The sequence below is a fragment of the Luteitalea sp. genome, from assembly GCA_009377605.1.
GTDB lineage: Bacteria > Acidobacteriota > Vicinamibacteria > Vicinamibacterales > Vicinamibacteraceae > WHTT01.
On the sequence record WHTT01000007.1, the window covers coordinates 1 to 56714 of the forward strand.

Consider the following 56714-nt stretch of genomic DNA (forward strand, 5'->3'; position numbering starts at 1 on the left):
AGGTGGATCACTTTCCGAGCGGCGGACTGGTCTAGTTTCCGAGCGGCGCCTCCAGTTCGCTCGTGGGACGAGGCGTGCCGGCCGCGAACAGCAGTTTTGCAGCGTCTCGAAGGAGTGGGAATATGAAGCGCGCTTTACGGCTTGCGATTCTCGTCGTGCTCGTTCTCGCGACGGCCGTCCTGGTGCCCAGTCTCGAAGCACAGGTCCGATACGGTTCCATCGTCGTAGCGGTGACCGACCGGAGCGGCGGCACCGTTCCCGGTGCCGACGTCACCATCACGCAGACCGAGACGACCTTGGCGCGCAGCGGCGTCACGAACGACGGCGGTATCGCCACGTTCGCGTCCATCCCTCCCGGCATTTACTCGGTTCGCGTCAACATCTCGGGCTTCAAGGAATTCGTGACGACGGGCGTGGCCGTCTCCGAAGACAGCATCACCCGTGTCGGCAGCGTGCTCGAGGTCGGACAGGTGACCGATGCCGTCACTGTCAGCGCCGGCATCGCAGTGCTACAGACCGACCGTGCGGACGTGCGGACAGAAATTCCGGCAGCGCAGCTCCAGAATCTCCCGGTTCCGGTCGGGCGCAACTATCAGAACCTGTTCGTCACCGTCCCAGGCATTTCGCCGCCCGAAAACATGCACTCGGTTGCCGTCAATCCGGCTCGCGGCCTCGCGTTCAGCTCGAACGGCACCACGCGTAATGCGAATGCAATACGTATCGAGGGCGCGATCTCGAACAACCTGTGGCTGCCGCATGTCGCCGCGTACGTGCCGGCGCTCGAGGCGATTGAATCAGTCGGCGTGACGACCAGTACGTTCGACGCCGACGAGGGGCTTTCGGGAGGGATGTCGGCCAACGTGCTCATCAAGAGCGGGACCAACGAGTTTCACGGTTCGCTGTTCGAGTATTTGTTCAACGAAGCGCTGAAGTCGAAGCCGTACTTCCTGCCTTCCGGCGAGGACAAGCCGGACGCGCGCCAGAACCAGTTCGGCGGTACCCTCGGCGGACCGATTGTTCGCAACACGCTGTTCTTCTTCGGCAGCTATCAGGGCACGTTCGATCGCCAGATAGCCCAGCGGTTCGGCACGGTCCCGACCGCCGCAATGCGCAACGGAGATTTCTCGGCCTCGCCAACACCGATCTACGATCCATTCACCGGGGCCGCGAACGGCAGCGGCCGCACCGCGTTTCCCGGCAACATCATTCCGCGCGAGCGGTTCGATCCGATTGTGCAGACGCTGATCGCCGACCTGCCCCCGCCAAACCAACCGGGTCTCGCCAACAACTACTTCGCCACCGGCGAGTACACGTTCGACCGGCACAATGTCGACGCGAAGGTGAACTACAATCCGACGAACAGGCTCACGATTGCCGCCCGTCTCGGGTGGCTCGGCTACAACTTCAAGAACCCAGCGATGTTTGGCACGCTGGGTGGACTTCCCATCAATTCGTCCGCGGCGAAGGCAGGCACCGGTCTCGGCGACACCTACACGTTTACCGGAAGCGGGTCGTATGTGTTCTCACCCAACTTCTTGATCGATACGTATGCGGGCGTCACCACGATCGAGGTGCTCTCCGAGCCCGACCGCATGGACGAGAATCTCGGGCTGAGCGTTCTCGGTATCCCGGGGACGAACGGGCCGGATCGGCTCGCCGGGGGCTGGCCGCATTTCGACATCACCGACTACTCGAACATCGGATATGCGGGCAGCAGCAACTCGCCTTACATCGACGACAACTGGCAGCTCCAGTACACGGCGAACGCGACCTGGACGAGAGGCACGCACACGTTGAAGTTCGGCGGTGACATCGTGCGGCAGGCGATGAACCGGCACGAGCTCGGCAATGGATCGGGCAGCTTTACGTTCGCTGGAGGCCCGACGGCGCTCTCGGGCGGTCCGTCGCCGAATCAGTTCAACACGTTCGCCTCATTTCTTCTGGGGCTCCCGACGGGCATCTCGAAGAGCGTGATCCCCTTCGAAGACGGCTTCACGAGAAGCCGCAACTGGCAGTTCAGCTTCTTCGCGAAGGACCAGTGGCAGCCCACCCGCAATCTGACCGTGTCGCTCGGGGTGCGCTACGACTACTTCCCGATGGGCACGCGCACGACCCGCGGCATGGAGCGCTACGACATCGAGACCAACCAAATGCTCATCTGCGGTCTCGGCGCCGTCCCAACCGACTGCGGCTACGACATGGGAGCGGGAAATGTGTCCCCGCGCGTCGGGCTCGCGTACCGCGTGAATGATCGGGTCGTCGTGCGCGGCGGCTACGGCATCAACTACGATCCGTACCCCCCTCGCGTTCGTTCGCAACCTCGTCGGGAACTATCCCTCTTCGATCTCCCTCAGCGTCCCGCAAGCGAGCTCGTTCCAGCCGGCGGGCCGCCTGCGTGAAGGCATTCCCGCCATTCCGGTGCCTGATCTGAGCAGCGGCGTGATCCCCGTCCCGCTCGACGTCAGCGCGCGGGCGCTTCCGCAGGAGCCGAAGCGCGGGTACATCCAATCGTGGAACCTCACCGTGCAGTCGGAATTGCCGGGATGATTCACGGGGCAGGCCGGCTACGTCGCCACGCGGCAGCGCGACATCAACCAGATCCTGGACGCCAACGCCGGGCAGGTGATCGGCGCCGGCGACGCAGGGCGTCCGCTGTTCGAGCAGTTCGGACGGACCGGTGCGACCGGCATCCTCGGCAACCCGGGCTGGAGCAACTATGACTCGCTCCAGATCTCGGTGATGCGGCGGATGGCGCAGGGCTTCCAGGCGCGCGTCGCCTACACGTGGTCCAAGGCCTTCGGCATCTGCTGCGATACCCTCAGCGATAACCCGCCGCGGGTCCAGGCGCTCGAGTATTTTCATCTCAACGAGGCGCGTCTTCCTCAGGATCGGCCCCACAACTTCCAAGCAGCGTTCATCGCCGAGCTGCCCTTCGGCCGCGACAAGCCGTTCCTGAATGACGGCGGCCTCGCCTCGACGGTATTCGGCGGGTGGCAGGTCAACGGTCTGTTCAGCGCGTATTCCGGATCGCCGTTGACGGTCACCTCGGCAGGGACGTCTCTGGATTTGCCCGGCAGCAATCAGGTTGCCGATCAGGTGAAGGAAGAGGTCGACATCCTGGGCGGCATCGGAGCGGACAACCCGTGGTTCGAGATCTCGGCGTTCCGGCCGGTGACCGAGCGGCGGTTCGGCACGGCTGGGTTCAACAGCATGCGCGGTCCGGGATTCGCCAACGTCGATATGAGCGTGTTCCGCCAGTTCGCGCTTGGAGGCAGCAGAACGCTGCAGTTCAGAGTCGAGATCTTCAACGTCACGAACACCCCGCACTTCGCCAACCCGGAGGACAGCGTCAATGCCAGCAACTTTGGCATGATTGACAGCACGGCGAACAGCGGGCGCGAGGGGATCGACGAGCGGCTGTTCCGGCTAGGGCTCAGGTTGGGGTTCTGAGAAAGCAAAAGTGCCAAGTGAAAAGTAGAACGTGGACGGTGACTGCCTCGGTGCTGTTGAGCGCCGCAGCGGTGGCCGCGCAGGGGACATCACGCTGGGTGTGGCTCGACGCGAACGGGCGTCTCCAGTACGGCACCGACGCGCGCGCGAATCGGATCATGGATTTTTCGCACGCCGGCTACAGCGGTGGCGGCGTGCGTATTCCCGATGTGCGGGTCGCGCGCACGGTGAGACCGACCCCCGGCGACAACACAGCAAGCATTCAGGCCGCCGTTGACGAAGTGGCGGCGCGGCCGCCCGACGCGCACGGTTTCCGGGGCGCGGTCTTGCTCGAGCGCGGCATGTATGACATTGGTGGGCCGTTGCGGATCGCCGCGAGTGGCGTCGTGCTGCGCGGGAGCGGATCGGGAAAGAACGATACCGTGCTTCGCGTGAGCGGCGCGCCGCATCGCGTGCTCGACATCGGCGGATCGGGAACATGGCAGCCAGAGGGAGCGCCGGCGACCGTGACGGACGGGTACGTTCCCGCCGGTGCGGACACGGTCACGGTCGACTCGGCGGCCGCCTTTCGCGTCGGCGATCCGGTCGTCATTCGACGAGCGGTGACCAAGGCGTGGATCCATTTCATGGGAATGGACACGCTCGTGCGAGACGGCAAGCCTCAGACGTGGCTGAAGCCAGGCACGATTATCACTACGGACCGTGTGATCAAATCGATTGACGGTCCCTCGAGCCTTCGAGAATCTCAGGGGCGCCCTGAGCGTGGCCGGAGCGCGACAGACCCAGGGCCGTCTCGAGCCAGATCGAGGGACGGCAGTCGCATCACGTTCGATGTGCCGCTGTCGGATTCTTTGGATGCGGCGTACCTGAATCCTCCAGGGACGACCGTCGTGAAGTACACGTTCCCCGGACGCATCGAGCAGGTCGGCGTGGAGTCGCTACGGGTGACTGTTCCCGCTCAGGACAAGCCGATCAGCGAGGCGCAGTACACGCTGCTCCGCATGAACGCGGTGAGCGATGGCTGGGTGCGCGACGTCGTGTCGGTCGATACGCACAACAGCACGACATTCGGATCGACCGTGCGTAGAGTCACCATCGACGACGTGCACATTCAGCACACTGTGCCGTTCACGGCAGCGGCGGCACCGGCAGACTTTGCCATCTCCGGTACGCAGATTCTGCTCCATCGGTCGAGCGTCACAGGCCAGGGAGTATGGCCTGTCGTCACGCAGGTCGGTGTGACCGGCCCCAACATCGTGCTCGATTTCAAGAGCACGACCGCGGGCATCGCGCCGCATCAGCGGTGGGCGACCGGGCTGCTCGTGGACAGCAGCGAGTTCACGGGTGGTACCGATCGACGACCGAACATCGCGTTCGCGAACCGCGAGCATGCGGGCTCGGGTCATGGCTGGAGCGTCGGCTGGGCGGTCGCGTGGAACGTGAAGGCCGAGGTACTGCTCATTCAGCAGCCGCCCGGCTCGAAGAACTGGTGCATCGGCTGCACAGGGCGATTCACGCCGATGCTGTGGCACGGCAACCGGATCCCGATTCCGGAGAGCCCGTCGGAGACGCACGAGTCGCCAGGCATGCCGGTCGCGCCCGCGAGCCTGTACCTTGCGCAGTTGCGCGATCGCTTAGGGGAGACCGCGCTCACGAGTATCGGAAGGTAGGCCGCCATAGATGCCGGCGTTGCTCAGGGCTCGTTCTGACGATGACCGCGCTGCTGGCTGCGTCTATCCCGCGCGGCGCGCCTCGCGAACGAACCCGATTCAAGCGTCGGTTCGCGCGACGGTCGGTTGTGCGCGACCTCTTCAGCTCGTTTCGGTGGACCGGCGGAGCGCTCGCGAGACTCAGGCCTCGTTGCTACCCTTGCTCCACCACCGCGTCCGCTTCGATCTCCACCAGCATCTGCGGGTCGATCAGCTTGCTGACCTCCACCATTGTCGTTGCCGGCAGAATCTTGCCGAACACCTCGCCATGTGCGCGGCCGACCGCTTCCCACTGGCCGATGTCCGTGATGTAGACGTGCGGGCCGACGCGAACCGCGCGCGAGTAGCCGACTATCGGTTCCCATTTCGTGCCAGATGAATACTGTTGTCGCGTCATGCCCTAACAATAGCGCACTACCCGGGCGAATCCCGGACACCCACAGCCGCTACATTTGAGCGTAGGGCAGCGCAAACGCGTAGTAACCCTGTGCGTCCGGCTTGCCAGGTTGGAACATCGCCGGTGTTCGAGATCCTGCCGCCAAAGTTTGCCCCTCCAAATTGCCCGGGCAGCATGATTTGCTCGCGGTCCAAAAGCCGGCCCGTGCTGAGGGTGCAGCCGCAGACGCTACGGCAAGACCTCAGGCGCGGCTCCTCGAAACGGCTGCATGCACCCCCGATAGCGCGTAGGGCCGTGGAGGGCACCATGAATTTCTGTCATTGAGTGACGGAAATTCATGGTGTCCGCTGGCTGTTCTCGATCCATCTCAGCGTCGTTTCAGCTAATGAGTCAAGTGGGAGGACGGTCCGTCGGATTGGGGCTGGCGCGTCCGGTTGTGTCCTCTCGGTGAACGCGACAAGGAGGATCCGATGAGAAGCAAGTCCATGACCATTTCGCCCCCGGACGCCGAGAGCGGTCCACTCGACGACGCGGACCCGTGCTGGATCCAGCCACTGAGGAGGAGAGCCATGCGCGGCGCAAAGAGCTCGAAGCTCCTGAGCCTTGGTGCTGTCCTCCTCATCGTCGCCTTTGCCGACCCCAACTCGGTTTCGGGCCAGGACGACCGTCGAAGGATGGCCATCCGGCCCCAGGTCCTGGGGATGGCCAGCGTAGACCTTCGATGGGGCCTGCCGTTCAAGGGTGAGGATTTCCGGGAGGATGAGCGTGTCTACTGGGGCCGCAAGATCCACAGCGAGGGCGGCGTCCAGAAATACGGCTACGACCTCGGGGCGATGCGCTATGTTTCCGCGGAATGGAAGGAATTCACCGGCGACGGAAAAGACAACAACGTCTGGTACATCTACGGCAAACCAGTCTACGCGATGGCCGACGGCAAGGTCATCGCCTGTTGGCGCAACGCGCCGCAGAATCTGAAGCCGGGCTCGGGCGAGGGGAGCTGGCACCCGGAGCTGACGAAACACGAGGGCAACAAATCTCGCATATACGGTGGCGGTAACGGGTTCTGGGTCGAGCACGCGGATGGCACGCGGGTCGAATACGCGCATTTCCAGCCCGGTACAGTTCCCGCTTCCCTCTGTCCGCACAACGACCAGCTTCTGCCGACGATCATCAACTCGCCCGCCGTTGAAGAGGCCTGGCCCTACATCCGGGTGCCAGTCGATCAGCAGAAGACGGTGAAGAAAGGCCAGAAGCTGGGCCTGGTCGGCAACTCGGGCACCAGCTCGGCACCGCACCTTCACATCCACCGCGAGGAGGGCGGTCAAGCCGGCACCGCCAAGAGCGGCGGGACGCCGGTCGAGATGAGGTTCGCGAGCGGTCTTTCGGTCCCTCGCAGTAACAGCACGGGGCCCTGGGCGGAGTGGAAGAGCTTCGCCCGCAAGCCCATCCCTCCCGGGCCCTCCCTGATCTGGCCGTCGCGGACGCCCGGTGCCGAGTACGCCCGACACGGCTATCCGGCCGACCGCTTCGGCGCGTTGTTCCAGCACCTCGCCGATTCAGGCATGTGGGCGGAATGGCTGGACTTCTACACCGTCGGTGGTAAGGCCTTCGTCAACCAGGTATGGCGGCCGGCAAAGGGCGCCTGGCGGGCCTATTTCGGGCTCACTGCGCGCAGCTATCAGGATGTCTTCGACGACAACAACGCCGAGCAATTCCACCCCGTCTTCGTGGACAGCTATAACTCTGGTTCTCTGACGCGCTATGCGGTGATCTTCGTCAAGAACAAACCGGGCTTTCGCGCCCGTCACGGTCTTACGTACGACCAGCACATGGCGGAGATGGATGGAGCCGCCAAGGCCGGCATGTCGGCGGTGAACGTCTCCGTGGTGTCGACCGGCAACGACTGGCACTATACCGTACTCTATCGCAAGCAGCCGATCGGTGGTTGGGTCGTCAAGTCGCGTCTTCCGGAGGATCGGTATCAAGCCGAATACAACAGCCAGAGCCAGGCCGGACGACAACCGATCTACCTCAACGCCTACGTGCATCAGGGCAAGCCGTACATCACGGCGGTGTTCGCCCAGATTCAGACGAATGGGCGAAAAGACCGGCACGGAATGTCCGGCTCCCAGTATCAGTCAGAGTACGAGCGCGCCCTGAAGGGCGGCATGTTTACCCGCGCGGTGACCAGCTTCGATGGAGCGCGGTCCCGGCACCGGTTCGCGGCGACATGGTGGAAGTGAGGACCGCTGAGAAGATCCCCTCTATCAGGCACAACAATCGAAAGAACGTCTTCGAGGTCGCACGTCGACCGAGGAGTTCGTCTTGCCGTTCTCGAAGGCGGAGCCCTCACCGACGATTCAGGACCCGATCGAAGAGCTGTGACGCAACTGTGACGTGACCCGACCGACCGGGCGAGATCTCCAGAGCGTTACGGCGATCGACGCTGCCGGGCGCCGGCGTCCCCTCGGGCCGCCGCCGTATGGACGTGCGCTTCGGGGTGGACAACGACAGCGACCTGTACGTCGTAACGAAGAGCGACGGCATGATTCGGCAGGTGGGTAGGGGCGAGCAGCCCGCCCGCGCACTGTTCACGATCCAGGAGCCGCACGGATGAGAACCTCACTGAAGCTCGTCACGCTAGTCGTTGCTGTGTCGGTCACTTCTGCTTACGCTGCGGACTGGCCGTGGATCTACGGACCGAGGAGGGACAATATCTCCGATCAAAAGGGATTGCTGCGCACGTGGCCCGAAGCAGGCCCGAGAGTCTTGTGGACGGCGCGGGTGGGTGCTGGCTTCGGCGGCCCGGCCGTCAGCGACGGCAAAGTCTATCTGTTCGACAGGGATGAGCAGGTCGGCGACGAGCTCCGTGTGTTCGACCTCGTCACTGGCAAGGAGCTCTGGAGCTTCGCCTACGACGCGCCGGGCGGTTTCATGTTCGCCGGCTCGCGAACCACACCGACAGTTGACGGTGAGCACGTCTACACGGTTGGACCGCTGGGAGACCTCTACGCCATCAACACGACGACAGGCAAACCGGTTTGGCACAAGAACATTTGGAAGGACTTCGGTGGCGGCGAGCTGCCGAGATGGGCCATCGTGCAGAATCCGTTGATCCGCGGCGACCTCTTGATCGTGGCGCCGCAGACGTCAGAGACGGGCGTGGTCGCGTACGACAAGATGACCGGGGAGCTCAGATGGAAGTCGGCCCCGCTGTCTGGCGTCCCAGGCTATGTGAGTCCGTCCATCGTCCGGGTGGGCGGCGAAGACCACCTCGTCGTGATCACCGGTGCCGTGGGACGGGGACGGGCCGCCAGGGACGGCAGCGTCAACGGCCTCGATCCGCGCAGCGGGAAAGTGTTGTGGACCTACACGAACTGGCAGTGCAGGATCCCTGTCCCTCTGCCGGCTGACGCGGGTGAAGGCCGTGTGCTCATCACGGGGGGATACGAAGCGGGCACGGCGATGATCAAGGTCGAGAGGAAGGACGACGGCAGCTATGGCGTGACGGAGCTGTTCAAGAACCCCGACTTCGGCGCGCACACGCAACCGCCGGTCCTCTACAGCGACCACTTCTTCGCCCATTACACGATCAACAGCCGGAGCGATGGCCTCGTCGCGATGAGCATGGACGGCCAGATCAAATGGAAGACCGACCAGGAGCCACCGTTCGTGCGGGGCGGGATGATTCTGGCGGACGGTCTGCTGCTGATGACCGACGGCAACACGAAGCTGTATCTCGTCGAGCCCGATCCCTCCGGCTTCAAACCGCTCGCCAGTGCCGTGGTGCTCGAGGAGGGCGACAACTGGGCGCCCTTGGCACTCGTCGATGGCACGCTGCTCATACGGGGCCAGAACGAGTTGAAGGCCCTGCAGGTCGCGCAATGAGTCACGCGACTATGTCTCGGTCACGACCGGGAGCCCCGACACGGCGGAGTGGCCACGGCGATTGCCGCGACTGATGTCATGCGCTCATCGCAACAGCCGGGTGGTCCGTGTGCGCCTGACGTCCGCGGTGTGTGTGGCCCGTGCAGCAGCTCGCTCGCGCTCTATCTTCATGGCGCGATTGACCCAGAGAGGTGGTCAGCGACTGTGGGCTTATGCTTCGCTTTGACGTGGTGCTGTGCGATCAGCGCGGCTTGGTCGGTGTGATCTTGAGGGCGCGCAGACGCGATGCAAGAGTCGTGGGATTGATACCAAGCAGCTATTACAGCTTCAGGCAAGCCGCACGACTGTAGGTGCGCCGTTCGAACCCGAATCTACGGGCCAGCCGAGGAGCGTTGATGTGGTGCTGACTCCCGCGACCAACATGATCGCGATCTCTACTCTCCCACCCATACCTCGGTGAAGAGGTCGACGAAACCCGGAATCTGCAGATCCCATAGCTCCCACGAGTGGCCCGCTGGAGATATTTCTCGGTACTCGTATGGAATCTTCCGCTCAGCCAGCCGCTGAACGAAGTCGCGGTTGTCGCGGAGGAACATATCCTCTGCGCCGCAGGCCACATAGAGGTGCGGCACGGCGTTGACCGGGACGTCGGCTACTAGACTTCCCGGGTCCCGGTCGCGGCGCTGCTGGCTCCCTGGTGCTCCGAGCATTCGTTGAGTTCTCGACGTCATGTCGATGTCCGACGCGTGCCGTGAGATCCCGAAGGGCGCGCTGAACGCACCCACGGCACCGAAAAGCTCATGATGCTTCAAACCGAGCATCATGGCGCCCCAGCCTCCCATCGAGATGCCGGCTATCGCTCGCCCGCGACGCGACGCGATGGTTCGATAATGCGTATCGACGTATTGAATCAGGTCCCTGACGATGAAGTCTTCGTATCGCGCCTTGGGATCGGCAACGCTGTTGACGTACCAACTGTCGTCGCCGTTCGGCGTCACGATGATGATGTCGCGCGATGCCTGGTCGCTGAACCACGGTCGCTCGGTGAACGCGGCATGGTCCTGTCTGGCGCCGCCGTGAAGAAGATACAGAACGGGGTAGCGCTGCTGCGATGACCGGGCGTACTTGGACGGAAGGAGCAAGGTAAACGCGCGCTCACGGCCGAGTGACGCGCTTGTGAAGCGCAGAATCTCGGCCGGACCTGCTTCGAGCGTGGGCTGAGTGGACGGTTGCGCGCCGGCGAGCTGAGCGCAGAGCCATGCACACACCACGGGCAGGGCCGTTCTTCCCATCGCAGCCTCCGTTGTCCCAGGCTAGTCTGCCACAGACTCGAGTAAATGGACCCACCGTGGATAGGGCCATAGATAGGGCCTGCCAGGGTGGTAGAGCCCGAGAGTCGCTACTATAGGTGTGCTGGAGCAGTGCCAGGCCGGGTGGCCTGGCATAGCGGCCATAATCACGCACATTAGCAATGACCCGAGATCGTGCCCGAGCCACGCGCACTCTGCGTTGAACACGCGCAGCGCGGCGACTATCACGGTTGGTTCGACGCGCGGTACCGGGAGGCGAGCGATGATGACCGCCTCATTCAGTGGGCGGACATGGTCCCCAACCCACATCTCCTGACCTGGCATCAGCGCAGCGCGGTGAACTTCCGGGGCAAGCGTTGCTTGACGATCGGCTGTGGGTTGGGCGACGACGCGGAGTACCTCGGCGTAGCCGGTGGCGACGTAATGGCGTTCGACATCTCGGCGACGGCTATCAGCTGGTGCCGAAAGCGTTTCGCGGGATCGCCTGTCGCCTACGTCGAAGCGGATCTTCTGGGGCCTCCAGACCAGTGGCGTCGCCGTTTCACTTCGTGCTCGAGTCCTACACGCTACAGGTCTTGCCTGAGCATGTGCGTGCAGACGCCATGCAGCGCACCGCGGAATTGGTGGCGCCGTACGGCACGCTGTTGGTCATTTGCCGGGGACGAGACGCCACCGAGAGAGATGCCTTGGCCGCTCACGACGGACGAGCTTCGGTCGTTCTCGGTCGCAGGTGTTGGGCACACGCGCGGGCACACCAGTCGCAAAGCGAGCGCACCCCTCGAGGGATAATTCTGCGCCGCTGGACCACTCCCTCACCCGTCCAAACCGCGGCCCTGCCGGGGAGACGGCGCCGGGGCTTCCCACGCACGATGAAACGTGATGGCTCCGCCGTTCTCGCCAGATGGTGTGGGGAGAGCATGTACAGGAGCCCTCGGGGCAAAGTGAGTCACCATCATCGCCGGAGACGCCGTCGACTACCGTACGGCATCCCGCAGGCGCAAACGGTAAGCCAACGGCCCGAACGACCTCGGCCTCAGGTACGACTGTGGCGCAGACCCGATGTGCACCGAGTGGCATACCTAGCGGATATCATGACGTGACGCCGCCGCAGCACTTCTTGAACTTCCTCCCGCTCCCACAGGGGCACGGATCATTGCGCCCGACCTTCTTGACCGTGGCACGTTGCTCGGCAGTTCGGAGGGCGAAGTCCCGGACGCTCGAGAGCTCCTCGAGCGGCAGGCCTTCGCCTTCAAACGTAGTCGTGGTCTTCTGGCGCAACACCCGTTCACGTGCGTGAACATCGACGGTTTGCTGAATCCGCGCCATCGCTCGCTGGCACTCTTGACGGAGCTCCCTGGCCTCCTGCTTTCGTCCCTGTTCTTCACAGAGGTCGGCAAGCCGTTCCGCGAGATCCACGCGATCGCGGACACCTTCGATGGCCAGGCCTTCGCGAAGACGTACTTCGGAGCGCGTCAGGTCTTGCGATTCCGTGCGCGTGTGCCACGAGCAATCGGACTAGCCGATCCACCCCCACCCCCACTGCGGATCGGCCGTCAGCCATTCACGGTAGAGCGCGTCCGCTTGGCTGGTCTCGCCGAGCTCGTAATAGGACTCCGCGACCGCGCGGCGCCAGTTCTCGGTGACGAGATCGTCGTCGGAGCCAAACCTGTTCAGGAATTCTTCGCCGACGGCAATCCTAGCGCGGTGAAAATACCGATCCTGCAGTCCCGCGTTCCACAGCTCACTCTCGAGATCTTGATGCCAATTGAACAGGGACTGGGTCCCTCTGAAGCGATCGTCGAATTCGCCGATCGACGTTATGTGTGCTTTGTCGAGGATGTGGAGCACGTCGTCCGACGCTTCAAGCCAGGTGCGGCACGCGGCTGCCGTCTTGCCGGACGCCACGAGGGCATACCCGTCCTGCATCCTATCGTCGAGTCGTTCAAAGGAAGGGATCTCCGGAAACCACCGCTGCCATAGCGTCGCCACACAAATCCATACCCAGTCGCGATCCCATCCTTGCCGCGTACCAGTGAAGGTCCGCTCGTGCAACAGCGACGTGGTGATCTCTTCGGCGGAAAGCGTGCGTTCGCAGAGGCCTCTCAGCGTTGGCCTGTCCAGGTCTATACCGACGGCGTGCAGCCGAGCGAGCAGGTCCTTATCGGTCCAACGCCTCGCGTATGCCCGGAATGGGCGAGACTCACGTCCCTTGCGGGATTTCGCTTTCGACGCGACTTCCCTTTCCGCGATTCGCTCCATCGCCACGTATGAGATCATGCGTCCTCCGTGAGCAACGGGCATCGTCACGCCAGGTGGGCTGAACGGGACACACGCCGAGGGCGCCATCCATCACGCTGAGGATCTCTCCGGCCCCGCCCTGGTCGCCTTTCATGATGATCGCGCATGTCGCACGGCAATGGCCAGTGGGATGACACCCCGCTCCCGCGGGTGCGCGACCAGTGGGTGACGTCTCGTCGTTGGCGCTGGGGCCAAGAGTGAACGATGGTGCCACAGTTTGGCCATATGAGATGCGCCTGCAAGTCTTGTATACTGATCACAAGGTTCTCATCGGGTTGGCCGAACGACCGTATTATCAGTTGGGGGATGAGCATGGCGCAATTGATGGATCGGATCACGGTGAACCCACGGCAGTGCGGTGGACGTCCCTGTATTCGCGGCATGCGCATTCGAGTTGCTGACGTTCTCGAGCTCCTCGCGTCAGGAATGACACCGAAGCAAATCGTGAAGGAACACCCGGACCTTGAGCCCGAGGATGTTCAAGCATGCCTGCGGTTCGCCAGCAGCCGCCTCAACCATCCGGTCATCGCGGCGTGATCCTGTGGCTGGACGCGCATATCTCTCCCAAGCTGTGTCCCTGGCTTCACCGGGCATTCGGCGTTGACACGTTACACGTTCGGGAGCTTGGCCTGCGCGAAGCGGAAGATCCCAACATCTTTGATCGCGCTCGCGATGCGAAGGTTGTCGTGTTCACCAAGGATCAGGATTTTGTTGACTTGGTGCGCCGGATCGGAACGCCGCCCCAGGTGTTGTGGCTGACCTGCGGGAACATGTCTAACGCGCGCCTCAAGGCCCTTCTGGAGCAGACGTTTCCGGATGCCATTGGACTATTGGAACAAGGTGAGGCGATCGTGGAGATCAGTCGCGGTGCGGAACCTCGTCACAGCCACGGCACAACCAGAGTGTCGCGCCGACGCCGCGGCAAGGAAACTTAATGCGCGGCGCAAACGGGGCGACCAACTGAAGTCAGAAAACAGCCGGTTGGCAAGCTCGAAGGCCAAGCTGGAGGCACTGACGAGCGCTGCGAGTCACCAGCTCGGTATGCTGACACATACACCGGGCCTCGTGGCAGGTGCAGCGCCGTCGGCGCCTCGAGGGGAGGCAATTCCGTGCCTGCTCGGCGCTCTTGGGAGTCCTGGGACAGGAACGCGAGTAATCCTATGACGCGTAACGGGAGATAGTACGGTCTCGTGTGGCAACTATCTGACTTGGAAGACTTCACTTGAGTAGCCAATCCCACTCGGGCGTGAGCGCCTCAACGAAGTCGCTCGGAAATCTGCGTCGGTATCGCCGCCACATCTCCACCGCCTGGCGGGCCAGTTCGGACGGCCAGTCCTCAGCGTATTCGAACAACTCATTGCCCTCCTGCTCAGCCTGATACAAGCCAAGCACGATTCCCTTACAGACTTCGAGAGCCTCATCTTCATGTAGCTGAATCCAGCTTAATCCGGGCGCTTGAGGTCGGCGAGAAACGGTTCGACCGACCGGGTATGACCTCCCAGGCGGCCTCTGACGGTTCGACGGAGCCCGATGCGCGTGCTCCAGCATCCGGATCGTCCAAACCGAGCCGTCGAACGACGGCTGATACTTCCGTGGCTACATCCGTGAATCTCAATGTAGCCAAGGAGAGCTCTAGAGCCAACTCCTCGGCGTGAGGAACAAGATCCGCGCGCGTCGTGAGCATCTGCAGAAGAACCGTGTGAGCCTCCTCTCCGTTTAGCAGGCGGAGGATGTGGCGCTTCAGAGGCCTGGAACGGCGCGCCTTGGTCTTGGTCATTCTCGGTGGGTGTCGTTTCACGGACATCACTGGCTACGAGGACCCGGGCACCGTTCTCCGGCTGGAGTGACATGAGCACAGCGGCGGGTCCGAGTTCTTCGCAATCATGTTGCTTGTCAACCATGACCGCGAAAGCGACGGCACAGGGACGACGCAAGGGGCATGCGAACACTGGCGCGGAAGGCAGAACCTGGTAGTTGCTGGCCAGAGTTGGTCGGCCAGCAACGCGAACACATGAGCATGTCTGCAGGGGATCTGTGATTTCAGGGCTGGGCATCGTCAGCGTGGCTCACACCGTGGCGGTGCGCTCCCTTGCAGCCGTCATACGCGCGGCGAGGGCGGCCAGTTCGCCGCGTGGGTGACGCATCAGGCGCAAGAGGCTGCTCATCGAGGCGCGGTCGGCTTCATGTTGTTCGCATTGACGCTCGTAGGCGCGCCGCGTCTTGCGGCACACGAGGGTCTGGGGTGAGCCCTGACGTTCGGTTACGTGCGTCATGTCCAGCCCGTGGCGCTCGATCTGCTGGTGTAGATGCTGGCGTCGATCCTTGCGCACCCGGAACCGATGCACATCGGCTACCGGATCGCGGGCGAAGGCGTTGAGCGCACGACAGTCGTCGCACCGACAGGAGATCTTCACGCTTTGCCGCCAATCCCTCGGCGGCGTGGGTGGTCGCTCGCTGCGGCTCAACAGAAACTGAGCGGCATACGCCCACAACCGTGCGACCTCGGGGTCTAGAGCGAATCCGTTTCGCTGATGCGTGTGGATCCTCTCCAGCGCGGGTACCACCACCGTATCGGGACGAAAGCCGGCTGGATTTGCCGTGATCGCGGCGGCGGCGTCCGCGCGCAACCTGGGCGCTTGTAGCACACGCAGCCCTTGCATGAGCTCCACGACCATCGTGCCGTCGACAGGCTCCGTCTTTTGCGGGCGCCGCCAGCCGTGCCGCGCGCGAGAGGCTGCTGCCTGTCCCAGGTTCGGCAGCGCTTCGACGATGGTGACCGCCACGTCGTCGAGCGCCGCCGTCCACGCCGCGTTCAGCCGTCCCAGGTGACTGATGGTGCGGTTCAACACGTTGACACACGCACGGGGAGCCACGGGCATGTGTCCACGGACCAGATGCGCGAAGAGGGTGCGGACGTTCGTCGCACCCAGCTGCGGAGCCGTCGCGGCGAGCGCCTCATTTTCGCTGCCGTCGTACTCTCGTGTCATGACACCGCGGATGAACCGCTCCAGCAAGCGCACGTTGCCGAGCTCGCTGAGCAGGTGGAGCATCTCGTCGCGACGTGGCACCGTGCCGGCGCCGGGAGACACGCGATAATCTGGTGAGGCTTCCCAGGCGTCGACGATTCGCCGGGCAATCGCAATCACCGAGTCACGTGCGGAACGCGTGTTGGCCGTGGCAGAGGCGGCGATCTGCTCCTTCAAATACGGCAACGCAGCGCCTGGCCCAGCGGGCAGCAGCACATCGAGGAACCGCTCGCGCGGCCACATCACTAGCGCCGCTCGGTGATACGCTCGCTCGAAGCTCGCACCTTCGTTCCCAGTCGCCTCCGTCACCCGCTGGGCGTCAGGCGGCGCGTTGTCCAATGCGCCAGCAGGGAGCACTTCCCCGTCATCGAGTGGCAGCTTGCCAAAGTCCATCGTGCGATCGTTGGGATCTATCCAGTGATCCACGTAGCGCCAGCCGTCGGACACCTCGATTACCTCGAAGGCCTCGCCCTCGGCATCTTCATCGTTCTCCTCTGCTTCCTCATCGTAGAAGCGCCAGCGCGAGCGGCGGTACGCATCTGGATCGTAGGTGAGCTCCGCCAGGCCGTATTCCTCGATATGGACAATCCCCAGGTGCACGGCGCATCCTGCGCGCTCGGCGGCCAGACGGAGGACGTTCGCCCGCGCCCCATCCGCCCCTTTCAATCCGGCGAAGGAGAGGCCAGCAGGGCTGTACTGATGCTCGAGGAGCCAGGTGAGCTTTGCGGACGCGTCTGGTGCCGCGAACCCGTCTTGGAGCGCGGTCGCGAGCGCAGTGACCTCCGTCTCGTAGCACGGCGCGGTCAGTGTGCGTCTGTGCTTCCCGGTTCGTTGCTGCATCAAGTTGTACACGAGGCACACGCGATTCCCTGACGTGATGGGCCTCACCTCATGCTCACAATCCGCATAGAATGCTGCGAACGTCAGCTCCGACACCTCCGTGGCGCTCAGGTTCACCGAGATTTCCCGCCCCGCGTGTCGGAGGAGCAAGTCGCCGCCGCGGTGAGTCGAGGGCAACACGACCACCAGGGTCCCGAACATCCCAGCCGCCTTCTCCGTGTCGCGATGCGTCTTGAAGAATCCGCCCTTGTCGTAGACCAACAGCTTGTGCAGCTCGGCCGCCACTTTGGTGTCGGCGCAGCCCAGCCCGCGGGTGGCGGTGGACAGGATGTGTTGGAACGCGCGCTGCCACGAGCGCCCGCCAATACGCACGGCGTCAGGCGACACCTGCCACACCTTGCGCACCGATTCGTCGACGATCGTGTCTTCGCCGCGCCCGTAGGGCGCGCGGACCGCCTGTCGAATGAGCTTCCGCACCTGTCCGGGTGGGATGGGAAACGACAGCACACCCACGCCCTCGACCTCGACGCGTGGCATCGGTGTGTCGTACGCGCCGTGCGCGAAGACATCCCCAGGCCGGCGCACTCCGGAGAGCACGGCTTCCAGCGACTTCAGATGGAGATTGTAGGGAACGGCGATGCCATCATCCGCCATGCGCGACAGCCTACGTCAGCATACGATGAAGAACAAGCCAGCATCTCCAGCCGTGCCACATGGCGCACGTGTCCCGGCTCGTGCGAGAATCGTCAGGGGCCGAGTATCGGGGCCGACGGTGCGACAGGGTGAATCAGGTTCGACGATTTCTTCGACACGGAGCTCGTGCAAGACTACTCGCATGCCGTTGTTATCGAGCGCGACGCTCCCGCGCGCTTCGGAGGTACTGCGGTAATACGTGTCTCTCCCACTGTCAGACAGCGAACTGTTGTTCGTGCGCGTGTGCCACCAGATCGCCTGACAGGACAGCGGAGGTCGGCCGAACCTGGTGAGACTGGTCCCACATGCGTGATGTCTCTCCGGAGCTCTCTGCCGCGTGATCCACATGCCGTCAAGAGGACCAGCCGCGTACGAGCTTCTAGCGAAGATAGGAACCCTGCCCGTCCGTATCCTCTCCTCAGAAGCGACCGAGGAACCGACCTTTTCATCCCACCGGCGACGCTGCAAGATCCTGCGAGACGATGTCGAGGATGGCGCGCTGGCGCTCCTCTTCGCGCTCGCGGTCCTGTCGCTCCATGACGCCCGGCCGCGTGGGAGCTCGGAGATTGACTACGTCGACCACGACGAGTGGACGCTCGACGATCTGTGCCAGCACCTGCGCTGCTGGAAGGGGAGCGCTCATGCTGGACACGGACTACGTGCGTGGCCGGATGATGAAGACGCGCGTGATGGTCTGGCCGAACGGCCTCGTCGAGATCCGGACCACGAATCGCCATCAGATGGCGACGCGGTGGGTCGAGACGCTCAAAGGGAAGAAGCATCTCCGTCTCGTGTCCGGTGACATCAGGTCAGCATGAGGTTGGGCGACACGAGTCCGTGCGGGGCGCGCGCTCCTTGCGACGCCGGGACGCCGAGAGCTTCGACCTGCCGGAGTGCTCACCAGAAGCTCCACTCGATCACCCTGGGCACACTCCGTGGATCTGACGTAGATGGTGTTAGGGAGTATTCAGTGTAAGTCCTTTATTTGGTGCCGAAGGAGGGAGTCGAACCCTCACGCCCGTTGCCAGGCGGGGGATTTTGAGTCCGGTGCCTGGATCGAAAACAGGCCGAAACGTGCGAGTTTTTCGGCCTGTTTTCTCACTTCAACTTGGGTGGCGTTGGGCCAGATTGGGCACCGCGTGATGAGTGTTGGGCACACTCGCGGGCACACCGCAGGTCAAAGCTGCATGCGACCCTCAGGTGTGCAGGTTGGACAGGCGATCAAGCTGGTGCGTCCAGCCGGACGGGACCTGACGAGCTCCTGCGGCGTCAACGCGAGGACCGACGCGTGCGGGAGCTCAAGATGTGTCCGCAGGGAGCGGCCCACTCGCCACGCGGTTGAACTGTAACTCCTCTTTGCGATCCGGCGCCATGTTGCCGTACACTGTGACAGTGAACCTGCGTGATCGCATCACGGTCGACCCCGCTGTCAGGTTTGGGAAGCCTTGCGTGCGCGGCACCCGCATTTCTGTCGGTGACATCCTCGGATACCTCGCCGGTGGAATGTCTGAACAGCAGCTCCTCGCCCAGTTCCCGCAGTTGACGGCCCAGGACATCCGGGCGTGTCTCGCTTACGCGGCGGAGCGCGAGCGTCGAACCTTCGGCGTACCGGCAGCTTGAGTCGATGCGGCTGCTGTTCGACGAACAGTTGTCTGAGGACCTCTGTGAGACCCTCTCCGGCCTGTATCCGAGATCACTGCACGTTCGTCGGTTAGGGCTCGGTGGTGCTCCTGATTCGCGCGTCTGGCAAGCGGCCCGAGAGCATGAGGCTCTCCTGGTTACGAAAGACGAAGACTTTCACCGACTCGTATTACTGCAGGGCGCTCCGCCGAAGGTCATCTGGATACGCTTGGGGAACTGCTCCACGCAACAGATGGCCGAACTCCTTCGGCGCAGCTACGACGGCATTCGTCGATTCTCTGACCAGGAGGAAGCAACGATCCTCGAGTTGGGCTAGAACGGTCCGGGCGCTCGCGGTCGGGCCGCTACACGACGGCTAGCCGCGGGTGATTTGGCGCGCAAGTTGCGGCGCTACATCGACAAGTACAATCGCAACGCCAAGCCCGTGCGCTGGTCTTATGCTGATCCCTCACGGCGCATCGCGTGATACTAAAGAAGCCGTTAGTACGGTCCACTAGCGCGTTCGGTCCGCGCCGCGTGCCACACACACGGCGCCTTCAACGATCACGAAGGCGCGACGAAGAGCTGCCGCCACCAGGGCTCCTCTTCCTCATGCGCTTGAGCGAGCGACGGAACTCAATGTAGTGAAGAACGTCCTCGCGGTCATCATCGTCCAGATCAGCAATTGCACTCAGTAGCGTCTGCGAGGTCGCGTCCGGTTCTGTTTGTGAGATAAAGATCGTGATCGGAGCGCCAAGGCTCCGCGCGAGCCTCTCAAGGTGCGCCACTGAAGGCTTGTATGTACCGGTTTCCCACCGAGAGATAGTATTTGGCGTCGTTCCAGTGAGCTCGGCCAACCGTATTTGACTCACTTGCCGACGCATCCGGACCTCTCTAATCTTCTCGCCGATTCGCCGGTAGAGTTGGGCTTCCCTCCGTCCTTCTTTAGGATTATATATTCCTTTTAGTGTTGACATCATCGGAATGGCTCAATATCCTAATAAAGGATACACGATTCCTTGTCGTGTACAGCTTTTGTCCGACGCAAGAAAGGAGACGAATGATGAAACGCAGCCGGCGAAGCGAGAGCAGTTGGCTTCAAGAGGGTGACGCAGAGGTAGATATGGTGACGATGGTCACGGGCCATCCATCCACACCCTTACACCACACCGCTTTGGTTCAACAGATGCAAGTACGATTCAAGAGAAGCCTTCGCCACGTCACTGCAGTTGAGCGGCTGACGCACGAGCGGAGACGCGACGACTGAATCACGCCAGAGTGTCGGTCGCGTCCCAGGACGACCGCGACTATTCGTAGCCACGCCGCGGAAACGCGACCGCGCGCTCAGTCCCGTGAAGCACGAATAGACTTGCGAGCCTTGGTTTATTTCGAGGCCAGAGCAGGTGATCCCGCGCTCCAGATGGGTCGCGCTGCGTGCTCCAGACGGCGGTACTTCCGAACCTCCGTGTCGATGGGCGTCGTGAGTGTAGACCATGACTGGCTCGTCCACGAGCCGTGAGCCGGATGACGTGAGTTGGTGCATATGACGTTCGCGGCCAATCATGCGGGGCGGCAAGATCGCAGTCGCGAGGTCGGTCGGTCCCGCGCGCGCGCTCGGCCGAAGTCAGTCGAGCGGCGGCAGGAGCGCGGGATCCACGAGCACTCGAATCGACCGAGGTGTTCGAGGTGTTCGTGAAATGAGACCACGCCGCTCGAGGGCGAGGACCATGTTGTGCACGGATGGCGGCGTGACCTAAAATACGCTTGAATATCCGCCTCTGCCGGCGGCCGTCGATGCAGCTTCGAGTACGTGGCGATGAACGCGAGGTATTGCCCTTGCAGCTTCGTGAATGCCTGAGCCATGAATACCGCCTGGCACTCGATCTTCAATGGGCAGTTTGCCACGTCCGAACGTCAGATCAGACACCACGTATGTCGACGCGAAAGGCGTCCTCGCCGAAGCTGTCGCGTACTCGACAGGCGAGCACATACTGGCGAGCGCCGATACGCACGTGGCGCTGTTTCCTCGCCAGTGCACACAGCTCCTGCCGGAGAGCCCTTGCCTTCGGAGTCGATCGTTCGAATCTGGCGATGCCGAATCCGACGGCACCACGGATGACGCACACCTCGTCAAAATCGCCGTCGTAGTCGACATCCAAGGCGTTGCCCTCCCATTGAAGGGCTTGCTCTACTAGGTCGTCAAGAATACTCGGGTGCTCTTTCGCCATTTGCGCATCAGCCTGGCAGCCAAACCGAACGGCGCATCGCGAAAATTCTAACGGATGGGTGGCCTTGGGCGCGAAAACGCGCGACGACACAGCGCTCGGGCCTCAGGCCGCGGACCCACGTTCCTGGCCTGAGACCCAGGCACCGTCGAGATCCTCCCTGCAGATGACGATCCACGAGGGCTCGACCCGAAGCCCAGCGTGTAGGCGACGCATGGGTCTCCGCAAGCACCCGACGCGAGCCGTCCATGTCATCAACATAGCCGGTTGGCGGCACGCGCGAAGAACGTCGACTAGGCCTGCCCAGACTTCGTCCTCGCCTGTTCCATCGCGATCTGGTTCACGTGGGCGAGGGCCCGAGCACCTGATGCACCTTCGACCGCCTTGACCGCAATGTCCTGGACCTGCCGCTTGGCGTCTTCCAGCTGCTTCTCGAGCGCCGCAATCTGAGCAGACCGGCCGGCGGCGACTTCCTCGAGCGTCTTGATCTGAAGCTCCGCGACGCGGCGGTTAGCCTCGCGTTCTTTGGTCATTAGCAGCAGCTGCTGTTCGAATTGCTGCTCGGTCTGCTGAATTGCGGCAAGCCTCGCCTGCTCGGCTTCCGCTTGAAGCCTGGCGCCGAACCCGTCGACTTCATGGCGAAGGCCGACGAGTTCCTCTTCCTGTTCTTTCAACGCCGCCTCGCGCTCCTGCCAGCTTTTCTGCAACGCTTCCTGTTGCTCGCGATGCTTCTTCTCAACTGCTCGCACCTCCTCGTCGTACTTATCCTGCGCCTTCTTGCGTTCAAGGTTCTTCTTGTACTCGTACTCCTCCACCTCGCGTTGGCGCTGCTTCCTCAAGGTATCGTCGTATTCCTTCTCGGCGCGTTCCCGCGCTTTGACTTCGCCGTCCCATTGGGCGCGGCGGTCGGTCATCTCCGCTACCAACGCCTGCTTGCGAGCCTCGTACTCCTGTACCAATTGATCGACTGCCGTTCGCGCGACGTCGATCTTGTGCAGTCGCGCGAGCTCCGTACGTTCCAGCGCCACCGATTCCCGAATGGTGGCGAGGCGCTGCACCTCACCGATCAGTTGGTCGGACACTTCAGCCAAGGCCCTGGAAATCTGCACGGTCAGCTCGGAGACGTTTCTCGCCACGGTTTCGACGGACAGCCCATCGACCGCCTGCCGCACCTCCGCTGCTCTGAGCTCGGCGACTTCTTCGGCTTTCGCGTCTCTGGCTTCTCGTGCTGCCGCGACCTCGTCGCGGATCTTCGTAAATTCCTGCTGCACCGTGGCCTTACTCGGCCGCGCTCGCGCCGTTGCCGTTCGCTTCGCCATGACTCAATCCTCACGCGTCTATTACGCGCCGTTTCACCGACGCCGTTCCATCTGTCCCTCGCAGGGCGCTGGCCATGATACGGGCGGCGGGAGGCGATCGATCCGCACGGAGGGACCACGACTCGAGCGGGGAACAGAAACACCAATCGAGACTCAAACCGCAACGACGCTCATGCGCACGTCAGACTGTGCTCCAGAAGCTCCACTCGATCACCCTGGGCACACTCCGTGGATCTGACGTAGATGGTGTTAGGGAGTATTCAGTGTAAGTCCTTTATTTGGTGCCGAAGGAGGGAGTCGAACCCTCACGCCCGTTGCCAGGCGGGGGATTTTGAGTCCCCTGCGTCTGCCAGTTCCGCCACTTCGGCCCGCACACGAAGGCGAAGAAAGCTAGTCTAGCATGCCGCCTGGGCACTCCTGAGCGGCCGCGCCTCGTTCACGCTCCCAGCGCACTCGGGCAGGCACGCTTGTCCGCCAGGCAGGCCTCTGAAGGTGTGCGCTACTTGATGGTCCATAAGTACAACACGCGCGTACTCCCGTTGCTGTCCGTAAACTGGTCGATCTTATCTGGTTTCCACTCACCACCCATACTGAAGTTATGTGATACGACCCGTGCGCCGGGCCCAAGCTCTTGTTGTAATTTTGGACGCAGCTTCAAGTTCGACGACGACAAGAGATAGAGCGTGACGACCGTGGCACCGGAGATGTCGGTCGTGAGCGCATTCTCCAAGCGGAACTCGACGCGCGACTCCACGCCCGCCTCGCGCGCGTTGGCACGTGACTCAGCGATGCGCTTCGGATCGATGTCGATGCCGACACCGCGCGCCCCGTATTGCTTCGCCGCTCGAATGACCAATCGGCCGTCGCCGCTGCCGAGGTCATAGACGACATCACTCTTGCCGACGCCCGCCAATTCGAGCATCCGGTCCACTACGTCATGCGGAGTAGGAGCATATGGCGCGAGACTTTCCCCCGCTGGCGGGAGCGACTGAGCCTGAGCCGGTGCGCCGCCCGCACGTTCGACATCGACGATTGCGGCCGCGGCGGTTGCCACGAGCGCTACGGAGAGGAGACCGCGCGTTGTCCGCGCGCTCATCCGGCTTCCGCTCATCACGCCCTCCTTTCAAGAGCCCTCGCCGTTTCGACGCCAAAACAGTTGCGCTGGTTCTTGCGGGCCGCGGCTTGCAGCCGCGCCCCCGCCCTTCGACTTCGCTCGTCCGACGCCGACGACATCCTGTCACAGTACTGACGGGTAGCACGGTTGCGCGCGTTGCGCATACACGGCGGTTCGTTCGTAGCGGGCAACCTGCTGCTGCACAATGACTTCGCCGCATGCGTGCACGAAAAGGCCGATTTTGCGGCTTCTTCCCGTGACAATTCCGTGTCGACCGCGCTATACTAGGAGGCTACACGTCTCGCGACACGCCTAACCTACTCCCATGTCTTTCAACAAAGTGGGGTGCACGTGACATTCCAACTCGGCGACAAGGTCATCTACCCGAACCACGGGCTTGGCATCATCGAGACGATCGAGACCAAGACCATTCTGGGCACGACGTGCGGCTTTTATCAGCTACGGATGCTAGCCAGCGAGACGACCGTGCTGGTACCGGTTGACAACGTGGACAGCGTGGGGCTCCGTCGCGCCATCGACGACGAGGAAGTCGAGGGGCTGTTCACGCGTCTCGGCGACGGCAAGATCGAAAGCCATCAGAATTGGAAAGGGCGGTTCAAGGACAACTCGGATCGGATGCGCACCGGCTCCATCTACGACGTGGTCGAGGTGCTGAAGAGCCTTATGTATCTCAGCAAATCGAAGAGCCTGTCGTTTCGCGAAAAGCGGATGCTGGACCGGGCAAAGTTTCTCGTAGTGTCGGAGATCGCGGAAGTGATGCGAAATCCGATGCCGGAGATCGAGCAGAAAGTCGACCAGGCCCTGGAGCACTGCTTTGCGGCCAAGGAACGAGCCGACACGCGTGCCGCAAAACTCAAGAGCGCCAAGGTTGCCGCCAGCGCCAGCGCTGGCGCCGGCGCTGGCGCGCGGCGGGCGGTGCGCGCTTCCTAATAGCCGGCCGTGAGCGAGACACCGTGATGAGACGGGGCAGGCCGCCCGAGAGACCGGGGCGGCCTGCCCCGTTTCGTTTTATGATGCCTTCCATGCGTCTCCTGCGCACCGCGTTGGCGGCGCTGAGAACGGTCGTCACCTACGCGTTCGTCAGCCTCTACATCCTCCTTGTCGGGCCCGTCGCGCTCGCCGTCGCGTTCCTCTTTGGATGGCATCGGCCGCTCTACGTGGCGGCACACGGGGCGGTGAGCGTGGCGCTCCGCCTCGCGGGCATTCGCATGATCGTGAACGGCGCCGAGCAGGTCACGCCCGCGCAGCCCACGCTGTACTGTGTGAACCACGCCAGCAACGTCGAGCCACCGATCCTGTTCGCAGCGCTCCGGAGCATCGGGACGCGGTTGAAGATCGTGTACAAGGAGGAACTGCGCCGCTTACCGATTCTCGGCCGGGGCTTCGAGGTGGTCGGCTTCGTGCCAATCAATCGCCGTGATCGCGAGCAGAGCACCCGCGCCATCGAGCGCGCCGCCGCTCAGGCGCGTGCCGGCGATTCGTTCTTGATGTTTCCGGAAGGCACGCGCAGTGTGACCGGCGAGCTCTTGCCGTTCAAGATGGGAGCGTTCTTGCTTGCCGTGAGGGCGCAAGTGCGAATCGTCCCAGTGGCGATTGCAGGCGCCGACCGCGCCATGCGGAAGGGGAGCCCGCTCATTTGGCCGACGACCGTGCGCGTGCATTTTGGCGAGCCGGTGACGACAGCGGGATTGGGCGTGGAAAGCCGCCACGCGCTTCGTGATATTGCACGCGAGCGGGTCGCCCAATTGCTAGCAGACGCCAAGACATGCCTTCGCCTCGCCGGCGGCGTGGCGAAGGCCACGCAGGCGGGCCGTGGCCTTTGGCCGCGCGCCGTCGGACGCTCACGGCGCGTTCGGCGAACGCGCCCTACCATGATGGGAGGGACGCCTCGCCGAGGCGTCCGTTCCGCGTTCTCGAGGGCTCCAGAGGAGACGACATGGACGGGTTCATCACGTTAGGACGCACGCTCGGCTTTTCGTTCGCCGCGGGCGTGAATCTCTACGCCACCGTCGGCATCTTGGGCCTGGCTGCCCGTTATGGCTGGGTGACGCTTCCGCCACAGTTCGAGGCCTTCGACAACAACCTGATCATCGGCGCGGCGATCGTGATGTACGTGATCGAGTTCTTCGCGGACAAGGTCCCATGGGTCGATACCGCGTGGGACGCGGTTCACACGCTCATTCGCCCTGTGGGCGGCGCGCTCATCGCCGTCGCGACGCTTGGCGAGGCTTCACCCACCGTCACCGGGCTCGTTGCGCTGCTCGGTGGAGGAGTTGCCGCCAGCAGTCATCTGACGAAAGCGGGCGCGCGGGCCACGGCCAACACGAGCCCGGAGCCGTTCTCGAACTGGATTTTGAGCCTGGCCGAGGATGTCTTTGTTGTTGGCCTTGGGATCGTCACGCTCAACTATCCCCTCGTTGCCTTGGTCGTGACGGTGGTGCTGCTCGTGATTATCGTCGCGAGCGCGCTGCTCATCGCACGCGCCGTGCGCCGCCGCTTCAGCCGCACCGACACCTCACCGGTCCCGGTCTAGGGAGGGCGCGTTCGGCGAACGCGCCCTCCCTCATTGTCCCGTCGTAAAGGTGAGCGTCCACGGCGCGAGCGCTTCCCCAGTCGTCGACACGATCCCTTTCCCAAGCGTGACCTGGACCGGTGTGAACGGCGGGAGCGGCTCGCTCAGCGCAATCTCCAACACACGCTGGCCAGCATCGTAGGAAAGGGTCGCCAACATGACAACGTCCTTCGCCTTGTCACGAGAAGCGCCGCTCGGGGCCTGTTGCTCGTACGCCACACGCACTTGGCCCTCGAATGAGTCGGGATCCATGTCGCGTGAGAACTGAATGCGAATGGGGCCCGCACGGTCTGCCTCTTCTTCGGCCTCTGTCGGCACGCTAAAGATTGCCTCGGGCGGCTCCTGGGGAACTGGTGTTGGTGGGCGCGCCTGGGACGGTTCGTCGGGTGGGTCGGAGATGCCGATGGTGGAGGCTTCAATCCACACGAGCCCCTCGTCCACCCGGACGCGGCCCTGGACCTCGAGCCAACGGCCGGTGTCGACACGTGCGCCCGGGTCGAGATCGAAGCCGTCCCCCTTGGGTTGCCGGCCGACCACCCACACGGCGGCATCCGCCGACTGGAGGACGAAGTCCCAGCGGCTCACGCCGGGCGCCTTCGGGAGGTCGCCGTACAGATTCCGACCCCGAAACCGCCCCACCACAGTCACGCTGTGACTCAGATACCGGTCGGGCGAGAGTGCAAGCGCACGCACCGAAGGCGCTGGAAAGGCCTCGGCGGGCTCGACGGCGTCGACCAGCAGCGCCAGCAGCTCGCCGGCTCCTGGCCAGTCGCGATTGAGGCGCTGTCGTGCGAGCGAGGCGACGTCGAAGCGCTGCAGGCGGGGATCGTTCGGCGCGAAGCGGCCGACGTCGAGGAACGTGCCGGTCACTTCCACGACGTCGTCCGGTCCCGTGGTCGGGGCTGTGGTCGCACCGAGGAGGGGAATGCGTCCGCCGCGCGCCACCAGCTCGACGCCCGCACGGCTCGTCTCGATCACGCCGCGCACACGCACGGCCTGCCCGTTGAAAAAGACAGGATAGGCCAGCAGGGCGTCGACGATAGCCACCCGGCGCGACGCTGACAGCTGCGAGCTCGTAGGTTGAGCCAGTGCTGGTGCCATCGTCATCACCACCGCGATGGCCGTCCAGCAGCCGGCGAGAGCGACATGCCTCACACGCACAGATCGAGCTTAAACGAAAAACCTCGTTCCAGGGGTAGCGATGCTTGGCCGAGGTGTCCTGACGGCGCGTTCGGCGAACGCGCCCTACCAGAGGGAAGGTAGGGACGCCCCGCGGAGACGTCCACTAGTTTTGGTTCGCCAACGGGATCTCCAGCTGCGATGGCGGGGCTTTGAGGTCGGCACGGTGTCGCTCGACGAGCTGATTGATCTCCGCCACCACGCCGGGGTGATCTTTCGAGCGGTCGTACTGCTCCGATGGGTCCTGCTGGAGGTGGAACAGGAGCGGTGGGTCGTGGGTCTCGGGAGCGTCGTCGCCGTAGCCCGCCTGGGTGATGAAGTGGGCCTTCCACGGGCCGTGACGGACGGCCATCAGGCGGTCGCCCCGATAGAAGAACATCGTGTCCCTTGGGCTCTTGCCGGTGCCGGACAGCACCGCGCTGAGATCGACGCCATCGATGATGCGGTCATCCGGGACGGCGACGCCGGCCAGCTGCAGGCTCGTCGTGAAGATGTCCATCGTGCTCGCGACATCGAGCGACACGGCTCCGGCGGGAATGTGCCCGGGCCAGCGGGCGATGCCCGGGACGCGCATGCCGCCTTCCCATGTGCTGCCTTTGCCTTCCCGCAAGAGGCCGGCCGATCCGCCCTGTTCAGCGAATGTCAGCCACGGTCCATTGTCGCTCGTGAACCAGACGATCGTGTTCTGGTCCAGGCCGAGCCGCTGGAGCGCGTCGAGGATCCGGCCGGTGCTTCGGTCGATTTCTTCGATCACGTCGCCGTACAGGCCGCGCGCGCTAACGCCCTCGAAGTCCGGAGAGCGGAAGAGCGGGACGTGCGGCATCGAGTGGGCCAGGTAGACGAAGAAGGGCTGCTCGCGATGCTGCTCGATGAAACGGACGGCCTCATCGGTGTACCGCTTCGTGATCGTCGTCTGGTCCGCCGGGCGCTCGATGATTGTCTCGTTGCGCATCAAGGGAACGTTCCAGTACTCGATCTTCGGATCCGCAAAGGCGGCGCGGCCCTTGGGAACGTGCTCGTCGTTCAGGCGGTCCATGTCGTTCGAGTACGGGATGCCGTAGTAGAAGTCGAAGCCGTGGCGCGTCGGCAGAAAGGTCTCCAGGTGGCCCAGGTGCCACTTGCCGACGGCGGCGGTCGCATAGTTCTTCGTCTTCAGGGCGCGGGCGAGCGTGATCTCATCGGCGGGCAGGCCACCGCCGGAATCGGGGAAGAGGACACGGCGGCGGTCGCTGGACATGCCGCTGCGGATGGGCAGCCGTCCCGTCAAGAGGGCGGCCCGGCTCGGCGTGCAGACCGACGCGGCGGCATAGAACTGTGTGAAGCGGATGCCCTCGGCGGCCATGCGATCGAGGCGAGGTGTGCGAATCGTAGGGTGGCCGTAGGCGCCGAGATCGCCGTAGCCCAGGTCGTCGGCGAACACTACGACGATGCTCGGCGGAGGGGCGTCCTTCGCTGCTTTGAGGGCCTGAAGGTCGCCTGCAGGGCGCGAAGCGATCGCATCCAACGTTGGTGGCCCGAGCAGCACGGCGCACATAGCGACGCCTGGCCACAGCAGAACGCCGGTTGCTGAAGATACTGACATGGCTGGAGCTCACAGAGTTCGAGATGGCGCGATGAGAGGATCGTCCGAAACCAGGCCGAACATTCTGATCACAAGGCATCGACGCAACTCGAGGATCCTTACAGCCTGCGCTGCGCCGCGCGATAGAGGACGGCGCCCAGGGCGAGAAAGAGGATCAAGCCGGCGATCTGTCCCGCCGGGCCCTCGGTCAGGAAGGGAATGAGCCCGGGTGCGGAGTCTGCTTCCTTGATGATGTTGGAACCGTAGAGCGCAGCGTAGAGGATGCCGGTGATCGCGCCACCGGCGATCAGCCCGGAGCTGAAGAGTGTACCGGCTCCAATCTCGGACGTTTCCGCGACACCCGTTCGGCGCTCGACGAAGTGTCGAATGAGACCGCCTGCGAAGATGGGTGCGGTCGTGGCAATTGGGAGGTACGAGCCCACCGCAAACGAGAGCGATCGAATGCCACAGAGCTCGAGCATGACGGCAAGGAAGACGCCCGACAGCACGAGCCCCCACGGCAAGTTCTGACTGAGCAGACCCTTGATGATGGTGGCCATCAACGTGGCTTGCGGCGCCGGGAGTTGAGCGGAGCCGATGGTCATGGCCCGATGCAGGTACAGCGTCGTGAAGCCGATGATCAGCGACGAGACGATCACACCGATGATCAGCCCGATCTGCTGGTGGCGCGGCGTCGCGCCGACCAAAAACCCTGCCTTCAGATCCTGGGAGGTGTTACCCGCGTTGGCTGCGGCGATACAGACGATCGCGCCGACCGTGAGCGCGATGGGTGCGTAGTAGTCACCTGTCCATCCGACGGCCACGAAGATCGTGCACGTCAGGATGAGCGTGGCGATGGTCATTCCGGAGACCGGGTTGGACGACGAGCCGATCAGGCCGCAGATGCGGGAGGAAACGGTGACGAAGAAGAACCCAAAGACGATGACCAACACCGACACGAGGAAGTTTCCTTGCGTGGGCATGCCCGGCATGATCGCCAGAAAGAGCGCCAGCAGCACTGAGCCGCCCAGCACGATGGTCACCGGGATATCTCGCTCTGTCCGCGCGCGCGCCGCCTCCGTCGCGGCGCCAAACCCCTTCACGCCCTCTCTGAACGACGACACAATGGTTGGAAGCGTCCGGCCGAGCGTGATGAGGCCGGCGGCGAGCACGGCTCCCGCGCCGATGTAGCGGATGTAGCTGCTCCAGATCTGGCTCGCGGTCATCTCCGACAGCATCAGGCCGTTGTCGGGCACTGGCGGGAACGGCGCGCTCATCGAACGGCCCGCAAGACTCAGCAGCGGCAGCAGCACCAGCCACGACAGCACGCCTCCGCCAAACATCTCGCCAGCAATCCGCGGGCCAATCACGTAGCCAACGCCCATGTACTCGGGAGAGATGTCCAGATTCAGTGTCGCGTTGGGGAACGTACCGGTCCGTGCCGCGCTGTAGCCGACCTGTGTCCGAAAGAGCTGAACGATCCACGACGACGCTTTCCACAACGCGCCGACGCCGAGCCCCGCGAAGACCATTCGCGCCAATTGCCCACCTCGCTCGCCGGCCACGAGGACGTCGCCACATGCGGTGCCCTCCGGGTACGGCAGCACGGCATGCTCCCGCACGATGAGCACGCGACGAAGCGGCACCATCATCAGAACGCCGAGGATGCCACCCGCAAACGCCAGCACCGTGATCTGCAGATATGTGAAGTAGCCAGGACCGTACGGCGTCAGGAAAATCAGCGCCGGGAGCGTGAACACGACGCCGGCGGCCACCGACTCACCGGCGGACCCAATCGTCTGGACGATGTTGTTCTCGAGGATGGTGGAGCCGCCGAAGCGCTTGAGGACGGAGATGGCGAGGACGGCGATGGGGATCGACGCGGTGACCGTCAGTCCGGCGCGCAGGCCGAGATACACCGTTGACGCGCCGAAGAGCAGGCCGAACACGGCACCAAGGATGACCGCCTTGGCCGTGAGCTCACGCGGGGACTCCGTCGCGGGTACGAACGGGTGCGCTGTCGCCGCCGCGGCCGCCGGCCGGTCGGAGGGCGGAGCATGATCGGTCATGAGGCCGCAATATTAGCAGGTTTTCCCTACGCGTCGATGCGGCCAAAGGCCGCGAACGATCCCGGCTTACCGGCTTTTACGCAGATCCAGCCCGTGGGACTGCCAGGCTTCGGTGCGGTGTTGTAGACGATGTCGCCGACTTGGTGCCGGCCCTCCCTCGGCGCCTCTGTGGCATGTGCTCGCACCACCCACCCCTTTGCACTGCTATCGCCGGAGCTCTTCTCGCAGGTTTCGCCCGTGTCCCTGTTCGTGTATCGGCTGCCGGCCGAGGCACGGACGACGTCCTCGGGCGAGCCCGATCCGATGTGCTCGACATGCAGCCGGGCGACGGAGGAGTCGCCGTGCCAGGTGAGGTCGGTGGTCGTGCCGATCGCGACATTGCCTGTGATCGTGCCGTCGCTGAGACCGAGGGCGGCGTAGAATCCGCGCGTCATTGTCGGCCGGTCGCCCGTATTGACGATCGAGTTTCGTTCGACTCGCAGGAACCTCAGGGTACGCGCCGCCTTCTTGAGGGCGTGGGTCAGGAGGACCGCAGTGTGGGAGTCGTCGCTGCCGCCAGGCGCGCGGCAGCAATCCGTGATCTGATTATCGAGGATCTCGATTCTCTGCAGGTCGTCGCTCAATGGCACGATACCATCATGAGCGATAGCAGACCGGAGCGTTCCGACAATGCGATTGTCGACGATCTGCACATTGTGACATTTCCCTATAGAAATGCCGTATCCGTTGTTGCGCTCGTCTGGTGCGTCGATATTTCCTACATAGGAGAGGCTGTTGCCTTCGATGACGGCGGATCTGATAGGGGTGCTCACGCCCATCGCGATGATGGGCGCAGCGGTTGACTGCACGCCCTTTGGGTGTCCCGGCAGCGGTCCCTTTTGTTCGATCGTGTTGCGCGTGATGCGCACGCCATCCATCACACGATCCCTGTTGCACCAGAACTTGAAACCAGCTTGCTCGCACCTGAGGATCACGTTATCGGCGTAGGTAACGTTGATATGGTCGGTCGCCGTAGCAACGACGTTGATGCCGCCGCGATAGTTGCGAATGTAATTGCCGGAGACAATGGCGTTGGACGAGTGCACTTCGATAGCCGTGGAGGCGTTGGTGCGGTCCAACACTGGCTGGATGAGGACGTTGCTCTGGATGAGGCACCCGTCGGCTTGCGCGTAGATGGAACTGTGGTCGGTTTGCCTGTTGTTGCCCGCTACTGCCCCACCAACTGTGTCAAAGCGGCAGTGGCGAATGATGAGGTCCGTGACGGTATGCGGCATCTCATTGTTGCCGAACTGCAGGCATTGCCGGCCCGCATTGTTCACAAACGTGAGATGCTCGACCGTAATCCGCGCACCGAAGTTCGTGCCAATAGCGTTCCACCGAGCAGCGGCCTGATCGAGATTCTTCTCGCCATTTCCGTCCACCTTGAAATTGCGATATTGCACATCGGTCAACGGATTATCCGGGCGAGCATCCGTCGGATAGATGAAGTTCCACTGATCCTTCGCGTTCAAGCCGTCCGCAGCCTTCAGGACACTGACATCGCCCTCACCATCGATATTCACGTGGCTCTTGGGAACAATCAGCGTGGCGAATCGTGGCTCGTTCCTCCCCGCAGGGCGCGTTACCGTGGCGAGCAGATAGGTTCCAGGCAACAGGTGCACCGTACCGCCACCGGCTTCGGACATGGCCTGAATCGCCTGATTGATCGCGTTCGCGTCATCATGCCGGCCATCGGCCTTTGCCCCCCACCACTGCGGAAGCGCGATAGTGGCACCCAGCCGCCCAACAATCCGGCCGGCGCCACCGAAGACCTGGTAAGGCCCAGCCAACAGCGGTCCTGCGATCCTCATGGTCACGCCTTCCGCTGGTTCCACAACGGCGCCGTTGTCCACGACGAGAGCCACGTTGGGCGGAACTGTGAGGTCGCTCTCGATCGTGTATCGGCCGCGAGGAAAATAGACGGTCGCCGAATTCGACCCGATCCGTTTCAGCAGGCTGGTGAGGGCCGGCGCCTCATCATGTTGCCCAGTGGCGCGTGCGCCGGCGCTCGTCACATCGAGCCAATCGGGCCATCCGTCTCGCTTTGGGGCAGCGGCTGCAAATGATGAGCCCATGCCGATCATGGCCGCCCCGGCGATTCCGGCTCCCGTGACTACCGCTCGCCGGCCTACCCGGTGCAGCGCGTCGGTTGGCCGTTTTTCCTTTGGGGTGACGACACGAGGATCAGGCGCTGGAGAGGGCATGAGTGCAGCCTTCCGTGCGCTCGGGTAAGCGGTCAGTCCGAGATGCGCTCCCGAGAGTTGCTTCCTGTCGACCAAGAATGCCTCCATGTTGCAAGGCCGTAGGGATCGCTCCCGCAACAACGGAGGCATTCGAGCCGAGTACTGTCAGGATACCACGGAGGTTTGGAGGGATGCGGAGTGCAGGGGGCTAGCGGATTGACCAGCGGTCGTCGTTAGCGGACGAGCTCGCGACGCGGCGCCCGCGTCGACCGCAGATGCCAATGCCGCGCTTGCACACCGTGGGCGTGCCGAGGTATCAGAACGCGCTGCCGTATGGTGCGACGTGCTAGGGGCGGGGGCGGAACCATGGCAGGTGTGTGCGTTGGTCCGAAGAGCTTCGCGTGACACACCAGAGCCGTCCACACAAGCGCCATGATCGCCCAGGGCGGCGGGTGGGTCGTGAACATGCAGACAACCACGAATAGAGTGAGAGCCGAGATCACGGAGTCGTGGCACGAGTCGCCGAGGCGGCACACGACCAGCACAACGAGGGGTGCCACGAGGAGCCCGATCCAGCCGAAGTTAGCAATCGACTCGTCGAGGATCGATGTCGTCACGCCGCCCGATCCGCCCGGGGGGCTGCGCATAGCGATCGATGTGAGTCGGTTGGGGTAGCTCGGAGCTTCGATGCGCTCGCCCCGCAGGATCGCACCGAGGACGACGAGATAGCTCTCCCCCGGATAGTCGAGAATCTGCGGTTGTCCTGGGTCCAGCTCTGAGTGGATCACCAGGCGGATAACGTCGTCACGCCCGAAGTCGACACGCGCGTTTTCTATCCAGTCCTCCACCGTTCGGCTCCGCGTATATTCCTCCGGGAAGCGAAGCTGTGTTTGATAGATGACTGAAAAGAAACCGAACACAATGGCCGCCACAGCGGTAACTATGACCAAGCGCCGGCCCCGAAGCACACCTCGCTCCCACAGCGCATACAGGAGGAACGCCGCCGCAAATGCGACCGCGTTACGCTTCCCCGGTATCCATGCGGCCGCGGCCACAAATGGAACCACCACCAGGAGCGCACGTCCCAGCCGCTTCGCATGCAAGAGCAAGAGCGCGGCAGCGACGAATGAGAATTGGACCGATCGCGCTATCCAGAAGTGGAACTGTCTCGTGGCCTCCACGTCCGCCCACCCACGCCACCACGGAGTGTAACGGAGGTACACGGACGGATCGGGAGAAACCAATACAAGAAGAACAGGCAGCACGAGAACAAGAATCGCCGTCAGCCTTACGGCAGGACTGAGGTTGGCGATCCACCGCATCACTTCAGAGCGCTTCGAACCAGCTCCTCGATGAGATGCTGGGCGTAGAGGCCTGCGAAACGCCCACCAGAGCAGCGGAGGAACGCTGACGGTCAAGCAGTAAGCGAACCGAGCTGTTGGATCAGTCGCTGCGAGGTGGAACCCTGGGAATCGCTGGTAGGTGGGAACGCCGAAGATCATGTCCCACACCAGCGGGAGGCCGGTCAGGAGGAAGTGCAGCGGGAAGACGAAGAGAATGGTGTCGCGGTAGCCGAGGGCCAGTCGGCGAGCCGCGGCAAGCGCCGATGCGCCAAGCCAGCACACCGTCAGGAATTCGAGAAGTAAGAGCACAAAGGTCACCAGAGACGACGGTTAGGACGCCGGCGTGACGTATGACCGACGCAGGCGTCTGCGTCGGTCATACGTGGCGTAAGTGCTGAGATGTCGCTCGACCGCCGCCGTCAGACTGTAGAGCTCGCAAGCCCGCTGACGACCGGCAGTTGGGCCGGATTGCCCAGTGGGTCGTTCGGCGAGGGTACGTTCAATCGCGTCTGCCAGGGGGACGGGATCATGAACCGGTACCAGCACTGCGCAGCCGCCGGTTACCTCCGGCAAGGCACCGCCTCGTGCCGCGATGACGGGAAGATTGGCGGCCATCGCTTCAACGGCGGCGTTGCAGAATCCCTCTGAACTGCGGGAGGGTATGACGAACAGGTCGAGGCAATGAAGCGCCGAATACACCGCATCCCGGTCGGGCAGACGTCCCACGAACGTGACGGCGTCGTTGAGCTGCAGTTGCTCCACCAACGCCGCGAGCTCGTGCCGGAGCGGGCCATCACCAATCACGGCACAGCCAACGCGAACGTGACGCGCCTTGAGGGTGGCAATGGCCCGGAATAGCGTGGCGTGATCTTTATAGGGGACGAGCCGGGCCACGATTCCCAGGACCGGAATACCGTTGGGCCACCGTCCATGCCACGGCGCGTCGGCGCGTGGCGCTCTGTCGATACGATCGATGTCGACGCCGTTGTATATGACGAGGACCGGTTGACGAAGTAGCCACTGTTCTAGCCGAGCAAATGTCCTCTTGGTGGATTCCGAATTGCAGATGATCACATCACAGAGTACCAGCGTGGCCATGTTCAGGACACGTCGAAGCAACCCATACGTATAGCGATCTCGGTGCTCCGTCTTCACAATGAGCGGGACACCGACAAGACGGGCCGAGAGAGCGCCGAGGAACGCTACTACTCCGTGATGGACGTGTACGACATCGGGCCGTAGGCGCCGGAGCGTCGTCGGCAACTGCCCGACTCGTGACTGGACGACAATGTTTCGCACCTCCGGCGGTGTGGCGCTGGGTCGGACTACGACCACACTGACCCTCGCTCGATCCGACCGGGACATGGCGCCGGCGAGCTCGAGCGGCACCGACTCGAGGGCGGCGGTAGCGAGGATGTGAACGATATGTGGGTCGACTGCGGACATGGTTAGTGGATCTTCTGGATGACGGCGCAGAATTGGCTTCCGCCTCGCGGGAACACGCGGCGGGCGAGGTTGTTGCAAACCTGGATGATGCGGTTGCCTCCGCAGTCACCGAAGTGGCGATATGTGGCCTGATAAACGACCGTGAAATCCGGACCCAAGTACTTCGTGACGTCATCCAGACGCCAATGCCCTTCGTCGAACGACGATGGAACGCCCACTGACCGCCAATCCCCTTTTGTGCCCACGCCGTAGTCGATGATCCGTCGAATGACGACCGGTCGTAATGGTCCTTTCGTGACGCCGCGCTCACAGAGATCGTTGTTGACGTCGCGCCAGAGGCGGTTGTTGCGTTGTACCAGAGGCGATGCCTGTCGCCGGAGGCGCCGCAGAGCGAAGTCTGTGACCACCGATCGAAGGGCGTAGCCTGCAAGCATGAACGGGGACCACACGTACTCATTGCGCGGCTCGTGGACGAGCATGAGCCTGTCGCCGGTCCTCATGACGGACTTGACGGCATCGAGAAACTCTTCGATCCACACCATGTGATGCAACGAGGAGCTCACCAGGATGATTTTGTTGTCATACTGGCGGACGTAGTCGGCGTAGTCTTCGAACCGCCCAGAGAGCGCTTCGACATTCTCCTGTCCCTTGACATCTGGTCGAGCTCGAAAGCGCTGATTCATGTCGGCGTTTGGCTCGATGTAGATGAACCTCTTCCAGGCGTTGAACTCACGCCGAAACGCGTCGTAATCGAACCCTTCGCCACCGCCGACGTCGACAATGACGGGCTTGCCAACGGCTCCGTTCGCGCCAGCCAGACTAGCAAGCATGTGAGCGTACTCACGGCGAATGTCCTCCACGTGGCGCTCGCTGTAGACATCGGCCCAGTACTTGTAATAGCTATTGTTGACCTCGAGGACGAACGCGAGAGGGTCGGAGACTAGCGGTCCGTGGTATGTCTCGTACAACCAATCAATTCGCTTCTTGCCGGCGTGGAAGGTATAGGCTCGAGGTTTCTTCGTCATCACGTACAGCCATAGCGACGCGCTTGTGGCCGCGCCAGCAGCGCCAGCAGGCGCGCCGGCGGAGGAAGTCTCTCCTGCCATTCCAGATCGCGCTTGAGCGTGATCCCGCCCTGCCGCCGCATTCGATTGCCGGCCACGCCGTGCCCTGGATCGAAAGAGACGCCTTGCTGGAGATCGCGATCGACGACGCCCAAATCTACGCCAAGGAACTCTCCGAGCTCCGCAAGAACCTCCGTAGGGGACCGCGTAAAATCTTCATAGCGAACGAGCTTGGATGCGGACGGGTCGAACCGCCGCCTGGTCCGGTCGGCGACGTAGTTCGAGAACATCCAACCGGCGAGCCCGCGCGCCATTCCACCGTAGGGGCGTCCGATGCCGCGTCCCTCCAACCCGCGGTTGCTGCCTCTGCCCACCGACCACATCACAGCCCGAGGGTCCCGGACGACGTGCAGGATTTTGACCGGCACTCCTAGGCACTCAGCGAGAATCGGCAGTCGATTGGCAGCCAGACGACTGCTCTTCGTTGAATCGACGAGAATGGGCCGCCCGGTGACCTCCAGGATGGCGCGGCAAACGGTCTGCCACAATGCGACATACTGCTCGAGGTCTGCGCGCGTGCCGAAGAGACGCTCGGCCTCCAGTGTCAGTTTGGCGGCCTGGCTGAGCGTCAAACCGGGATGCGAGTTGGCCACGCGTGAAACGACAGGTGCCCAAACCGGGCATGCTGAAAGCGGCTGGCCGCACGAGCAGGGCCTGTCAGTCAAGCTCGCGCGGAACAGCCAGGTCAATTCGCCGGCGCCGAAGATCTGCGGATGGTTGCCGAGCACGATATCCAACAGCGTCGATCCGCTCCGGCCGTAACCGGCAACGTAGACGAGCTGCCTCATTTGTCCGGCTCCACGAGTGGACGGCGCTCGCTCGCCTGTACCCACACACCTACGCTCGCAGATTCCGGTGACGTGTGGCCATGTCGCGTCGATTCCAAACGAGAGTCCCGCAGCCGAGACCTCTTGCGCTCACCGGCGGTACACACGACGAGGAATCCACTGGACAGCAGGAGATCGAGGATTTCCGTCAAGAGCACCGACCAGGCAGCGCCCATGAGGCCCCAGGTCGGGACCAGCAGGTATGCGAAGAGCGCCAGGCAGCTCGCGTCCAAGATCGCCATTGACAACTGAATCCAAAAGTTCCTGAGGGCGGTCAACGCCGTGTGAAAGGCCTGGCCAAGCAGGTGGATGGCAAAGGCAGCGGCGAGACAAACCAGCACGTTGACATGCGAGGCATATTCGGGCGTATAGAGGAGTGTCAACAACGGTCGTCCTGCCAGATAGGCGATGACGACGCCGCTGATCCCAAGGAGACTGTAGACGACGATTGCTTTGCCGAGCAGGCGGAAATATTCCGGCAGGTTCCGTGTGGCGTACAGGATTGCGAATCGCGGGATGGCGGAGTGCACGAGGGCCCGATTCGCCGTGTCACCGGCGACGGTGAGATAGGCCAGCCCTCCGTAGATGCCCAGGGCGTGAACGCCGAGATAGGACTGGATGAAGTACCTAGGCATGCTCGATCGTAGTGAAATGAGCCCGGTCGCGACACCAAACGGAAGCGACAGCCATCCTAGACTCAGCAATCGCCTGGGCCGCCTCCACGCTGCTCTGAGTCCTGGGAGAGATATCGTCTGGAACTGGAGCACAGCGGGGATGTCGAACGCGGCCAGAGTAATGCCGTGCGCGACGACAACGCCAAGGAGGGCCCAATGGAGGTCGCCGGTAAGCACGACGCCAACGATCATTGCAATCAGGAGCAATGGCCCTTTGCGTATCTGCGACTGCGCAATGCGGTCCATGCGTTCATGCTGTTGTAATGAGCCGTAGATCAGGTCGGCAAAAGACTCCAATGCCTTGGCGATGCCAACGAGCAGAATCACGAAATCCACTCGGAACCCATCGTGGCGGCCGACGGCAATGGCTGTGATGACGAGCAGGGCCACGAGCGTGGTGAAGAGTCTCACCGCAAAGTAGTCGCCGAACTCGTACTCCGCCGACGCGTCGGTGGCCTGAACTTTGCGAAGCTGCAGATTGGCGAACATGACGATCGGCGCGCAGACTGCGAGCGCGAAGACGTAGTCGCCGACCATGGAAGGTGGGCCCGTCTTGGCGAGCGCGGCGATCATTCCCCATTGACAGCCGTTATAGACAACGGTGGCGACGAACATCCACCCGAGGTTCTTGCGGAGCGACAGCCTCGCGGATTCTGGCGGCATCTGGTCTTGCGCGACCTATTTGGCCCAGAAGACAGCCGAGGTCGTCACGAGCACGACAAGAACGAGCAGGCTCAGCGGCAAGCCGAGACGGGCGTAGTCGCCGAACCGGTACCCACCAGGCCCATAGACCATCGTGTTCGTCTGGTACCCGAGAGGAGAGAGGAACGACAGCGAAGCAGCAATGGCCACCACGATCGCGAAGAGGCGCGGCTCTTCTCCAACGCGGCTCGCGGTGGCCATCGCAATCGGAAACATCAGAACTGCGGCGGCGTTGTTGGTAATGACTTCCGTGAAGAGCACGGTTGTCACGGCAATGGCGAGCAAGAGACCCAGCGTCCCCCAGCCGTCGAACGTCAAGACGATGAGCTGGGCGACCACCTCGGCGAGACCGGAGGTTGTCACAGCCGCGCCGAGACCGAAGGCGGCGGCGATGACGACGAGCACCTCGATGTTCACCGCGCTGCGGGCCTCGGCAGGCGTCATGACCCGAAAGGCCACGAGCGCCAGAGCCCCAGCCAGGGACGCCTGGACGATGGAAAACAGGCCCGTGGCTGCCGTGAGGACGATGCCCACCGTAATGGCGCCGACCAACGCCGCCTGTCGGGGCGTGGTCGGTGGCGGAGCGCCGTCCAGTCTGGAGACCAACAGGAAATCATTGCGATCTCGCCAGCGACTCCGAAATCCCGCATCGGCGAGCAGGAGCAGTGTGTCCCCCGGCTTCAACACGACGTCGCCCAGCTTTGCGCGTACCCGCGCGCCGGCTCGATGGATCGCCAGGACCGCAGCCTGGTAACGCGCACGGAACCCAGATTCTCTGAGGCTTTTCCCTGCCAGCGGTGAGGCCTCGCTGACGACCGCTTCGAAGAACGACGTGTTCGGGCCGGCGACGAACGCCGCATGCTGCTGCTCGGTCGAGACCAGCCCCCTGGTCGACTGCAAGTCGGCCACGAGGTCCGCCCGTCCCACGAACATGAGCCGGTCTCCGCCGTGCAAGGTCGTATCCGGCGACACCGGTGCGATGAACTCACCTTCTCGTTGCACCTCGACGAGGAAGACGCCGTGCAGATGCCGAAGCCCCGCTTGTTCGACGGTGCGGCCGTGCAACGGACCGCCCGGGGCCACGTTCATGCTGACCGCGAACTCGCGGATATCTTCCTCGAACTGCTGGCTGGCGGTCCGTCGGTCAGGCAGGAGGATCGGCGCCAGCATGAGGAGCGCGACAAGGCCCACACAGGCAACCGGAAGGCCGACCGGGCTGATCTCGAAGATCCCCAACGGGGCCTGCCCATCGGCCTGCAGCAGCCCCGACACGACAATGTTGGTGGACGTACCGAGCACCGTGACCGTCCCGCCAAGAATCGCGGCAAACGACAAGGGCATGAGAAATCGGGACACTGGTTGGCCCCGCCGGCTTGCCCATGCGGCCACCTGCGGCGCCAGCATCGCGACGATCGGCGTGTTGTTCAAGAAGGCGGATGCGCAGGCTGCCGGGATGAGGAGCCGCGCCAAGCCGACACGAGCGCCGTCCCCGCTTCCAAGAGCTGCCGTGATGAGCGGCTGAAGGGCGCCCGTCTTCTCGATCGCGCGGGCGAGCACGTAGAGCGCCCCTACGGTGAGCGGCGCCGGGTTGCTGAAACCAGCGAATGCCTCGTCGACAGTGACGACCTCCACCAGTAAGAGCACCACTATGGCTCCCAAGACCACCGCGGCCGGCGCGGCGACGTCCCGGACGAGCGCGACGATTGTCGAAACGAGAACCGCAAGAGTGAACCATGCTTCCCAGGTCATCCCTTGAATGTCAGCATGCGCTTGATCGATTCGAGTACCCCAGACCCGTTCTTGAGATCGTCCAGGCACTCCAGCATTGTGACCGCGTCTCCGATCGAGGAGACGACCTTGACGCCAAGGCGCGTCGCGGACGGTAGAGCTTCCTCACGGACACTGTCCCGAACCAAGATCGCTCTGGCCTGTGACTCTACGGCCACGTCGACGGCCTTGTCGAGCTGATCGTCGACGACCGCATCGAGCGTCAGCGCCTCTGCGACTTTGCCCCGCGAGCCTGTCACCACAAATACGCTCGGGCGGGCGAAGCCGTGCGCTTCGAGCCAGTGCTGGGTCTGAGTCTGGGTGGTGTCACCGGCTGTGGGTGGGCGAGTCGTGATGAAAATGACCTCCCAGCGGCGAGCGTGGGCGGTCGCCGCGATGCGCGCGACAATGCCGGCCTCGGTCTCGGCCAGGCACGTCCAAAAATTCTCAGTACGCTCCACCTGTCCCCAGAGCTCGGACTGCTGGCGAGCCGTCAGGGCATCCAGTGCCGGCGGCACGCCGCCGCCCAGCCTTGGGTCGCCGTTGCCTCGATCGCCCGGCTCGTCGGAAGTCCCAAACAACTCGCTGGCTATCTGCACAACCGCCGCATCCATATCGGCAAGCGTCCCGTCGAGGTCAAAGGCGACGCGCAGGGCCATGAGGTTTCTTCTCGTCATTGGCCGCAGAGCGACCCACTGCGCGCCTCCGGGTGCCAGCCGGTGCGACGGCAATCGCACACAGCACGGCAAAGAGCACGGCATTGCCGGGCATCTGGAGGCTGAATTCGACAACTTCCTGAACACCAATCGCGAGCAGGCCCGTGGCCGCACCCACTCGTGTCCAGTACGTGACACCAAGGTCGCCACGCCTTGCGTGCTCGGCAAATCGTGATCTCATCTCGTGAATGAGGATCACCATGAGCGCCAGAAGGGGAAGCGCAACCAGCACACCCCCTTCTGCGGCCAACTGCAGCCAATCGTTGTGTGCGGCGGTCACGTTGTTGTCCGCCATGGCCCGCTGGTAGAAGATGTTCGCCGCGCTGAACGTCGCAAGACCCGTCCCGGTCCAGACGAAATCACGCAACATCGTCAGCGTATCACCCCAGATGGCCAGACGGCCACTGATAGAAGCCGTGTCCGCCTGCGCGAACCGTGCGGCGATCCCATCGATACCCGCCCAGCTCACGATGGTGGCGATGAGTCCCGCCATATACGCCAGTCGAATCGAGCGTCGCGCCGGCGCGGGCTGCCGACGCGCGATCATGACGATGGTGACGAGCACTGCACACGCAAACGCCGCGACACCGGAGCGAGAGAGGGTCAACACGAGCGACAAGCCCATCGCGACGACGGCAAAACTGACGAGCACCACTCTGCTGCCTTCAGGCGTTGAGAGCCAAAGGAAGCGCTCTCGCGCAGCGAGCCTTTCACGGGGGAGCGTGCGGCTCAGCAATCCAAGGAGGTGTCCCATCGTCAATGGCAGGGCCATCAGCATCCAGCCGGCAAAGTGGTTCCGATTGACGAACGGTCCGAACGGATTTCTCCCTTCGAGCGGCATCCAGAAGCCGTAAATCCTTCCAGTGTACGTCGCCTTTTGAACGATCGCGATGATGGCGAGTGCTGCACCTAGCATGGCAATACTCAGCACGAGCCGCCTGAGCGTTGAACGCGAGAGCCCACTAGTGGTTCCGAGCAGCAGCAGACCAAGGCCGAGAAGGAAACTGAGCGCCCTCTCGGTCTGGTCGGGACGAATGCTGAGCGCATGATAGACCTCTGCGCTGCTCGCGACGCCCAGGCGATAGGTCAGGTCGTACTGCATGAGCACGGCGTGCGCTCCTGGGCTCAGGATTTCGAGGACTTGCCAGCGCAGGGGCGCGAGCTGCACGAGGATGGCGAGCAGTACGCACCCCAACCCTCCCACCAGGCTCCATCGGATAGGTGCCGAAGCTTGTAGGAGCCCCCATAAGCCGCACACGGCTGTGGCGAGCACAAGGGGGCGATAGGCCCACGGATAGACGGCTCCAAATGCCAGCGCTCCCCACGCCAGCGTGAGAACGAGCGCCACGAGCCACGCCGTGCTAGCACCTCGCCGCTCGATCAAGCTGTTCATGCGATGACCCCACCGCCGGCGCGCTCTGCAATGTCGGTCCTCGGCGTAAAGGATGGCACGACGAGGCGGAGCGTCTCGAGAACGCCTGGCGTATCGTCCTCCAGGGCGAATCGCTCCAGCAGTGTGACTTCACCATTCAAGCGCGCTGACGCAACACCCGCGCCGCACCGGACGCGATGGATGCTATCGACCTCACATGCTTCCGCGACCTCGTCAGGGCCGAGCAGCTCTTCCTCGAGCTTCTCACCGGGCCGAACCCCTGTGAACACGATCTGAATGTCCTCGTCGGGTACGAACCCGGCGAGCCGAATGAGATCGCGCGCCATGTCTGCCACCCTGATCTGATCGCCCATGTCCAACACGTAAATCGAGCCGGCCTCCAGCGCGGCAGCGTGAAGGACAAGCTGTACGGCCTCCGGAATGAGCATGAAGTAGCGCCGCATGTCAGGATGCGTCACGGTCACCGGACCACCAGCCTTGATCTGTGCCAAGAAGTGGGGCACCACGCTGCCGTTGCTGGCTAGAACGTTGCCGAAGCGAACGGTGACGAAACGTTTCGTGGTACCGGCTTGCGCGGATTGAACAATCAGCTCAGCCACGCGCTTGGTGGCGCCCATCACGCTGCTGGGGTTGACCGCCTTGTCGGTCGAGATCAACACGAAGCGGTCTACACCCCAACGCACGGCGCTTTCCACCACCAAGCGGGTGCCACGCACATTGTTCTTGACGGCCTCACACGGGTTATCTTCCATCAGCGGTACGTGCTTGTGCGCCGCTGCGTGGAACACAATCTGGGGCCGGTGCTCCGCGAACACGTGCGCCAGCCGGTGTGCGTCGGTGATGTCTGCGATCGCCGGGGTCAGCTGTAGAGACGGTCCGGACCCAATGAGCTCACCGTGGATTGCGTGGAGGCTGTTCTCGTAACGGTCGAGCAGGACGAGCTGCGCCGGTCGGGCCGCCACGATCTGGCGGCACAGCTCCGAGCCTATGGAGCCACCGGCCCCGGTGACCAGGACGCGCTTGGCGTGCAAGAGGTGTTGCACACGCTGGGTATCCAGATCCACGGCCGCACGCGAGAGCAGATCTTCGACCACCAGACTGCGGATATGACTCACTTGGACGCGCCCGTCGACGATGTCGCGCATGCGGGGGAGTGTTTTGATGGGCAGCTTGAACGGCTCGAGCGCTCGCACGATAGTGCGAATCGTGCGTGGATCGGCGCGTGGAATCGCGATCACGACCTCATGGGGACGAGCGGCGGCAATAATCTCGTCGAGATCGTCACGGCCGCCCAGCACGGGGATGCCGTGGATACTCTCTCCACGCTTGCCCGGATCATCATCCGCAAATGCGACAGGCTCGCATGGGTAGGCTGGATCATGCCGCATGTCTCGGACGAGCAGCTCACCGGCATCACCTGCGCCATAAATCAGCACGCGATGTTCCTTCGGTGTGTGTTGAAGCTCCCGATAGATCCGACGGCTGAGGCGCATGCCGGTCATCATGCAGATGAGCAGCAGCATGTCGAGCACGAAGACGGACCGGGGATACGCCGTGACCTCCATCACTTGGTGCAGCAGGAGATAGAAGAGCACGCTACTCGATCCAACAGCGAGAATGATATTCCGCAGATCCCATAGGCTCGTATATCGCCAGAGCCCCTCGAACATGCGCATCGGCACGAAGACGAACGCGCGAATCGCGATCAAGTAGGGGAGAAAGCGAATCCAGTTGGTGTAGTGCGCCTCGGGAATCGCGCCGTCGAACCTCAGCCAGAATGCGGCGTAGTTGGCGAACACGATCGCGGAGAGGTGCAACAGGACCGACAACGGCCGGTGTATCGCGCGTACGAAGGCTCGCATGGGCAGGAGGAGCTGATGACGTCGAACGATGCCGTCGGGACACCTCGGCAAGGCGCCGACCGGCGCCTCGGTGAGGCGTCCCTACGTGGTGCTGGCGGACAGGTGGTGTCCTAGGGCCTGACACACTTCATCGACCTGTTGTTCCGTCATGACACTCGAAAACGGCAGCGCCAATGACCGTTTGCCAAGGTCTTCGGTGATTGGGTACTGTCCTTCCCGGTAACCAAAGGATTCCCGGTAGAACGGCTGAAGGTGAATAGGGGAGAAGTACGGCCGTGCAGGAATGCCGTCGCGTTCGAGGTCAAGGATGAGCTGATCTCGATCGACCGTGGTGGGGACGCGAACGACATAGACGAACCACGACATACGCGTGGTCGTCGAGACGGGCGCCGGTAGCTCGAGGAGCGGGTGTTCGCCAAGACGGTCGCTGTACCACTTGGCGACCCTTGCCCGCTTCTCCAAGAGCTCGTCGAGGCGATGCAGCTGCGCGACACCGAGCGCCGCGCTCATCTCGTCCAGGCGGTAGTTGAATCCGAGCCGCGAATGGGTGAGCCAGCCATCGAACACGTCGCGACCCTGATTGCGGAGTGAGGCAAAGAGTGGTCCCCACTCAGCGTGTCGCGTGACGATCATGCCGCCTTCACCAGTCGTCATTTGCTTGTTGGGATAGAAGGCAAAGACCCCGGCGTCGCCTAGGCTGCCCACCTTGCGCCCCTTGTATTCGGCGCCAATGGCTTCGCACGCGTCCTCGATGACGCGTAGACCGACGTGCTGCGCCGTCTGGAGTAAGGGGTCCATGTCGGCCGGCTGGCCGAAGGCGTGGACAGGCAGCAACACCCTGACGTGGCCGCGTGGACGGGCGCTACCCCGCATCGACGGGGGGAGCCAGTGGTCCCCCGCGCGTCCGCCGCCCACCAGATCACTGACAGCCTGGGCGACGAGCTGCGCGTCGATATTACCAGTCCGCGCATCGACGTCCACGAACACGGGAATCGCACGCTCGTACAGAGCGACATTTGCGGACGCGACGAAGGAGAACGGTGAGGTGATGACAATGTCGCCATCTCGAACGTCCGCGGCAAGCATGCACAAGTGGAGCCCAGCCGTGCCACTCGCGACGCCGACTGCCCGGCGGACACCGACCAGGGCCGCCACTGCCTCCTCGAACCCACGAATTCGGGGACCAATGCTGAGATGCGTTCCTCGGAGCACGTCGAGGACTGCATCGATCTCAGCCTGCGTGATGTCCGGCGAGGACATGGAGATTCGCATTACTTCTGGGTACGCCTAAAGGCCTGCGCTACGCACGATCTGATCGTGGCTCGGTTGATCGGCTCGGCGAGAAGCGAGCCGATCGTACGCCCCACAGATTCGGCGCTCTTCCTCGCGGCTCAGCAATGCCTCGTTCGTGCACTGAAAGGACGGGGGCCCGTCGTAATTCCCTCTTAACTCGAAGCCAAGTGCCTCGAATGACGCTTGAAGCCGCGACCATACTTCGCCGGGATGTTGACAAAACGCCTCGTAGTCGACCTGTATAGCTCTTTGCGTCGGTAGAAGGGCGAGCTCCTGTGAAATCGATTCGTTCGTGAAGAGCACCTGACCCGCGACCTGCGTGTAGGGATCTTCGTGCTGCAGCCACTCGAATTCCGGGGGACGAACGGAAAACCACGCCGTCTTTGTCCCGTAGACCCTCTCGCGGGCATTCAAAAGGGACCGTATGTTGTGGAAGGGCTCGCGTCGCGTGTGGATGAAAATTGCCAGGGGCAACCACTCCGCCAGCTGTACGAGATTGTATTGCAGCAGAATCCCCTTGGCTGCCACCGGCTTGTCGAAGACCGCTTCGATCGACGCCCAGCCTGCGGCGAAACCTGCGGCATCCGACGCCTCCAGCTCTGCATCGGTCAATTTCCTCGCTTGATCAATGGGAAAGAAACGGCGCCAATAGTACGAGAACTCGTGCGGCTGCAGCATGCCCCGTGTCTTGCCCACGTCGGAGACCCACTCACAATCTTCCCGGCCGGCGGCAAGCAGCTCGTCGCGATAGTCCATTGCCGGATCGGTGAGGAGCTGTTGGATCCGACTGCCCATGTATGGCGCGCCGAAGAATCGAGCGAGCAGGTTACTCGGGTAGGCAAAGCGCTGTGACGCAGCGAGCCACTGCAACGCCAGCGTCGTTCCACTCCGAGGTGCGCCGACGATGAAGACCGTGGGCCGTTGAGGTGTGCGCGCCTGTTCGCGAACCGCCTCCATCTCGGCGTGCCCCAACAGCCGGTTGAGCGTGTGAAGCGTTTGTTCCTGCTGCGAGTGTGCAGCGAACTCGGTCGTTCGCTTGACCATAGCCAACGCCTCGCTAAAGCTTTTCCACGCCTTCGTGGACCAATCGAAGCTCCTGCTCGAAGAACGGTTCCTGAGGGCCACCGATGATGTCCAGTCGCTTCATCATGACGACATTTGCGGCGAAGGACAGGTCCAGCTCCGGGCGCTTGCCCTTGACCAGGTCGATCAAGATGCGAGGAAAGTCGGCTCCCGCAAGATGCGAGACGGGGTAACCGCCGCCGAACCTTGTATTGGCTTCGAGGACAACCAGTGACTCGTGTGTGCGGACCAGGTCGACGTCCATGGGGCCAGCCACACGTAACAGGCGGGCCAATCGGATCCCGAAGTCCAGCACGTCCGGATCGCGGAATGTCTGAGCCGCCTCTGTCTCACCAAGGCGTGATTGCACCTTCCGCCACGTGCACAGCGCCAAAGGAGAACCGTCGAGATCACCACAGACTTCGATGTCGAACTCCTCGCCGATCGCTTGCTCTTGAATGATCATGTCTGGCGCATAGTTGAAGAATGCCTCCAGCTCACGGTCATCTCGTGCGAGGGACGTCTGATAGCTTCCAGACCCGCATCGAGGTTTTACGAACAGCGGAAACCTGAAGTCTCGTGCTTCCGCAATGGTCAACGCCGTCCTCGGCGTGGCGATGCCATTGCTCGAGAGGAACTGGAAGGTCCGGTATTTGTCGTAGGTGATCTCTGCGACCTCCGCCGTTGGGATGAACGGCACGATGCGCAGAGCTTCCAGCTGCCCGCGAATCCGTGAGAGTCGATACACATCAGGGTCGGAGAACGAAAGGACGGCATCGACGTGCTCCTGCTCGCAGAGCTCGAGCATCGCCGGCAGATAGCGCTCATCGACGATGTCCGGCATCAAGAAGGCGGCATCGCAGGCGCGGAAGCCCGGTGTCCATCGCGTGTTCCCGGTTCCAATGATCCGATCGCCTGGGGCGAGGTGCCGCCGGAAGAAGTCCGCGATGTAGCCGCGCTTCCCGATACAGGAAAAGAGGAGGTTCACGCGTCCACCGAATAGTTTGCGAGCAAGTCAGACAGCGTAGAGCCGCGACGGAGGAGGCGGACTTCGTCGCCACGAAGCTCCACGATAGCCGGAGTCCCTCGGATGAAAGGGGCATTCAAGACATTGCTATAGGCGCCGACGTTCTCAACGATCACCCAGTCGCCCTCGGCGATCGTCCCTGCGTAGCCCGTATGGAGGACGTCGATCTCCATGCAGGTATGCCCGACGACATCGACCATGCCCGCAACGCTTGCATCCGAGCTCGAGGATGCCGGCATGACAGTGATCGGAAGGTTGACACTGCCACGTAGAGGCTTGACGTTGAAGACCGAGCCGTCGACCACGGCGAGACTGCGGTCTTGCAGGCGCTTGACAGCCTGAACACGGGTGACCAGGGTCATCGTGTCGGCGAGAACGCCCATGCCGGGCTCGAGAATGAGCATGGGGCCTTCAGCACCGTACGCCTCGGCCATTTGGCCGCCAACGGATGCCGCGTAGTCAGCAAAGCTGGACGGCGGTGTGGGGAACTGAGCGGCGAGCTCATGGCTCATTCGGCTGCTGAAGCCGCCACCGATATTCAGGAAGTCGAGGGGACGTCCTCCCAATACCGAGGCGTGCAAGTGAGCCATTTGCCGCATCCGGTCCTGATATCGCGGAGCGCTCCGATCTCCCGAATAGTGACAATGGAGACCAACGATTTGCACATTTGGACACGCGTCCAGCGTCTTCACGACGGCCTGTCCGTCGGCAGCGTCCAGGTCCACGCCGAATCGTGAACGCGGTGTGAGCCGGCCGAGATTGCAGCGCACGCCCACCGAGAAATCGGTTCTGGCGTCTCTTGCGATCTCCGCTACGAGGCGTGCCTCGGCGAGCGAGTCGATGTTCACACGCGCGCCGGCGTGGAGCGCCAACTCCAAGTCTGGAGCGGTCTTCACGGGCCCATTGAAGATGATTTTGCTCCCTGGGATACCGAGGGCCATGGCGAGGTCGAGCTCTACCCGTGATACGACCTCCGAGTACGCCCCGAGGTCGTGTGCCAAGCGGATGAACGCCGGCAGATAGTTTGTCTTGTACGAGTAGCCGACGGAGGTCCTCGGGTAGTAGCTCCGGAATGATGCGAGAAGCGCAGACATATTCGCGCGAAGGCGCCCCGTATCTGCGACGTAGAACGGCGAACCATGGCTCGCCGCGACCATGGCCAGCACAGTCGCGTCAGGTTGCACGGCAGCGGCCGGCGCGTTAGCCAAGGTCCACCTTTCTCGGATCGCCTCGCTCGATGAGGGTGCTACTGTCAAGCACGGTTGTCAGCGTTCGAGCGAGGATGCCGAGATCCATGGCGAGACTGTAGTGACGCACATAGTGGACGTCCAGCTCGACGCGTTGCGACCAGGTGAGGCTGTGTCGCCCACGCACCTGGGCGAGGCCGGTGATCCCTGGTCGCATCTCGAAACGCTGCTGCTGAGAGGGATTCATCCGCGCCGCATAATCAAGGGGCACTGGGCGCGGTCCCACCAGTGTCATCTCGCCTTTCAAGACGTTGATGAGCTGCGGGAGCTCGTCGAGGCTCCAACGGCGAAGGAACCTACCGATACGCGTGACGCGTGGCTTGACGGGCCGCCCGTCGTTATCCAAATACGCATCGGCGTCCGGAATCATTGATCGGAACTTGTACACGCGGAAGGGGCGACCCCCAGCGCCAGCGCGTTCGGCGACAAACAACACAGGGCCCCGATCCTCCGTCTTGATGAGGACTGCAATGACCGCGAAGAGTGGCGAGAGCGGGATCAACGCGATCAGGGCGAGTACTCGATCGAAGCCGTGCTTGACGACGAGTTGAGCGCCGCGTGAGCGGGATTCCCTCATCGTTCCTCGACGAGCCTTGCCAAGTTGCGTTCCTCCCACTGCCCGTCCAGCCGGACCGTGTACGTCGAGCCTGCGCGGACCAGTTGCGGATTCACGATCCAGGAGACAGACTCGTTCGAGAAGATGAGTTGCTCATCGAACCAGAGCTCCTGAGTCCAGACAATCGTGTTGAACATACCCGGCGCGCCGCTCTGGATCTCGAGCCCACTGACCGATGGAGCGCCGGCTTTCCCGTAATCGATGTCAGCGACTGGCTCGGGATCCGACAAGAGCCGCGCCTGGCTCAGGTCGAGTCGACCGTCTCGGTCGCGCACGGGAAACTGCGGTTTCCATGGCTCTGCGGTGACGGCTTCGCACAACCCCTGAAATCTGAGGTCGTACCGCCCCTCCAGGTCCGCAATGTCGGCTCGAAGGCGCGCTTGTCGAGTCTTGTGATCCTGTTGGGGCCACTCACACGCACGCGCGTAGTAGCGCACACGATTCGGCACGACACAGCCGCCGTTCGCCAGGAACCTCTCTTTGAGTCGGAACACCAGCTTGGTCTGGCGGTCATCCCGGCGCGGATCGTTCAAGTAGACCATGGCCAGAATCACATCGAAGGTATTGCGCTCTGCCGGCAGATCGAAGTCCCAGAGATCCGCCTCCACGAACTGGAGACGCGACGCCATGCCGTTCTCCGAAGCCAATCTCCGGGCGAGTGCGAGCGTGTCCACATCGACACCAACGACACGGTCTGCACCCGCATCGATGGCCCACATGGCCAGTAGGCCTACTCCGCAGCCAGCATCTAGCACCTTCGCCCCAGGACGTATGGTGTCTCGAATGATCGATCGGAGCGTGAGCGCTCGCTCATAGTGGAGGAGCAAGTTCAGGTGTTGATACGGCGTCATCCGTAGTCTGCGTGAATCGCATGTACTCTTGCGCCAAGGCCTTCCAGATTGCCTCCGGCTGAAAGTCACGGAGGACGCGCTCACGACCGGCTCGGCCGTGCGTCTGGCGTCGATCGTCATCCGTGATGTAACGCTCGATTGCCGCCGTCAAGCGCGCCACGTCCCGGACCGGTACCAGCGTGCCCGTTACGTCGTCGACCACCGCATCCACGCAGCCGGGAATATGCGTTGCCACGGTAGGCAGTTTCATCGCGGCGGCCTCCAGGAGTACGTTGGGAAGGCCTTCCCGGTACGTGGGGAGGACGACGAGATCCATTGCCGGATAGAGAGAGGCGGAGTCCGCGTAGCCCACCAGGTGGACCCGCGCGTCTTCCTGGAGACGCGAGACGATATCGTGGGACACGGGCTCGCTCGATTCCAAGCGCCCCACCACCAAGAGATGAAGATGAGCATGGCGGCAACGGAGCTCCTGCCACGCGTCGGCGAGCTCGACGATGCCTTTGTCTCGCACCAACCGCCCGACGAATCCAATGACCAGGGCCTCACCGGGAATGTCATGGCGTTGTCGGACCGCGACGCGCGATGGCGCGCGAGCCGGATTGAAACGAGCGCTGGCATCGACGCCGTTGCCGCCATGGTGCAAGACAACAATCTTGGAAGCGGCACAAATTCCCTCCGCGATTGCGACCTCGCGGAGTGAGCGGCTGACGCAGAAGACTCGATGCGCCAGCAGGCACGAAGTCCGCTCCGTCCACTTCAGCAACTGGCGCTGCCAGCCGGCGGCTGTCACGAAAGGCAAGCCCCGCATGTGATAGAAGCGTACCGGCACCCGCGTCAGCACCGCGCTGATCAGACCCAGCAGGCCACCCTTTGGGGTGTGCGCGTGGACAATGTCGGCGCGGTACCGGCGCAGCCAGCTCGTGATGCGTGCAACGGCCCGCAGATCCGACAGTGGCGCGATCTGGCGCGGCATCGACACCGCATGCACCGGAACCTCTTCCTGTTCTCCGAACTGGTCCAGCTCTGGTCCCGGCGAGGAAATCGCGGCGATATCGAAGCCTTGCGCCTTCATGAACCCGACCTGGCCGCCAAGGAAACGCAGCGATTGGGGCACGGTTGTAATGTGGACGATTCTCAATCGTTCTCGTCGGGCAACCACGCTATGCTCGCGTGCTGGCGTCAGAGCGGGAAACTGGGATCAGGAACGAGGTTCCCGATAGTAGGACTCGTACTCGCGCCGATAGTAATGCGAGTAGTAGTAGCTGTTCCTGCGGAGATCGACCTTGTTCAGAACTGCTCCGAAGTGGCGAGCCTTGACCGCATCGAGCTGTTCGAGCGCGGCCTTGGCAGCGCCGCGGCCTGTCATCTCCGCACCGATGACGAACAGAACGCCAGTGGCTTGATGCGCCAGAACCGAGGCGTCAGTGACCGCCAGCACCGGAGGTGAGTCGAGGATGATCCAGTCGAAGTGTTGCTTGAGCTCGGCAAGGAACTGCGCGAACCGAGCGGACCCGAGGAGCTCCGCGGGATTCGGCGGGAGCTTGCCCGCCGGCAGGGCCCAAATATTGGCGGCCGCCATTTGACGCACGGCTTCGTCTGGTCGCACCTCGCCGACCATGACGTTCGAGAGGCCGGGCTCCTGTGGAATGTCGAGAAGCTCGTGAATCCTGGGTCGACGCATGTCGCAGTCCGTGAGCAAGACACGCTGTCCTGCTTGAGCCACGGCCAGCGCGAGACTGGCAGCGACGACCGTCTTGCCTTCTCTGGGGCCAGTGCTCGTGATCACGATCGACTTACAACCGTCCTCCACCACCGAGAAGAGCACATTGGTCCGAACGCCCCGGATGGCTTCCGCAAAGTCGTGTGGCACCTTTTCCTGGCTGAGCAGCGGACCCTCTGGTGCAGCCGCGGAGACGATCGGCACGATGCCGAGAAAGGGAATGCCAAGATCCGCTTTGATCTCCTCGGGAGACTTGACCCGGCTGTCCAGGGATTCCGTCAAGAACGTGAGACCGAATGCAAAGACCAGCCCGCCAATCAAGCCACCCACGAGATTGACCAGTGGCCGTGGCGACGAAGGGCGCCGCGGTGTCGTGGCCTGATCCACGACCCTCACGTTGTTGGTTCTGAGCTGCGAGCTGATATCGGTCTCGAGTGTCCGCTGGAGGAGCCCCTGGAACATGCCGCGGTTGCTCTCGGCGGACCGTTGAAGTGCCCCGTACTCGATACTCGCCTCGTTGAGCTTCATGGCTTCGCTCTTCTGCTCATCGAGCGCGGCGCTGACCGTTTGCTCCTGCGTCACGGCGGCTTGATACTCGTTCCTGACCGCCTGCACCACCTTCTGAACCTCCGTCCGGATCCGCTGCTCGGTGCTCGCAATCGCTGTCTGGGCATTGACCATCTCGGGATGGCGCTCGCCGAGCCGTTCGGCCATCTGCGCACGCTGGCGCTGAAGATCCGCGAGCTGACCCTTGAGCTGCTGAATGAAGGCATTTCCCAGGATGGCCGGGAACGTATCGAGCGCCTCCGGATCGTCTTGGATGGCCTCCAATTGCTTGTAGGCGGTCTCCTTCTGGATCCGCTCCGTCCGTGCCCGAGTGAGCGCGGCGTTCAGCTCCCCGAGACGCTGCACGACAATGTTCTGGCGGTCCTCCAGTGAGATGGAGTCGGTTTTCTCGCGATATGCCTGGAGGGCCTGCTCGCTCGTTTCAACCAGCTTGCCCTGCTCGCCTGCGCGCTGGTTGAGCCAGTCGGCCGCCTCCTTCGCCGCGGACAACTTGTATTCGAGATTCTGTTCCATGTACTGCTGGGCGTGCGCGTTCGCAACGCGGGCCGAGAGCCGTGGATCCGGCGAGACGAAGACGACGTCGACCAGACGGCTGTTACGAATGGGGGTGATTCTGAGATGCCCGAGAAACGTGTCAATGACCTCGGACTGGGCCAGACTCTCGCCTTCGTCCGCCGGCTCGCTGGCGTTGGACCCCGTACCAGTCACGAGGCGCTGCACCCAGCCGGTCACCGTTGCGGTCACGCTCGCGACGCTGAACCCTTGGTCGTCCGCCCTTGGTGCGAGCAGCCCGTGGTCCCAGAGCTCGAGCGCATCGATCGTGTGGCGCGCCACCGCTCGACTCTGGAGGATACGGTACTGCGTCTGATAGTAGTCGTCCGTCTGCCGCTCCTGGTCGAGGACCTCCTCGAACTGGACGACGTTGGCCAGCTCGCTCTCGATGAGCACTTGTGCGTTTGCCTCGTAGAGAGGCGTCGCGGTGAACGTGTAGAGCGTGATGCCACCAAAGATCACCACGAACGCCGTAATGGCCATCCGGCGGCGCTTGTGGAGAATCCGAAGGTACTCGAGCAGACGGCCACCGACACCGGCCGTCGCGCCGTCGACGGAAACGCCGTACGCGCTGTCGGGGTACCCGCCAGCCCGGCGCACGTCGGGCGCGCCGGTCGCGTCGGGCGGCGGCGGCAGGGTCTTGCCGTCCACGGCGGGCTGGCTCGGCGCAGATCGTTCCGAGCCGTAGCGATCTGAAAGCGGTGGGATGGGATCCATCTAGAAGAACCTTTCGGGCACAATAATGGTGTCGCCGGCCTGGACCGCGTCCGTGAGCTCGGCCGATACCTCTGCTTCCTCTCCGTCGACGATACGCATGATTTTGATGCGACCCGTTGCGCCACGATCGGTCACACCGCCCGCGAGCGAGAGTGCCTGCAGAACGGTGGTGCCCTGGGTGATCGCGTACGAGCCAGGGCTATTGACCTGTCCGAACACGTACACGGTCTCCGCGCGGGGGACAAAGATCGTGTCACCGTTTCGCAGCTGCACGTTCTCGTCGGGCGCGCCGCTCTGCAAGGCCTTGAGGTTCACACGTACGACGTTTCCCCCGCCGGCCTCATCCGGGAGGACGGGACCTTCGGCTTTCTTGCCGTTCGGGTTTCGCACGACGAGCGCCTCGTAGCTCGCCGTTGGTAACGTCGAGCCCGCGCGCGCCACGGCCTCGATTAAGGTCATGTTCCCTGTTAGCGGATAGGTCCCGGGGTTTCTCACCTCGCCGACGATGTAGAGCCGCTGGCTCTGGTATTGCTCCACGACCACCGTCAGTTGCGGGTCCTTGAAGTACCCTTCCTTGAGCCGGCGTTTGAGCTCCGTTTCGAGCTCCTGGAGCCTCAATCCACCCGCCTTCACGCGGCCGATGTAGGGAAACATGAACGTGCCGTCTCCGTCGACCACGAACCGTCCGCCAAGGTCGGCCTGGTCCCAGACCGTAATCGCGAGCACATCCGACGCGCCGATCGTGTAGCCGACTGGTAGTGACGGTGTGGGGCCCACCACGGCCTGCTGGGCCGGACCTGGTGCGGGTTGGCTCGGCTCGGCCTGGCCTGGCAGCGGGCTCGGCGCTGGCTGGCTGGGCTGGGGCCAGCTTGGTTGCGGCGGGCTCGGCTCTGCGGGTGGCGGCGCCGATGGCGTGGGCTGCGACGGCTCCGGCTGCGGTGCGCCGGGCTGCTGCAGTTTGGCCTGAAGCGGTTCGATTGCGAGCTCGCTCCAGGCGCCGACCGCGACGTAGGTGAGCAGCGACAGTACGAGTATCACGAGCCGTCCGATGTGTCTTCGTCTGGACCCAGCGCCACGAGAACCCTTGAGAACGAGAAACGTGACGAATTGGGTCAGGTTTCGAGTTCTCGCGTGAGCGTCGGGGAGTGCGGCCGGGGGCCGCAGTCTGCTAGAACCCATAAGTCACCGACAAGCCTGAGCGAATGGCCCTGTAACCGCGATCGGGCAAATCCGTTCTTCGATGATACGACAGCACATCGAAGCCAAGACGCGTGTCCTGCCCGAGTTGATAGCCAACCCCTCCACCGATGTGGTCGACGAAGTCGACACGCTGGCCCGGTAGGGCCTCGCTCTCTCCGCGGTAGCCCAGGCGGTCGTGACCACCCCGCAGCACCACGTCCCAACGACTGGTGACACGCTGCACAACCGAGATCGTCCAACCCGTTTGAACGTAGTACGGGTAGGCGAACTCGAAGGAATAGTCCACGTCGCTCGCGACGCCGAGACTGATGCGTGTTTCCGTGGGTGCCGTATATGCAACATCGATGTCCGCGGTGACCCCAGAGAACGCCGGCAACGTCCCTCCGCCAGCCGCGGTCAATCGACGGTAGCCCACGAACGCGCGGCCACGGATCAACGCGAACTGACTCAATTCGAATCCCGTCATGACGTGGGAGCTGTCCGTATTGCGGATGG

At 63.1% G+C, this 56714-nt stretch carries 43 protein-coding genes, 1 tRNA gene and 4 pseudogenes (1 of these 48 running past the window's edge); 14 read left to right on the top strand and 34 right to left on the bottom strand.

Going from position 1 to position 56714, the window contains the following annotated elements; all coding sequences use genetic code 11:
* The first annotated feature begins 122 nt into the window (after window positions 1-122).
* The 3 genes from GEV06_03480 (at window position 123) to GEV06_03490 (ending at window position 5120) form a co-directional block, all read left to right on the top strand.
* Window positions 123-2399 (top strand): hypothetical protein, encoded by a 2277-nt coding sequence (locus GEV06_03480; GenBank protein ID MPZ16968.1) that lies wholly within the window; start codon window positions 123-125, stop codon window positions 2397-2399.
* A 223-nt stretch (window positions 2400-2622) separates the two neighbouring features.
* Entirely contained in the window at window positions 2623-3450 is an 828-nt protein-coding gene (locus tag GEV06_03485) for a hypothetical protein (protein ID MPZ16969.1), read from the top strand.
* A gap of 38 nt (window positions 3451-3488) precedes the next feature.
* Window positions 3489-5120 (top strand): hypothetical protein, encoded by a 1632-nt coding sequence (locus GEV06_03490; protein ID MPZ16970.1) that lies wholly within the window; start codon window positions 3489-3491, stop codon window positions 5118-5120.
* A gap of 193 nt (window positions 5121-5313) precedes the next feature.
* Here GEV06_03490 and GEV06_03495 read toward each other — a convergent pair whose 3' ends face one another.
* A complete protein-coding gene (locus GEV06_03495) occupies window positions 5314-5556 on the bottom strand; it encodes a hypothetical protein (GenBank protein MPZ16971.1) in 243 nt (80 codons plus the stop codon).
* A 470-nt stretch (window positions 5557-6026) separates the two neighbouring features.
* Here GEV06_03495 and GEV06_03500 point away from each other — a divergent pair, with 470 nt between their 5' ends.
* A complete protein-coding gene (locus GEV06_03500; GenBank protein MPZ16972.1) occupies window positions 6027-7799 on the top strand; it encodes a peptidoglycan DD-metalloendopeptidase family protein in 1773 nt (590 codons plus the stop codon).
* 370 nt (window positions 7800-8169) lie between these two features.
* Window positions 8170-9444, top strand: coding sequence for a PQQ-binding-like beta-propeller repeat protein (locus tag GEV06_03505; protein MPZ16973.1), 1275 nt, complete (start codon window positions 8170-8172; stop codon window positions 9442-9444).
* A gap of 434 nt (window positions 9445-9878) precedes the next feature.
* Here the strand turns inward: GEV06_03505 and GEV06_03510 are convergent, their stop codons facing one another.
* Window positions 9879-10736 (bottom strand): hypothetical protein, encoded by an 858-nt coding sequence (locus GEV06_03510; protein MPZ16974.1) that lies wholly within the window; start codon window positions 10734-10736, stop codon window positions 9879-9881.
* Between the two features lie 192 nt (window positions 10737-10928).
* On the opposite strand from GEV06_03510, the gene GEV06_03515 reads away from it, so the two are divergent.
* On the top strand, window positions 10929-11543 hold the full coding sequence (locus tag GEV06_03515; GenBank protein MPZ16975.1) for a methyltransferase domain-containing protein: 615 nt from the start codon (window positions 10929-10931) through the stop codon (window positions 11541-11543).
* 300 nt (window positions 11544-11843) lie between these two features.
* Here GEV06_03515 and GEV06_03520 read toward each other — a convergent pair.
* Both GEV06_03520 and GEV06_03525 read right to left on the bottom strand, forming a co-directional pair.
* A pseudogene (locus GEV06_03520) lies at window positions 11844-11942 on the bottom strand (SEC-C domain-containing protein).
* A gap of 327 nt (window positions 11943-12269) precedes the next feature.
* Window positions 12270-13031: a hypothetical protein gene (locus GEV06_03525; GenBank protein ID MPZ16976.1), complete on the bottom strand. Its 762-nt coding sequence runs from the start codon at window positions 13029-13031 to the stop codon at window positions 12270-12272.
* Between the two features lie 333 nt (window positions 13032-13364).
* On the opposite strand from GEV06_03525, the gene GEV06_03530 reads away from it, so the two are divergent.
* Together GEV06_03530 and GEV06_03535 are read left to right on the top strand one after the other, a co-directional pair.
* Window positions 13365-13589 (top strand): DUF433 domain-containing protein, encoded by a 225-nt coding sequence (locus GEV06_03530; protein MPZ16977.1) that lies wholly within the window; start codon window positions 13365-13367, stop codon window positions 13587-13589.
* Window positions 13586-13915: pseudogene (locus GEV06_03535) on the top strand (hypothetical protein). Before GEV06_03530 ends, GEV06_03535 begins: the two are co-directional and overlap by 4 nt.
* Before the next feature lie 1203 nt (window positions 13916-15118).
* Here GEV06_03535 and GEV06_03540 read toward each other — a convergent pair.
* Together GEV06_03540 and GEV06_03545 are read right to left on the bottom strand one after the other, a co-directional pair.
* Window positions 15119-17572, bottom strand: coding sequence for a hypothetical protein (locus tag GEV06_03540; GenBank protein MPZ16978.1), 2454 nt, complete (start codon window positions 17570-17572; stop codon window positions 15119-15121).
* Between the two features lie 484 nt (window positions 17573-18056).
* A complete protein-coding gene (locus GEV06_03545; protein MPZ16979.1) occupies window positions 18057-18254 on the bottom strand; it encodes a hypothetical protein in 198 nt (65 codons plus the stop codon).
* A 749-nt stretch (window positions 18255-19003) separates the two neighbouring features.
* On the opposite strand from GEV06_03545, the gene GEV06_03550 reads away from it, so the two are divergent.
* Window positions 19004-19231, top strand: a complete 228-nt coding sequence (locus GEV06_03550; protein MPZ16980.1) for a DUF433 domain-containing protein — start codon at window positions 19004-19006, stop codon at window positions 19229-19231.
* Window positions 19232-19235: 4 nt separating this feature from the next.
* Window positions 19236-19568, top strand: coding sequence for a hypothetical protein (locus tag GEV06_03555; protein MPZ16981.1), 333 nt, complete (start codon window positions 19236-19238; stop codon window positions 19566-19568).
* 220 nt (window positions 19569-19788) lie between these two features.
* Here the strand turns inward: GEV06_03555 and GEV06_03560 are convergent, their stop codons facing one another.
* Together GEV06_03560 and GEV06_03565 are read right to left on the bottom strand one after the other, a co-directional pair.
* Complete coding sequence (locus GEV06_03560) at window positions 19789-20211, bottom strand: helix-turn-helix domain-containing protein (protein MPZ16982.1); 423 nt, start codon at window positions 20209-20211, stop codon at window positions 19789-19791.
* 644 nt (window positions 20212-20855) lie between these two features.
* A pseudogene (locus GEV06_03565) lies at window positions 20856-21094 on the bottom strand (hypothetical protein).
* Window positions 21095-21120: 26 nt separating this feature from the next.
* On the opposite strand from GEV06_03565, the gene GEV06_03570 reads away from it, so the two are divergent.
* A complete protein-coding gene (locus GEV06_03570) occupies window positions 21121-21426 on the top strand; it encodes a hypothetical protein (GenBank protein MPZ16983.1) in 306 nt (101 codons plus the stop codon).
* 323 nt (window positions 21427-21749) lie between these two features.
* On the opposite strand, the gene GEV06_03575 is transcribed toward GEV06_03570, so the two are convergent.
* The 3 genes from GEV06_03575 to GEV06_03585 form a co-directional block, all read right to left on the bottom strand.
* Window positions 21750-22628: a hypothetical protein gene (locus GEV06_03575; protein ID MPZ16984.1), complete on the bottom strand. Its 879-nt coding sequence runs from the start codon at window positions 22626-22628 to the stop codon at window positions 21750-21752.
* Window positions 22629-23054: 426 nt separating this feature from the next.
* Window positions 23055-23143, bottom strand: a tRNA-Leu gene (locus tag GEV06_03580).
* Window positions 23144-23274: 131 nt separating this feature from the next.
* A complete protein-coding gene (locus tag GEV06_03585) occupies window positions 23275-23871 on the bottom strand; it encodes a methyltransferase domain-containing protein (protein MPZ16985.1) in 597 nt (198 codons plus the stop codon).
* A 363-nt stretch (window positions 23872-24234) separates the two neighbouring features.
* Here GEV06_03585 and GEV06_03590 point away from each other — a divergent pair, with 363 nt between their 5' ends.
* From GEV06_03590 to GEV06_03600, 3 genes are read left to right on the top strand one after another with little or no spacing between them, the layout of a single operon-like run.
* Window positions 24235-24840, top strand: a complete 606-nt coding sequence (locus tag GEV06_03590; protein ID MPZ16986.1) for a CarD family transcriptional regulator — start codon at window positions 24235-24237, stop codon at window positions 24838-24840.
* Window positions 24841-24866: 26 nt separating this feature from the next.
* Window positions 24867-25868, top strand: a complete 1002-nt coding sequence (locus GEV06_03595; GenBank protein ID MPZ16987.1) for a hypothetical protein — start codon at window positions 24867-24869, stop codon at window positions 25866-25868.
* A complete protein-coding gene (locus tag GEV06_03600) occupies window positions 25847-26443 on the top strand; it encodes a DUF4126 family protein (GenBank protein MPZ16988.1) in 597 nt (198 codons plus the stop codon). Before GEV06_03595 ends, GEV06_03600 begins: the two co-directional genes overlap by 22 nt.
* Before the next feature lie 30 nt (window positions 26444-26473).
* On the opposite strand, the gene GEV06_03605 is transcribed toward GEV06_03600, so the two are convergent.
* From GEV06_03605 to GEV06_03715, 23 genes and pseudogenes are all read right to left on the bottom strand, one after another.
* Window positions 26474-27637, bottom strand: a complete 1164-nt coding sequence (locus tag GEV06_03605; GenBank protein MPZ16989.1) for a hypothetical protein — start codon at window positions 27635-27637, stop codon at window positions 26474-26476.
* Between the two features lie 130 nt (window positions 27638-27767).
* Complete coding sequence (locus GEV06_03610; GenBank protein ID MPZ16990.1) at window positions 27768-29195, bottom strand: sulfatase-like hydrolase/transferase; 1428 nt, start codon at window positions 29193-29195, stop codon at window positions 27768-27770.
* Window positions 29196-29341: 146 nt separating this feature from the next.
* Window positions 29342-31291, bottom strand: a complete 1950-nt coding sequence (locus GEV06_03615; GenBank protein MPZ16991.1) for an oligopeptide transporter, OPT family — start codon at window positions 31289-31291, stop codon at window positions 29342-29344.
* Between the two features lie 26 nt (window positions 31292-31317).
* On the bottom strand, window positions 31318-33663 hold the full coding sequence (locus tag GEV06_03620; GenBank protein MPZ16992.1) for a hypothetical protein: 2346 nt from the start codon (window positions 33661-33663) through the stop codon (window positions 31318-31320).
* Between the two features lie 83 nt (window positions 33664-33746).
* A complete protein-coding gene (locus GEV06_03625; GenBank protein MPZ16993.1) occupies window positions 33747-35165 on the bottom strand; it encodes a hypothetical protein in 1419 nt (472 codons plus the stop codon).
* Between the two features lie 21 nt (window positions 35166-35186).
* Window positions 35187-36302, bottom strand: coding sequence for a glycosyltransferase (locus GEV06_03630; protein MPZ16994.1), 1116 nt, complete (start codon window positions 36300-36302; stop codon window positions 35187-35189).
* 2 nt (window positions 36303-36304) lie between these two features.
* Window positions 36305-37327 carry a hypothetical protein gene (locus tag GEV06_03635; GenBank protein MPZ16995.1) on the bottom strand — a complete coding sequence of 341 codons (1023 nt, stop codon included), beginning with the start codon at window positions 37325-37327 and terminating at the stop codon, window positions 36305-36307.
* On the bottom strand, window positions 37327-38214 hold the full coding sequence (locus GEV06_03640; protein MPZ16996.1) for a hypothetical protein: 888 nt from the start codon (window positions 38212-38214) through the stop codon (window positions 37327-37329). Before GEV06_03640 ends, GEV06_03635 begins: the two co-directional genes overlap by 1 nt.
* Window positions 38211-39590, bottom strand: coding sequence for a lipopolysaccharide biosynthesis protein (locus GEV06_03645; protein MPZ16997.1), 1380 nt, complete (start codon window positions 39588-39590; stop codon window positions 38211-38213). The genes GEV06_03640 and GEV06_03645 overlap by 4 nt, the downstream gene beginning before the upstream one ends.
* A gap of 15 nt (window positions 39591-39605) precedes the next feature.
* Window positions 39606-41378 (bottom strand): SLC13 family permease, encoded by a 1773-nt coding sequence (locus tag GEV06_03650; protein ID MPZ16998.1) that lies wholly within the window; start codon window positions 41376-41378, stop codon window positions 39606-39608.
* On the bottom strand, window positions 41375-42055 hold the full coding sequence (locus tag GEV06_03655; protein MPZ16999.1) for a hypothetical protein: 681 nt from the start codon (window positions 42053-42055) through the stop codon (window positions 41375-41377). The genes GEV06_03650 and GEV06_03655 overlap by 4 nt, the downstream gene beginning before the upstream one ends.
* Window positions 42033-43505, bottom strand: coding sequence for a hypothetical protein (locus GEV06_03660; GenBank protein ID MPZ17000.1), 1473 nt, complete (start codon window positions 43503-43505; stop codon window positions 42033-42035). Before GEV06_03660 ends, GEV06_03655 begins: the two co-directional genes overlap by 23 nt.
* Window positions 43502-45367: an NAD-dependent epimerase/dehydratase family protein gene (locus tag GEV06_03665; protein MPZ17001.1), complete on the bottom strand. Its 1866-nt coding sequence runs from the start codon at window positions 45365-45367 to the stop codon at window positions 43502-43504. Before GEV06_03665 ends, GEV06_03660 begins: the two co-directional genes overlap by 4 nt.
* Before the next feature lie 81 nt (window positions 45368-45448).
* Complete coding sequence (locus GEV06_03670; GenBank protein MPZ17002.1) at window positions 45449-46639, bottom strand: polysaccharide biosynthesis protein; 1191 nt, start codon at window positions 46637-46639, stop codon at window positions 45449-45451.
* 15 nt (window positions 46640-46654) lie between these two features.
* Window positions 46655-47704 (bottom strand): sulfotransferase family protein, encoded by a 1050-nt coding sequence (locus tag GEV06_03675; protein MPZ17003.1) that lies wholly within the window; start codon window positions 47702-47704, stop codon window positions 46655-46657.
* A gap of 13 nt (window positions 47705-47717) precedes the next feature.
* Complete coding sequence (locus GEV06_03680) at window positions 47718-48710, bottom strand: ATP-grasp domain-containing protein (GenBank protein MPZ17004.1); 993 nt, start codon at window positions 48708-48710, stop codon at window positions 47718-47720.
* Window positions 48707-49957 carry a diaminopimelate decarboxylase gene (locus tag GEV06_03685; GenBank protein ID MPZ17005.1) on the bottom strand — a complete coding sequence of 417 codons (1251 nt, stop codon included), beginning with the start codon at window positions 49955-49957 and terminating at the stop codon, window positions 48707-48709. Before GEV06_03685 ends, GEV06_03680 begins: the two co-directional genes overlap by 4 nt.
* Window positions 49950-50573, bottom strand: coding sequence for a sugar transferase (locus tag GEV06_03690; GenBank protein ID MPZ17006.1), 624 nt, complete (start codon window positions 50571-50573; stop codon window positions 49950-49952). The genes GEV06_03685 and GEV06_03690 overlap by 8 nt, the downstream gene beginning before the upstream one ends.
* A complete protein-coding gene (locus GEV06_03695; protein ID MPZ17007.1) occupies window positions 50570-51583 on the bottom strand; it encodes a methyltransferase domain-containing protein in 1014 nt (337 codons plus the stop codon). The genes GEV06_03690 and GEV06_03695 overlap by 4 nt, the downstream gene beginning before the upstream one ends.
* Window positions 51423-52601: a glycosyltransferase gene (locus GEV06_03700; protein ID MPZ17008.1), complete on the bottom strand. Its 1179-nt coding sequence runs from the start codon at window positions 52599-52601 to the stop codon at window positions 51423-51425. The genes GEV06_03695 and GEV06_03700 overlap by 161 nt, the downstream gene beginning before the upstream one ends.
* Before the next feature lie 60 nt (window positions 52602-52661).
* The gene (locus GEV06_03705) at window positions 52662-55019 is read right to left on the bottom strand and encodes a polysaccharide biosynthesis tyrosine autokinase (GenBank protein MPZ17009.1); all 2358 of its coding nucleotides are present in this window, start codon (window positions 55017-55019) and stop codon (window positions 52662-52664) included.
* Window positions 55020-56198, bottom strand: a complete 1179-nt coding sequence (locus GEV06_03710; GenBank protein MPZ17010.1) for a hypothetical protein — start codon at window positions 56196-56198, stop codon at window positions 55020-55022.
* Window positions 56188-56714 (bottom strand): annotated as a pseudogene (locus GEV06_03715) (hypothetical protein) (it continues 811 nt past the right edge of the window). The gene GEV06_03710 and the pseudogene GEV06_03715 overlap by 11 nt, the downstream one beginning before the upstream one ends.

Excerpts from the sequence above, each read along its gene's own strand:
- GEV06_03480 (MPZ16968.1), top strand. The coding sequence starts at position 123 with ATGAAGCGCGCTTTACGGCTTGCGATTCTCGTCGTGCTCGTTCTCGCG.
- GEV06_03495 (MPZ16971.1), bottom strand. The coding sequence starts at position 5,556 with ATGACGCGACAACAGTATTCATCTGGCACGAAATGGGAACCGATAGTC.
- GEV06_03500 (MPZ16972.1), top strand. The coding sequence starts at position 6,027 with ATGAGAAGCAAGTCCATGACCATTTCGCCCCCGGACGCCGAGAGCGGT.
- GEV06_03505 (MPZ16973.1), top strand. The coding sequence starts at position 8,170 with ATGAGAACCTCACTGAAGCTCGTCACGCTAGTCGTTGCTGTGTCGGTC.
- GEV06_03510 (MPZ16974.1), bottom strand. The coding sequence starts at position 10,736 with ATGGGAAGAACGGCCCTGCCCGTGGTGTGTGCATGGCTCTGCGCTCAG.
- GEV06_03525 (MPZ16976.1), bottom strand. The coding sequence starts at position 13,031 with ATGATCTCATACGTGGCGATGGAGCGAATCGCGGAAAGGGAAGTCGCG.
- GEV06_03530 (MPZ16977.1), top strand. The coding sequence starts at position 13,365 with ATGGCGCAATTGATGGATCGGATCACGGTGAACCCACGGCAGTGCGGT.
- GEV06_03540 (MPZ16978.1), bottom strand. The coding sequence starts at position 17,572 with ATGGCGGATGATGGCATCGCCGTTCCCTACAATCTCCATCTGAAGTCG.
- GEV06_03545 (MPZ16979.1), bottom strand. The coding sequence starts at position 18,254 with ATGAGCGCTCCCCTTCCAGCAGCGCAGGTGCTGGCACAGATCGTCGAG.
- GEV06_03555 (MPZ16981.1), top strand. The coding sequence starts at position 19,236 with ATGCGGCTGCTGTTCGACGAACAGTTGTCTGAGGACCTCTGTGAGACC.
- GEV06_03560 (MPZ16982.1), bottom strand. The coding sequence starts at position 20,211 with ATGATGTCAACACTAAAAGGAATATATAATCCTAAAGAAGGACGGAGG.
- GEV06_03570 (MPZ16983.1), top strand. The coding sequence starts at position 21,121 with ATGGGCAGTTTGCCACGTCCGAACGTCAGATCAGACACCACGTATGTC.
- GEV06_03585 (MPZ16985.1), bottom strand. The coding sequence starts at position 23,871 with ATGAGCGCGCGGACAACGCGCGGTCTCCTCTCCGTAGCGCTCGTGGCA.
- GEV06_03595 (MPZ16987.1), top strand. The coding sequence starts at position 24,867 with ATGAGACGGGGCAGGCCGCCCGAGAGACCGGGGCGGCCTGCCCCGTTT.
- GEV06_03600 (MPZ16988.1), top strand. The coding sequence starts at position 25,847 with ATGGACGGGTTCATCACGTTAGGACGCACGCTCGGCTTTTCGTTCGCC.
- GEV06_03610 (MPZ16990.1), bottom strand. The coding sequence starts at position 29,195 with ATGTGCGCCGTGCTGCTCGGGCCACCAACGTTGGATGCGATCGCTTCG.
- GEV06_03615 (MPZ16991.1), bottom strand. The coding sequence starts at position 31,291 with ATGACCGATCATGCTCCGCCCTCCGACCGGCCGGCGGCCGCGGCGGCG.
- GEV06_03620 (MPZ16992.1), bottom strand. The coding sequence starts at position 33,663 with ATGCCTCCGTTGTTGCGGGAGCGATCCCTACGGCCTTGCAACATGGAG.
- GEV06_03630 (MPZ16994.1), bottom strand. The coding sequence starts at position 36,302 with ATGTCCGCAGTCGACCCACATATCGTTCACATCCTCGCTACCGCCGCC.
- GEV06_03635 (MPZ16995.1), bottom strand. The coding sequence starts at position 37,327 with ATGACGAAGAAACCTCGAGCCTATACCTTCCACGCCGGCAAGAAGCGA.
- GEV06_03640 (MPZ16996.1), bottom strand. The coding sequence starts at position 38,214 with ATGAGGCAGCTCGTCTACGTTGCCGGTTACGGCCGGAGCGGATCGACG.
- GEV06_03645 (MPZ16997.1), bottom strand. The coding sequence starts at position 39,590 with ATGCCGCCAGAATCCGCGAGGCTGTCGCTCCGCAAGAACCTCGGGTGG.
- GEV06_03650 (MPZ16998.1), bottom strand. The coding sequence starts at position 41,378 with ATGACCTGGGAAGCATGGTTCACTCTTGCGGTTCTCGTTTCGACAATC.
- GEV06_03655 (MPZ16999.1), bottom strand. The coding sequence starts at position 42,055 with ATGGCCCTGCGCGTCGCCTTTGACCTCGACGGGACGCTTGCCGATATG.
- GEV06_03660 (MPZ17000.1), bottom strand. The coding sequence starts at position 43,505 with ATGAACAGCTTGATCGAGCGGCGAGGTGCTAGCACGGCGTGGCTCGTG.
- GEV06_03665 (MPZ17001.1), bottom strand. The coding sequence starts at position 45,367 with ATGCGAGCCTTCGTACGCGCGATACACCGGCCGTTGTCGGTCCTGTTG.
- GEV06_03670 (MPZ17002.1), bottom strand. The coding sequence starts at position 46,639 with ATGCGAATCTCCATGTCCTCGCCGGACATCACGCAGGCTGAGATCGAT.
- GEV06_03675 (MPZ17003.1), bottom strand. The coding sequence starts at position 47,704 with ATGGTCAAGCGAACGACCGAGTTCGCTGCACACTCGCAGCAGGAACAA.
- GEV06_03690 (MPZ17006.1), bottom strand. The coding sequence starts at position 50,573 with ATGAGGGAATCCCGCTCACGCGGCGCTCAACTCGTCGTCAAGCACGGC.
- GEV06_03695 (MPZ17007.1), bottom strand. The coding sequence starts at position 51,583 with ATGACGATCGACGCCAGACGCACGGCCGAGCCGGTCGTGAGCGCGTCC.
- GEV06_03705 (MPZ17009.1), bottom strand. The coding sequence starts at position 55,019 with ATGGATCCCATCCCACCGCTTTCAGATCGCTACGGCTCGGAACGATCT.
- GEV06_03710 (MPZ17010.1), bottom strand. The coding sequence starts at position 56,198 with ATGGGTTCTAGCAGACTGCGGCCCCCGGCCGCACTCCCCGACGCTCAC.